General features: G+C 38.5%; 55 protein-coding genes and 1 pseudogene (1 of these 56 running past the window's edge). 14 read left to right on the top strand and 42 right to left on the bottom strand.

Annotated features, from left to right (window positions below; all coding sequences use genetic code 11):
• The 11 genes from ACMUMJ_RS11315 to ACMUMJ_RS11265 all read right to left on the bottom strand — a co-directional run.
• Nucleotides 1–363: the 5' end (the start) of a TRAP transporter large permease gene (locus ACMUMJ_RS11315; RefSeq protein ID WP_414678949.1), read on the bottom strand. It extends 915 nt beyond the left edge of the window; the window shows 363 of its 1,278 coding nt (coding positions 1–363); it begins with the start codon at nt 361–363; its stop codon lies off the left edge, out of view.
• 12 nt (nt 364–375) lie between these two features.
• Nucleotides 376–921: a TRAP transporter small permease gene (locus ACMUMJ_RS11310; RefSeq protein ID WP_414678948.1), complete on the bottom strand. Its 546-nt coding sequence runs from the start codon at nt 919–921 to the stop codon at nt 376–378.
• 24 nt (nt 922–945) lie between these two features.
• Nucleotides 946–1,965 carry a sialic acid TRAP transporter substrate-binding protein SiaP gene (locus ACMUMJ_RS11305; protein WP_414678947.1) on the bottom strand — a complete coding sequence of 340 codons (1,020 nt, stop codon included), beginning with the start codon at nt 1,963–1,965 and terminating at the stop codon, nt 946–948.
• A gap of 222 nt (nt 1,966–2,187) precedes the next feature.
• Nucleotides 2,188–3,831 carry a GMC family oxidoreductase gene (locus tag ACMUMJ_RS11300; protein WP_414678946.1) on the bottom strand — a complete coding sequence of 548 codons (1,644 nt, stop codon included), beginning with the start codon at nt 3,829–3,831 and terminating at the stop codon, nt 2,188–2,190.
• A gap of 97 nt (nt 3,832–3,928) precedes the next feature.
• Complete coding sequence (locus tag ACMUMJ_RS11295) at nt 3,929–4,933, bottom strand: ABC transporter permease (RefSeq protein ID WP_414678945.1); 1,005 nt, start codon at nt 4,931–4,933, stop codon at nt 3,929–3,931.
• The gene (locus tag ACMUMJ_RS11290; RefSeq protein WP_414678944.1) at nt 4,933–5,940 is read right to left on the bottom strand and encodes an ABC transporter permease; all 1,008 of its coding nucleotides are present in this window, start codon (nt 5,938–5,940) and stop codon (nt 4,933–4,935) included. Before ACMUMJ_RS11290 ends, ACMUMJ_RS11295 begins: the two co-directional genes overlap by 1 nt.
• Before the next feature lie 12 nt (nt 5,941–5,952).
• On the bottom strand, nt 5,953–7,551 hold the full coding sequence (locus ACMUMJ_RS11285) for a sugar ABC transporter ATP-binding protein (RefSeq protein WP_414678943.1): 1,599 nt from the start codon (nt 7,549–7,551) through the stop codon (nt 5,953–5,955).
• Nucleotides 7,552–7,627: 76 nt separating this feature from the next.
• Nucleotides 7,628–8,590 (bottom strand): ABC transporter substrate-binding protein, encoded by a 963-nt coding sequence (locus ACMUMJ_RS11280; RefSeq protein ID WP_414678942.1) that lies wholly within the window; start codon nt 8,588–8,590, stop codon nt 7,628–7,630.
• 80 nt (nt 8,591–8,670) lie between these two features.
• On the bottom strand, nt 8,671–9,816 hold the full coding sequence (locus ACMUMJ_RS11275) for a mandelate racemase/muconate lactonizing enzyme family protein (RefSeq protein ID WP_414678941.1): 1,146 nt from the start codon (nt 9,814–9,816) through the stop codon (nt 8,671–8,673).
• A 162-nt stretch (nt 9,817–9,978) separates the two neighbouring features.
• Nucleotides 9,979–11,004, bottom strand: a complete 1,026-nt coding sequence (locus ACMUMJ_RS11270) for a LacI family DNA-binding transcriptional regulator (RefSeq protein WP_414678940.1) — start codon at nt 11,002–11,004, stop codon at nt 9,979–9,981.
• A 67-nt stretch (nt 11,005–11,071) separates the two neighbouring features.
• Nucleotides 11,072–11,836: an FCD domain-containing protein gene (locus tag ACMUMJ_RS11265; RefSeq protein ID WP_414678939.1), complete on the bottom strand. Its 765-nt coding sequence runs from the start codon at nt 11,834–11,836 to the stop codon at nt 11,072–11,074.
• Between the two features lie 586 nt (nt 11,837–12,422).
• On the opposite strand from ACMUMJ_RS11265, the gene ACMUMJ_RS11260 reads away from it, so the two are divergent.
• On the top strand, nt 12,423–13,658 hold the full coding sequence (locus tag ACMUMJ_RS11260; RefSeq protein ID WP_414678938.1) for a response regulator: 1,236 nt from the start codon (nt 12,423–12,425) through the stop codon (nt 13,656–13,658).
• A gap of 465 nt (nt 13,659–14,123) precedes the next feature.
• Here the strand turns inward: ACMUMJ_RS11260 and ACMUMJ_RS11255 are convergent, their stop codons facing one another.
• From ACMUMJ_RS11255 to ACMUMJ_RS11240, 4 genes are all read right to left on the bottom strand, one after another.
• Nucleotides 14,124–15,020, bottom strand: a complete 897-nt coding sequence (locus tag ACMUMJ_RS11255; RefSeq protein ID WP_414678937.1) for a TIGR01777 family oxidoreductase — start codon at nt 15,018–15,020, stop codon at nt 14,124–14,126.
• 254 nt (nt 15,021–15,274) lie between these two features.
• Nucleotides 15,275–15,850 carry an elongation factor P-like protein EfpL gene (efpL, locus tag ACMUMJ_RS11250; RefSeq protein WP_414678936.1) on the bottom strand — a complete coding sequence of 192 codons (576 nt, stop codon included), beginning with the start codon at nt 15,848–15,850 and terminating at the stop codon, nt 15,275–15,277.
• A gap of 159 nt (nt 15,851–16,009) precedes the next feature.
• A complete protein-coding gene (locus ACMUMJ_RS11245; RefSeq protein ID WP_414678935.1) occupies nt 16,010–16,432 on the bottom strand; it encodes a cupin domain-containing protein in 423 nt (140 codons plus the stop codon).
• 39 nt (nt 16,433–16,471) lie between these two features.
• On the bottom strand, nt 16,472–17,371 hold the full coding sequence (locus ACMUMJ_RS11240; protein WP_414678934.1) for a MerR family transcriptional regulator: 900 nt from the start codon (nt 17,369–17,371) through the stop codon (nt 16,472–16,474).
• Between the two features lie 185 nt (nt 17,372–17,556).
• On the opposite strand from ACMUMJ_RS11240, the gene ACMUMJ_RS11235 reads away from it, so the two are divergent.
• The 7 genes from ACMUMJ_RS11235 (at nt 17,557) to ACMUMJ_RS11205 (ending at nt 25,057) form a co-directional block, all read left to right on the top strand.
• Nucleotides 17,557–18,567 (top strand): NAD(P)/FAD-dependent oxidoreductase, encoded by a 1,011-nt coding sequence (locus tag ACMUMJ_RS11235; RefSeq protein WP_414678933.1) that lies wholly within the window; start codon nt 17,557–17,559, stop codon nt 18,565–18,567.
• Between the two features lie 24 nt (nt 18,568–18,591).
• Nucleotides 18,592–19,605: a YbgA family protein gene (locus ACMUMJ_RS11230; protein WP_414678932.1), complete on the top strand. Its 1,014-nt coding sequence runs from the start codon at nt 18,592–18,594 to the stop codon at nt 19,603–19,605.
• A gap of 28 nt (nt 19,606–19,633) precedes the next feature.
• Nucleotides 19,634–21,037 carry a cryptochrome/photolyase family protein gene (locus tag ACMUMJ_RS11225; RefSeq protein ID WP_414678931.1) on the top strand — a complete coding sequence of 468 codons (1,404 nt, stop codon included), beginning with the start codon at nt 19,634–19,636 and terminating at the stop codon, nt 21,035–21,037.
• A 156-nt stretch (nt 21,038–21,193) separates the two neighbouring features.
• On the top strand, nt 21,194–21,673 hold the full coding sequence (locus tag ACMUMJ_RS11220; protein ID WP_414678930.1) for a MarR family winged helix-turn-helix transcriptional regulator: 480 nt from the start codon (nt 21,194–21,196) through the stop codon (nt 21,671–21,673).
• A 164-nt stretch (nt 21,674–21,837) separates the two neighbouring features.
• Nucleotides 21,838–22,827, top strand: coding sequence for an ABC transporter substrate-binding protein (locus tag ACMUMJ_RS11215; protein WP_414678929.1), 990 nt, complete (start codon nt 21,838–21,840; stop codon nt 22,825–22,827).
• A gap of 132 nt (nt 22,828–22,959) precedes the next feature.
• Nucleotides 22,960–23,859 carry an ABC transporter permease gene (locus tag ACMUMJ_RS11210; protein WP_414678928.1) on the top strand — a complete coding sequence of 300 codons (900 nt, stop codon included), beginning with the start codon at nt 22,960–22,962 and terminating at the stop codon, nt 23,857–23,859.
• Complete coding sequence (locus ACMUMJ_RS11205; protein ID WP_414678927.1) at nt 23,852–25,057, top strand: quaternary amine ABC transporter ATP-binding protein; 1,206 nt, start codon at nt 23,852–23,854, stop codon at nt 25,055–25,057. Before ACMUMJ_RS11210 ends, ACMUMJ_RS11205 begins: the two co-directional genes overlap by 8 nt.
• A gap of 85 nt (nt 25,058–25,142) precedes the next feature.
• Here ACMUMJ_RS11205 and ACMUMJ_RS11200 read toward each other — a convergent pair whose 3' ends face one another.
• The 5 genes from ACMUMJ_RS11200 to ACMUMJ_RS11180 all read right to left on the bottom strand — a co-directional run bounded on the left by ACMUMJ_RS11200 (nt 25,143) and on the right by ACMUMJ_RS11180 (nt 29,354).
• Nucleotides 25,143–25,493 (bottom strand): VOC family protein, encoded by a 351-nt coding sequence (locus ACMUMJ_RS11200; RefSeq protein WP_414678926.1) that lies wholly within the window; start codon nt 25,491–25,493, stop codon nt 25,143–25,145.
• Nucleotides 25,494–25,681: 188 nt separating this feature from the next.
• Complete coding sequence (locus ACMUMJ_RS11195) at nt 25,682–27,052, bottom strand: glycine--tRNA ligase (RefSeq protein ID WP_414678925.1); 1,371 nt, start codon at nt 27,050–27,052, stop codon at nt 25,682–25,684.
• Nucleotides 27,053–27,378: 326 nt separating this feature from the next.
• Nucleotides 27,379–28,698: a diguanylate cyclase domain-containing protein gene (locus ACMUMJ_RS11190; RefSeq protein WP_414678924.1), complete on the bottom strand. Its 1,320-nt coding sequence runs from the start codon at nt 28,696–28,698 to the stop codon at nt 27,379–27,381.
• Nucleotides 28,699–28,702: 4 nt separating this feature from the next.
• Nucleotides 28,703–29,113, bottom strand: a complete 411-nt coding sequence (locus tag ACMUMJ_RS11185; protein ID WP_414678923.1) for a hypothetical protein — start codon at nt 29,111–29,113, stop codon at nt 28,703–28,705.
• A complete protein-coding gene (locus ACMUMJ_RS11180) occupies nt 29,091–29,354 on the bottom strand; it encodes a DUF5062 family protein (RefSeq protein WP_414678922.1) in 264 nt (87 codons plus the stop codon). Before ACMUMJ_RS11180 ends, ACMUMJ_RS11185 begins: the two co-directional genes overlap by 23 nt.
• 326 nt (nt 29,355–29,680) lie before the next feature.
• Here ACMUMJ_RS11180 and ACMUMJ_RS11175 point away from each other — a divergent pair, with 326 nt between their 5' ends.
• The 4 genes from ACMUMJ_RS11175 (at nt 29,681) to ACMUMJ_RS11160 (ending at nt 36,372) form a co-directional block, all read left to right on the top strand.
• Nucleotides 29,681–30,364, top strand: a complete 684-nt coding sequence (locus ACMUMJ_RS11175; RefSeq protein WP_414678921.1) for a GntR family transcriptional regulator — start codon at nt 29,681–29,683, stop codon at nt 30,362–30,364.
• A 204-nt stretch (nt 30,365–30,568) separates the two neighbouring features.
• A complete protein-coding gene (locus ACMUMJ_RS11170) occupies nt 30,569–32,605 on the top strand; it encodes a methyl-accepting chemotaxis protein (protein ID WP_414678920.1) in 2,037 nt (678 codons plus the stop codon).
• A gap of 66 nt (nt 32,606–32,671) precedes the next feature.
• Nucleotides 32,672–34,768: a GNAT family N-acetyltransferase gene (locus tag ACMUMJ_RS11165; RefSeq protein ID WP_414678919.1), complete on the top strand. Its 2,097-nt coding sequence runs from the start codon at nt 32,672–32,674 to the stop codon at nt 34,766–34,768.
• A 794-nt stretch (nt 34,769–35,562) separates the two neighbouring features.
• Nucleotides 35,563–36,372, top strand: coding sequence for a RecX family transcriptional regulator (locus ACMUMJ_RS11160; RefSeq protein ID WP_414678918.1), 810 nt, complete (start codon nt 35,563–35,565; stop codon nt 36,370–36,372).
• Between the two features lie 282 nt (nt 36,373–36,654).
• On the opposite strand, the gene ACMUMJ_RS11155 is transcribed toward ACMUMJ_RS11160, so the two are convergent.
• Genes ACMUMJ_RS11155 through ACMUMJ_RS11055 form a run of 21 tightly spaced genes read right to left on the bottom strand, consistent with a single transcriptional unit; the run spans nt 36,655 to nt 56,021 of the window.
• The gene (locus ACMUMJ_RS11155; protein WP_414678917.1) at nt 36,655–37,386 is read right to left on the bottom strand and encodes a nucleotidyltransferase family protein; all 732 of its coding nucleotides are present in this window, start codon (nt 37,384–37,386) and stop codon (nt 36,655–36,657) included.
• Nucleotides 37,383–38,837 (bottom strand): PfkB family carbohydrate kinase, encoded by a 1,455-nt coding sequence (locus ACMUMJ_RS11150; RefSeq protein ID WP_414678916.1) that lies wholly within the window; start codon nt 38,835–38,837, stop codon nt 37,383–37,385. The genes ACMUMJ_RS11155 and ACMUMJ_RS11150 overlap by 4 nt, the downstream gene beginning before the upstream one ends.
• Nucleotides 38,827–39,720, bottom strand: a complete 894-nt coding sequence (locus ACMUMJ_RS11145; protein ID WP_414678915.1) for a sugar nucleotide-binding protein — start codon at nt 39,718–39,720, stop codon at nt 38,827–38,829. The genes ACMUMJ_RS11150 and ACMUMJ_RS11145 overlap by 11 nt, the downstream gene beginning before the upstream one ends.
• The gene (locus tag ACMUMJ_RS11140) at nt 39,699–40,757 is read right to left on the bottom strand and encodes a Gfo/Idh/MocA family protein (protein ID WP_414678914.1); all 1,059 of its coding nucleotides are present in this window, start codon (nt 40,755–40,757) and stop codon (nt 39,699–39,701) included. The genes ACMUMJ_RS11145 and ACMUMJ_RS11140 overlap by 22 nt, the downstream gene beginning before the upstream one ends.
• Nucleotides 40,741–42,030, bottom strand: coding sequence for a methyltransferase domain-containing protein (locus tag ACMUMJ_RS11135; RefSeq protein ID WP_414678913.1), 1,290 nt, complete (start codon nt 42,028–42,030; stop codon nt 40,741–40,743). The genes ACMUMJ_RS11140 and ACMUMJ_RS11135 overlap by 17 nt, the downstream gene beginning before the upstream one ends.
• A gap of 20 nt (nt 42,031–42,050) precedes the next feature.
• Nucleotides 42,051–43,247 carry a DegT/DnrJ/EryC1/StrS family aminotransferase gene (locus ACMUMJ_RS11130; RefSeq protein ID WP_414678912.1) on the bottom strand — a complete coding sequence of 399 codons (1,197 nt, stop codon included), beginning with the start codon at nt 43,245–43,247 and terminating at the stop codon, nt 42,051–42,053.
• Entirely contained in the window at nt 43,240–43,752 is a 513-nt protein-coding gene (locus tag ACMUMJ_RS11125; protein ID WP_414678911.1) for a WbuC family cupin fold metalloprotein, read from the bottom strand. The genes ACMUMJ_RS11130 and ACMUMJ_RS11125 overlap by 8 nt, the downstream gene beginning before the upstream one ends.
• A gap of 5 nt (nt 43,753–43,757) precedes the next feature.
• Nucleotides 43,758–44,534 carry an AAC(3) family N-acetyltransferase gene (locus tag ACMUMJ_RS11120; protein WP_414678910.1) on the bottom strand — a complete coding sequence of 259 codons (777 nt, stop codon included), beginning with the start codon at nt 44,532–44,534 and terminating at the stop codon, nt 43,758–43,760.
• Complete coding sequence (locus tag ACMUMJ_RS11115) at nt 44,527–45,858, bottom strand: hypothetical protein (RefSeq protein WP_414678909.1); 1,332 nt, start codon at nt 45,856–45,858, stop codon at nt 44,527–44,529. Before ACMUMJ_RS11115 ends, ACMUMJ_RS11120 begins: the two co-directional genes overlap by 8 nt.
• Complete coding sequence (locus tag ACMUMJ_RS11110) at nt 45,836–46,366, bottom strand: hypothetical protein (protein WP_414678908.1); 531 nt, start codon at nt 46,364–46,366, stop codon at nt 45,836–45,838. Before ACMUMJ_RS11110 ends, ACMUMJ_RS11115 begins: the two co-directional genes overlap by 23 nt.
• A gap of 8 nt (nt 46,367–46,374) precedes the next feature.
• Complete coding sequence (locus ACMUMJ_RS11105; RefSeq protein WP_414678907.1) at nt 46,375–47,340, bottom strand: radical SAM/SPASM domain-containing protein; 966 nt, start codon at nt 47,338–47,340, stop codon at nt 46,375–46,377.
• A 20-nt stretch (nt 47,341–47,360) separates the two neighbouring features.
• Nucleotides 47,361–48,410 carry a zinc-binding dehydrogenase gene (locus tag ACMUMJ_RS11100; RefSeq protein ID WP_414678906.1) on the bottom strand — a complete coding sequence of 350 codons (1,050 nt, stop codon included), beginning with the start codon at nt 48,408–48,410 and terminating at the stop codon, nt 47,361–47,363.
• Nucleotides 48,407–49,402 (bottom strand): aminoglycoside phosphotransferase family protein, encoded by a 996-nt coding sequence (locus ACMUMJ_RS11095; protein ID WP_414678905.1) that lies wholly within the window; start codon nt 49,400–49,402, stop codon nt 48,407–48,409. Before ACMUMJ_RS11095 ends, ACMUMJ_RS11100 begins: the two co-directional genes overlap by 4 nt.
• Nucleotides 49,399–49,992, bottom strand: coding sequence for a hypothetical protein (locus ACMUMJ_RS11090; RefSeq protein WP_414678904.1), 594 nt, complete (start codon nt 49,990–49,992; stop codon nt 49,399–49,401). The genes ACMUMJ_RS11095 and ACMUMJ_RS11090 overlap by 4 nt, the downstream gene beginning before the upstream one ends.
• Complete coding sequence (locus ACMUMJ_RS11085) at nt 49,989–50,909, bottom strand: transketolase family protein (RefSeq protein WP_414678903.1); 921 nt, start codon at nt 50,907–50,909, stop codon at nt 49,989–49,991. Before ACMUMJ_RS11085 ends, ACMUMJ_RS11090 begins: the two co-directional genes overlap by 4 nt.
• The gene (locus tag ACMUMJ_RS11080) at nt 50,906–51,712 is read right to left on the bottom strand and encodes a transketolase (protein ID WP_414678902.1); all 807 of its coding nucleotides are present in this window, start codon (nt 51,710–51,712) and stop codon (nt 50,906–50,908) included. Before ACMUMJ_RS11080 ends, ACMUMJ_RS11085 begins: the two co-directional genes overlap by 4 nt.
• A 2-nt stretch (nt 51,713–51,714) precedes the next feature.
• Nucleotides 51,715–52,779, bottom strand: a complete 1,065-nt coding sequence (locus ACMUMJ_RS11075; RefSeq protein WP_414678901.1) for a Rossmann-fold NAD(P)-binding domain-containing protein — start codon at nt 52,777–52,779, stop codon at nt 51,715–51,717.
• A gap of 31 nt (nt 52,780–52,810) precedes the next feature.
• Complete coding sequence (locus tag ACMUMJ_RS11070; RefSeq protein ID WP_414678900.1) at nt 52,811–53,473, bottom strand: class I SAM-dependent methyltransferase; 663 nt, start codon at nt 53,471–53,473, stop codon at nt 52,811–52,813.
• Nucleotides 53,474–53,480: 7 nt separating this feature from the next.
• Nucleotides 53,481–54,479: a GDP-mannose 4,6-dehydratase gene (locus ACMUMJ_RS11065; RefSeq protein WP_414678899.1), complete on the bottom strand. Its 999-nt coding sequence runs from the start codon at nt 54,477–54,479 to the stop codon at nt 53,481–53,483.
• A complete protein-coding gene (locus ACMUMJ_RS11060) occupies nt 54,472–55,077 on the bottom strand; it encodes an SIS domain-containing protein (RefSeq protein WP_414678898.1) in 606 nt (201 codons plus the stop codon). The genes ACMUMJ_RS11065 and ACMUMJ_RS11060 overlap by 8 nt, the downstream gene beginning before the upstream one ends.
• Nucleotides 55,074–56,021 (bottom strand): NAD-dependent epimerase/dehydratase family protein, encoded by a 948-nt coding sequence (locus ACMUMJ_RS11055; RefSeq protein ID WP_414678897.1) that lies wholly within the window; start codon nt 56,019–56,021, stop codon nt 55,074–55,076. The genes ACMUMJ_RS11060 and ACMUMJ_RS11055 overlap by 4 nt, the downstream gene beginning before the upstream one ends.
• A gap of 168 nt (nt 56,022–56,189) precedes the next feature.
• Here ACMUMJ_RS11055 and ACMUMJ_RS11050 point away from each other — a divergent pair.
• Nucleotides 56,190–56,291: pseudogene (locus ACMUMJ_RS11050) on the top strand (IS30 family transposase); the annotation flags it as partial.
• Here ACMUMJ_RS11050 and ACMUMJ_RS11045 read toward each other — a convergent pair.
• The gene (locus ACMUMJ_RS11045; protein ID WP_414678896.1) at nt 56,269–56,730 is read right to left on the bottom strand and encodes a hypothetical protein; all 462 of its coding nucleotides are present in this window, start codon (nt 56,728–56,730) and stop codon (nt 56,269–56,271) included. The pseudogene ACMUMJ_RS11050 and the gene ACMUMJ_RS11045 overlap by 23 nt on opposite strands.
• 447 nt (nt 56,731–57,177) lie before the next feature.
• Between ACMUMJ_RS11045 and ACMUMJ_RS11040 the strand changes: the two genes are divergently transcribed.
• Nucleotides 57,178–57,671: IS110 family transposase (locus tag ACMUMJ_RS11040; RefSeq protein WP_414678895.1), on the top strand; the 494-nt coding region annotated here is incomplete at its 3' end.

Raw genomic sequence — 57,671 nt, 5'->3', positions numbered from 1 at the left:
TTCAACATTACCCAGACCACCCGCATCGGCAACCGCCGCGCCTGACATTCCTGCAAACACCACACTGGCACCCACGTTTACATGACCTAATCCGCCTGGCATCCAACCTACCAGCGCACGCGCAAAGGCAAAAATACGGTTGGTAATGCCGCCCGTATTCATTAAATGCCCAGCAAGGATAAAGAAAGGAATCGCAATCAATGGGAAGCTGTTAATGCCATTGACCATATTGTGTAGCACCACCACGCTTGGTACACCGTCCGCGATGATAAAAATCAAAGACGCGATGCCTAATGAGACCGCAACAGGCACACCTATCACAAGCAACACAAAAAGTATTAAGAACAACAACAAAATAGACATGTCACACCTTAGTTATACTGAAGTAGCTTGCTCTTCAATTGTAGAAACAATCTGATCACTGCTTAATTTCATTTTTATAACGGCTTTGGCGACTGAATACAAAGACATAGCAACAAAACAGAAAGCAATAATCCAATAAAGATAGCTTTTAGGTAACTCAACCGAAACTAATGTTTGATGGGTTTGTAAAGCAATACTGGATGACATCCACGCACAAGCGCTGTAAAACGCCACACACACAATCTCAGAAACAATAGATAATACCTTGGCAAGGGAAGCGGGAATAAAACGGTATAAGAATTCTAAAAATATATGACTGCCTTTTCGTACCGCAGTAATGGAGCCAACAAAACCGACTAAAACCAGTAAAAATCGTGCGATCTCTTCTGTCCATGCCAAGGAGTCATTTAAGATATATCGAGTAAAAAACTGGAGAAAAACAATACACATCAATGCCCAAAATAAAATCATTACAGGCAAATCAATCATTTTAAAATCCAATGGCTCCTCAACTTGGTTCTCATCGACCAAATTGAGGGGCTCAGAGACCTTGCTCATATTGCACCCTCCCTCTAATGGATTTTACAGTGCACTGATACCAGACAACTGCTCTTTAGTGAAACCAGAATTAATCGAATCTAGGTAGCTATTCACTTTCTCTTGGAAAGGTTTCTTATCTACTTCAACGACTTTAATACCTTGATCTCTAAACCACTGAGCCAGATTTTCTTCCGCTTCGTTAATCTCATTCGACGCACGAGCCGCCGCTTGCACAGATACCTCTTCCAATACAGCATAGTCATCTGCACTTAGGCGATTTTTCGTCATTGAAGAAACCACTGTTACCAAAGAATTGGTCATGTGGCCGGTTAAGTTGATGTACTTCTGAACTTCGTAAAATTTCTTAAACTTAATAGTCGGCAATGGGTTTTCTTGAGCATCCACCAAACCTTGCTGTAACGCTAAATACACTTCAGAGAAGGCTAATGGTGACGCATTAGCGTTCACAGCTTTTGGGAACATTAAAAACATGGGAGCATTAGGAACACGGATTTTCATGCCTTCCATGTCACTCGGTTGATTGATTGGCTTGTTAGACGTAACATGGCGAGCACCATAATAAGTAAAACCAGTCACATCATGACCTGTTACTTTTTCATAGCCTTGTTTGATACCATCGAACAATTCACTGTCACGGTATTTTTTCCAATGGTCGAAGTTACGAATAATAAACGGCAGTCCTGAAAGGGCTAAAGGTTTGTAAGAGCTACCAGCAAAGATTGCACCAGTATAAATCATGTCTACGGTGCCAAAGTTCAAAGATTCATTCAACTCAACTTCTTTACCTAAAGAAGACGCTGGAAATACTTTTATGGCAACTCGTCCATCGGTTTTTGCTTTCATCTCATCCGCAGCCCAAAGTGCTGCTTGATGATAGGGAGAACCCACTTCATAAACATGAGCCCATTTGATTGTGGTTGCAGCTTGCACCGTACCGGAAAACAACCCAACGGTTAACGCCGTTGCCCCCATAATAGATAGTGCAGAACGACGATTAAATTGCTCTTTAAACATACCTTTAGAAACTGCTTTTTTAAACATATCAGTGCCTCATTGTTCCGTTAGTTTTAACGAATAAGACTAACGATTTTTTATTGTTATTATTCCTCTTTCCAATCTTTAATTGAAAAGAGAGAGTTTAAATACGACCGCCTTTAAAACGATTTAAAAATACTAGAGCACCTAGGAACTTTGGTCAACCAATTTATTTTATTGGTATAGTGTTTTTAATGTTTGAATTTTTCAACTCGTAAAAAAGATAACCTAGGCATCATTTCTGTGCATAATAAAGTCCGCACAACGTTGCCCTAGCATCATGGCAACCGCATTGGTGTTGCCTGCATTAATATTTGGTACGGCAGACATATCGCATACTCTCAGTCCTTGTACTCCCCTGACCTGTAACCGATCATTTAGAACAGCCATAGGATCTGTTTTTTTTCCCATTCGACAGGTTCCTGCGGGGTGATAATTCGTCTTCACTGTTTTTTTGCAATGCTCTTCTAATGCATCGTCTGTCAAATCATTTGTGACAGGGTCTAATTGCGGAAGCAGGATCGATTGAATAGAATGCGCTAATGGTGGCGTTTGAAAAGTGTTAATAAAAAACCGTTGTCCAGCCATCATCGCCTGTAAATCGGATTCTTCCTTTAGTAAATTAGGGCAAATAAGCGCTTTATCGTCTGGGTTTGCCGAAGACAAACGAACGTACCCTCTGGACACCGGCTTTACAACAACCGTGGTAATAGTCATACCATAATCATTTTTCACGAGGTTCAGTACATCTCTATCTAGGTACACCATTGGAACACAAAAAGCTTGAATAGAAGCTTCACTCTGTGGATTAGATGGGTTTACAAAAGCCCCTGCTTCAACGCCTGCCGACGTCACAGGCCCAGTGCCAAAAAGTGCGAATTGCAATCCATTAAGCCACATCCTCCAGCCTTCTCCTTGCTTATAGTAACCAAAGCCTTTTTTGGCCGTCGCAATAATAGGGACCTCTGGATGATCGATTAAATTCTCTCCCACACCGGGTAAATCCACATGACACTTAATACCATGCTTCGCTAATTGGTTCGCGCCTCCCACTCCTGACAACATCAATAATTTTGGGGTAATTAATGCCCCCGCCGCTAATATAATTTCACCACCACCGCCTTCCGATAAACGTGCTTCTTGGATGGCACCACTGTCATTTTTATACACTACACCAACGGCTACGCCCTTTTCAATTAGAACTTTTTCCACTCGGCTCTGTAACTGGATATCGAGGTTATTCGGCGACTTACTAGGCTCTAAATAGGCATACGCAGTGCTACTTCGGCGTCCATTCCGATTGGTAAACTGATAAAAGCCTACGCCTTTTTGTCGAGCGCCATTAAAATCATCGTTAAAACCAATGCCTTGCGCCTGCACACTTTGAACAAAATCCCGAGAAGATGCGTCGATATGTTGTGGATCAGAGACCAGTACCGGGCCTTCGTTTCCATGATACTCATTCAATAAACGGTTGTTCGACTCCATCGCTTTGAAATAGGGCAATACATCTTGCCACCCCCATGGTGAGTCTTCGCCCAATAAGGTTTTCCATTCGTCATAATCACTTGCTCTACCACGCATATACACCTGAGCATTAACAGACGATCCGCCACCTAACACATTGCCTTGAGGAATATCATGCACTCGACCACCCAAATGCGCTTGGGGTGTCGTTTGGTGATAATGCATGTATTTACTGCCATTAATCATTTTAAAAATGCCCGCAGGCATGTCCAAAAGCGGATGTTTATGGCTGTAGCCACCTTCTAATAACAGCACCTTGTTTATCGTTTTTTTTGCGAGTGTGGCGGCAACCACCGCTCCTGCCGATCCACCACCAACAACGATGTAGGTATAAAAAGAATTCATATAGACCTCCAACCACCCCATTCAAAACAGCCGCTATTTACAAAAAATGCTGAAGCACAAAAGGCCAGATCTCAGTCTGGCCTTTTGTGTTTTTATATTAAGATTGATGCTTTTTACTGGTAATGATTTTAGCTTGAATGATAACAACCACTAATAAGAAGCCTCCTCGAATAACGGATTGCCAGTAAGCACTGAAGCTAATTGTGCCTAAGCCATTTTCAAAATTTAAAATGTTAAAAATTAACCCTAACAGAATGGCACCCAGTAAGGTTGACGTGATCGAGCCTAAGCCCCCAGTCAGTAATGTGCCACCAACCACCACAGCGGCAATGGCTGAAAGCTCCCAGCCAAGGCCTTCTAAAGGCTGCCCAGCTCCAAAGCCCGAAGCCAACATCACACCAGACAACCCCGCAAGCGCACCACTGAGTACATACACACCAAATAGCGTTTTGTTAACCTCAAGTCCCATTAATTTAGACGCTTCTTCATTACCACCAATTGACAAAACATGCCGGCCAAAAGCAAATTTTTCAAGCAATACCCAACAGATAGCAAACGTAATCAACATAACAACAATCGGCCATGGGATAAAATCAAACATTTTCCCTAAACCAAATTGAGTAAAGTTACTGTCCCAAGACACTTGTACCGATTGATTGTCCGCCAAAACCAATGCCATGCCTCTGGCACCCAGCATCATGGCGAGCGTCGCAATAAAAGGGACTATCTTGAGCTTGGTTATTACAAAAGCATTAATTGCCCCGGTAATCACACCAACAAGAATACCCACTGGCAACGCAACTTCTATCCCATAGGGACTGGCATGAGCCACAACAACACTCGATAAAGCCACAACGGAGCCAACAGATAAATCGATTCCACCCGTCATAATGACAAAACACATGCCAAGTCCAATCAAAATAAACATCGAGTTATAAGACAAGAATGTCATGATGTTGTATTCACTTAAAAACGCGTCATAACGTAAACTGGCAAACAATGTAATGAGCATTAGTGCAACTAACACCGCTTCAGTTTGCCTTGACCCATGTTTATTGCGCTTCATCCTGGGTAAGTTGGACATCATAGAAAGTACGCTCATTATTTTGCTCCCCTTACCTGTTGCATATAAACAGCGACAATAATAATGACGGCCTTTGCAACCATAGCCACAGCATCATGAACACCATTCGCTAACAACGTGTAACCGACAAGTTGGATAATCGCCGCGCCTAACACAGCACCCAAAATAGGCGCTTTACCACCCGTTAATAACACACCGCCGACTATTGCCGCCGATATGGCATCCAATTCCATCAATTGTCCGGTTTGATTCGCGTCGGAAGCGGAGTTAATGGCAGTCGTGATTAAGCCTGCGATTCCTGCTAATAAACCGCACACCATGTACGCCATTAGCTTCACCTTGGTTGCGGGTACACCGGCTAATTCAGCGGCTTTTTCATTGCCACCTACAGCCAACAAAAAGCGCCCGTAAATAGAACGACGCATAAACCAAGCGATAGATAAAGCCAACACAATGGTAATTAACGCCTGCACAGGAACACCAAAGACACGTCCTGTACCAATAAATTCAAAACTGGGATTATCAAACGTTTGCAATTCACCGTTTGTGAGCACTTGCGCGATACCACGACCTGAAATAAATAAAATCAAAGTCGCTATAATGGGCTGTATATTGTATTTACTGATTAAAAAACCATTAAATAACCCAGCAACTCCCGCAGCACTGATCGCCACAACAATGGCAACAAACAACCCCAGCACAGGGTAAGACATACCAAAATCTGATAAGAAAATCATAGGCGCAATCGTGCCCGCCAACGCCATTAGTGCACCGACAGACAGATCAATGCCACCCGATGCAATCACAAGCGTCATACCAATTGCTACAATCGCAACCGTCGCTACTTGCGTTAAGTTCACGTATAACGTTTGTATTTGTAGAAAATTAGGGGTGATCAATATATTGATCAACAACAATAAAAAGAAGGCCCACAGTGCACCATTGCTTTTAAACTGTGACAGAATTTTATCACCGACGGAAGGTTCCTTTAGATTAGGACGATCTTCAATAACAGAACTGTTCATAATCTTCTCCATTTATTCAACACGAAGGCTGGATTCTTGAGCGATGGCTTTCATAATGGCGTTTTCTGTGAGGTGATCATTACTCAACTCTTGAATACTATGGCCATCTTGTAGCACGATGACTCTGTCCGCCCCTTCTACAAGCTCTTCAAACTCCGACGAAATCATCAACACCGTTAAACCTTCATCCGCCAAGCGTCGAATCAATGATTGTATTTCCCCTTTAGCACCCACATCGATACCCCGAGTAGGCTCATCTAAAATAAGAATATTAGGATTTGTTACGAGCCAGCGAGCCAACAATACTTTCTGCTGATTACCACCAGAGAGTTGAGAAATAGGTTGTTCCATTGAAGCGGTTTTAATACCGAGGCGTTTGATAAAATCATCCACTAATTGACGCTCTTTTGCTTCATCGATAAAGCCGTATTTGGCTATTTTAGGCAGTAAAACTAACGTCAGATTTTCTCGCACAGACAGCTGAGGAATGATGCCATCTTCTTTCCGATCTTCAGAACAAAAACCAAAACCGTGCTCAATAGCTGACATAGGGCTACTAAAATCCACTGGTTTATCCGATAAAGAAACATTGCCGCGCTTAAGGTCGTGATCAAGTCCAAAAATAGCCCGCGCTACTTCCGATCGACCAGAACCAAGCAAGCCTGCTAAGCCTAGAATTTCGGATTTATGCAAATTAAAAGACACATTTCTTAATGTGCCAGCGCCTTTCAAACTCTCAACAGACAGCAACACTTCTTCCCTAACATTGCCTGTAGAGGCAAAATTGGTGGTCCCGCCTTTTGCTATTTCTTCCGAATCTCGTCCTAACATGGCTGCCACCATATCAAGTTTGGTCATCTCTTCTATCGCATGCTGACCAATGGTTTGCCCATCTCGCATGACGGTAATTTCATCGCATATTTGAAATAACTCATCCAAATGATGGCTCACATAAAGAATGGCCACACCCGTTGCCTGTAGCTCTTTAATCACTCGAAAGAGCACTTCTTTTTCCCTTTCATCTAAAGAAGAAGTTGGCTCATCCATAATGACAACTTTTGCATCCAAGGCAACCGCGCGAGCAATCGCAACCAATTGTTGAATGGCAATGTTAAAACTACTAAGAGGACGCTCTACATCCAAATCCAAACCAAAGCGTGCCAGTGTTGCTCTTGCATGGGCATGGGCTTTATTCCAATCCACCATTCCAAAGCGCTTAGGCTCGTGACCAAGACAAATATTTTCTGTCACAGATCGATAACCAATTAAATTCACTTCTTGGAAAATGGTACTGATTCCCGCCATTTGAGCCTTATGTGGTGACGCATACGCGACACTTTCCCCCATGAAAAAGATGTCACCACTGTCGAGTTTGTGCGCCCCATTAAGGACTTTGATTAAGGTTGATTTACCTGCACCATTTTGCCCAATAATGGCATGCACTTCCCCTGCTCTAATTTTAAGATCTGCATTTATTAATGCAGGTACGCCAGCAAAGCTTTTATGAATGCCTTTCATCAGTAAAACAACATCATCATCGTTTGATAAACGGCTGCTTTGCTGAATAGGGCTTGCTGCTTTTGGCTCCTCTATCGGATGTGTGTTATTCATTTAAGCCTCAATTCAAAACAATGAAAAATCAAAAGGCGAGAAGCTCTCTTCTCGCCCATTAGGTAAAACGCGCTAACTAGTATGCTTCGTCAATGTGCTGTGCCGCATTATCAATGGTGAAAACACGGTCAGATACACGAACCCAAGGCTCTATCGTTTCGCCATTTGCATAACGTTTCATTGTTTCGCACGCCAATGGGCCAAAGAATGGGCTGGATTCAACTGTTACACCCATTTTTCCATCTAAAATGGCTTGCAAGGCATCACGAGTACCATCGACAGAGACAATTAGAACGTCTTTGCCCGGAACACGACCAGCCGCTTCCAACGCTTGAATAGCACCAATCGCCATTTCATCATTGTGTGCGTAAATGACATCCGCATTTGGGTAGGTTTGTAATAAGGTCTCCGTTACTTTACGACCTTTATCACGGGCAAAGTCGCCTGACTGAGATGCCAAAATTTTCATGCCCGGATGCTTGGCTATTTCATCGTCAAACCCTTTACGACGATCGTTTGCTGGAGACGACCCCGTCGTTCCTTCAAGCTCTAGAATCATTCCTTTACCCCCTGTTTTTTCAATTAACCAATTAGCAGCAATGGCACCCTGTTCAATAAAGTTTGAGCCTAGGAAAGTCACGTAATCGCGTCCAGCTTTGGCAACTTTCTCGTCAACACTGCGGTCAACTAAGAAAACGGGAACGCCTTGAGCTTTGGCTCGTAATACAGCAGGGAGAAGTGGTCGTTCTTCACGAGGGGGTAAAAAGATAACGTCAACACCTTGAGCAATCATGGAATCAACATCAGAAACTTGTTTTGCAGCAGAACCTGCCGCATCGGTATAGACAAGATCCCAATTACAGCTTTCCGCCGTGTCTTTAAAGCTTTTGGTTTCAGCGATACGCCAAGGGTTATTGCTCTCTGTTTGAGCAAAACCCACTTTGTAACGATCCTTTTTTTCTAGAGGAGGCAAATCCGCCAACGCCACACTTGAAAAAACACCGATCAAAGCTGAAACAACCGTCATTTTAAAAATCATACTAACATCTCCAAATTTATTTTTATTTTTACGCTAAATGTTTGAACGCACTCTTAGACTCATTTTTTCTGATTTTTCTTCTATGCCTCTTCTATGAAAATCTCATTTAATTTAAATCGATTTAAATTTTGATTGATTTTATATTTAGATAGCTTCTCCCAATCGAACTCAACACCAACACCAACCGTATCAGGAGCAATGGCCATACCATTTTCAAGCACTAATGGACGTAACGTGTATTTATCTATTGGGAAACTGTGCACTTCAATCCAGCCTCTATTTGGCTGAGATGCAACCAAACTCACGTGCAACTCTTGCATACCATGAGAACACGCAGGAATATTAAATTGATCTGCCATTTTTGCCGCCGCTAACCATCCGGTAATGCCTCCGCAATTGGATGCATCAGGCTGAATGTAGGATAATTTTGCTTGGTGCAACGCATAACCAAATTCATAAATGGTGTGGAGATTCTCTCCCATGGCTAACGGAATAGACGTTGACTCTGCAATCATGGCGTACCCTAAATAATTATCAGGTAAGGTGGGTTCTTCAAACCAGTAAATATCGTATGGTTCGAAGGCGTTTGCTGCTCGAATAGCTTGCTCAACACTCATAGAGTAATTTGCATCGACCATAAAAACGATTTCTGGGCCAATAAGCTCTCTAATGGCTTTAACCCTTGCTATATCGTCTTCTAAGTTAGGTTGACCAACCTTGATTTTAACTGCCGTATAACCACTGTCCAAATAGCCTTGAACGTCTTTTAGCAATCGCTCTAGGGAAAAATTTAAGTCAATGCCACCTCGATACGCTTTGACCTTGTTATTTTGATTGCCAGACACTTGATGCAAAGGCTTACCCAACGCTCGGCAACGTAAATCCCATAAAGCAATATCAATGGCCGATATAGCAAACGACGCAATACCACCTCGACCAACGTAATGAATGCCATATTCCATTTCAGAATACAGCTTTTCAATATTGGTACTGTCTTTACCTAATAATAACGGTGAAAGGTCGGCTTCTATCATAGAGCAAATCGCTAGCCCTCCTTTACCACCAGTGTAAGTGTATCCCGTCCCTTGAGATCCATTTGAAAGCGTGATGGTGACAGTAACCAGTTCAAAATGCGTATGGTCTCCATGCATTGCATCCGATAAAACCTCATCTAGTGGCACAGCAAACAACTGTACATCTATCGATTGTATGATCGCATCATTCACTATTTGTCTCCTAAAAAGTGACAATTAACATTTTACTCTCTTTTTAAATCGATTTAAATTTATAGTTCAAAGACAATAACATATCAAGGCTATTTTCAAATCGATTTAAATTGAAATAATGATACGTTTCCTAAATAAACACTCTTTTATGAAGGAAATCAATTAAGTACGGAGATAAGCACCACAAGAACGTCGAACAATTAGTTCAGATTCAAATATCGTTCGTCGAGGAGGCATAGAAGGATCAAGTAGACGTTGAAACAGAAATGATGCCGCCATTTCACCAATCTTTGATTTTTGTACGTTTACCGTGGTTAACTGAGAATAATGACGACGGCTCTCTGAAATATTATCGCAGCCAATAACAGCAACGTCTTTTCCGGGTTCTAACCCCATTGAAATCAGCCCAGAAATGGCCCCTAGTGCAATCAAGTCCGAAAATCCAACAATCGCAGTAGGAGGTGAATCAACATTTAAGACCTGTGGCAACACTCTTTCCGCTGCGTCAGAGTTATTTTCGCAATCAAACATCAAACCTTCGTCAACAACAAGTCCGTTTAACCTTAATGCATCTGTATAACCTAAACGTCGCTCTTTAGCCGCTTTTGCATCAATATGCCCACCAATAAACGCAATGCGCTTATGTCCCAAATTAATCAAATGACGGGTAGCCAAATGCAGTGAATAACGTTCATCATTACCAACAAAGTCCATATTGGAACCATCCACATCTCGTGTCACCAACACAGTCGGTAGGCCCCTTGTAATTAAAGGTTGCAGTTGCTCAAGACTCGTTCCAACAACAGGACACAACAACAAGCCATCGGAATTATGCTCAATTAACGCATTGATAAAACGCTCTTGTTGTCCCAAAGATTCGTAGCTATTACACAGCAATGACATACGACCTTCTTGTGCCAGCATTTTTTCAGCACTGGCACACACTTCAGTGAAATAAGGATTGGTAAAGTCATGTATGGCCAACCCCACCATACCGCTTTTGCCCGTAATTAAGCTGGCTGCACGACGGTTATAGACATAACCGACTTCTTTGATTTTTGCTTGCACTAAAAGGCGAGTTTTCTCCGCGACTAGTGGGCTATTATTAATCGATAAAGAAACGGTTGCAGTCGACACACCCAAATCTTGAGCAATGTCTTTTAAGGTTAAATGTTTTTTTTGTACCATTATTGTTTTTCCATCGGCACGAGTTGTTATTTTTTATGAAATATTTTCAAAAAAAGAGGCATTTTTATTATTTCTCATTATGCAGCGTAGGCACAGCATTCGCTGCAAATAAGAAACCTTCAAAGTCAGGTTCTTCTACGTTCGCTAACTTAAAGAGTTCTTTTTTTGCGTTCTCTATGTGCTGCCAGACAGCTTGTTTGGTTTCAATAGGTGATCGTTTTTGCAAAGCAATGAGAATGTTTTTATGATCCGACAACCAAAGAGACTGAAGACGCTTTTCATGAAAATACTGCTCGTTCAATGCATCCCATAATGGGTTGGCCGTACGGACGTTATCCCACATCGATTGCGCCATTTGAATCAACATATTATTTTGTGTCGCATCGGCAATGACCATATGAAAATTATGATCCAGTTCATTAAAGTGCTTACTGTCACCATTAATTTCCAACTCTTGCGCTCTTAGAAGGTCACGCATTTCCCGTACATGACTGGCTGAAATTTGAGTCGCTGCAAAAGAGGCGATATTCGTTTCTAAGAGTTGTCGTGCTTGCAGCAACTCAAAGGGGCCGATTTCACTTTCTGCTTCGCCAATAATGGAATTTGCACCCACATTTTCTACAAAAAAGATACCAGCACCTTGCTTTACTTCGACCAGTCCTTGAAGTTCAAGCATAATAATCGCCTCACGAATCGTTGCGCGACTCGCATTATAACGCTCACTTAAATCTCGCTCCGAAGGCAAACGACCACCAGTAGGTAATTCCCCAGAAAGCAAAGTATTTCTAATCTGTTTACCAACTTGCTGATAACGGCGACTACTGGACGACATAAAACATTCTTTATTAAAAAATTTCTATTATTTTATACAAACACGGCTCTATTGTCATAAACAAACGACATTAAAGTCATTTTGAATACCCTCTCAATCACTTTCAGACATGTATTGTCTTACACCATTTAAATATGTACTCCAAACATTTTACAAACCACAAAACACATCCTGTTCATTTTATAAATACCCTTTTAAAAACAGAAAACAGACAAGAACAATACTGACTTTTCAGTCAACAAGAAATATATTTTATTTTTTAAATAAATCAAACAGTTAAACACAACCCTTAGGATAAAAAATTCATTTATTTGAACCGTATTATTCAATAAATAATGAGATCCATTAACATAAAAAAACTGGCAATCGTAATTAACTAAATGATAGAGTTACGTAAGTAGCCATGTAGATCAACTTTATCTTGATTGATATGGGTAGGGGTTAGAAAATAGAAAGTAAACTGAGAACAAAAGCATTCATTCTATAGAGATGGTGCCAATAACACCTGTAAACTAACAGAGTCCGCCTCTTATTTTAGCCCCATTTCAACTTGGCACACCGGTTACAATCTATTGGATATACGCTCGTGATTGATTTTTCTAATAAAAAAGCTCTCCTCATTGAAGATTTACCAGAAGCCAGAGCCATGCAAAAAAAAATGCTTGTTGACTTCGGTTTTAGCTCTGTTGATGTAGCGATGAAAGCAGAATCTGCACTTGAGTTATTACACAGCTCAACGTACGACGTTATTTTATCCGATTATAATCTTGGGAAAGGTAAAAACGGACAACAAATTCTTGAAGAAGTCAGACTTGCTTCTCTTATCCCAAACACCTCAACCTACCTTATGGTGACCGCTGAAACCTCCATGGAAATGGTGATGGGCTCTATTGAATGCCAACCAGACGGATACATTGCTAAACCCTTTTCCCAAGCCCTTTTGCAAAAACGTCTCGTTAAATTAATTGAAAGTAAAGAGAAGTTAAAAGCCATTAATATTGCGCTGGATGAGGGAGACTTCCAACTGGCTATTGACGAATGCATCAGAGTCTCTAAGCAACATCCTATTTTGCATGGCCGATGCCAGCGAATTTTAAGTGACTGTTATATTTCACTAAAACAATACGATAAAGCTCTAGAACTCTTTGATCATGTTTTAGAAGAAAGGCAGATGCCGTGGGCACTTTTTGGAAAAGCGAAGGTTCAGTTTTTACAGAAAAAATTTCTTAAATCAGAAGCCAACTTTAAACAACTCACGTTCGATAATCAGTTCTTTGTCAATTCCCATGACTGGCTAGCAAAATGTTTAATGGCGCAAAACAAATACCAAGAAGCGCAACAAGTTCTTATAGAAGCACTTAAAAAATCACCTCAGAGTGTTGTTCGACAAAAGACACTCGGCAACATCAGTTTAAAACTAAAAGACTATGAGGTTGCTGAAACGTCTTTCAGAAAAGCGGTGTCCTTGGCCAAACACTCTCATTTTAATACGCCAGATATCTACATTAACCATCTAGTATCGATTATTAAAATAGGTCAAATCAGTGAAACTCTGCATCTAAAACAAAAAAATATTTTTAAACGAACCGCTCAAAAGATTGATCTGTACTTTGAGAATAACCTAAAAACCATGACGCATAAATACGAGCTATCAGTCGACCTATATATTGCGGTTAAAGATAAAGTCCAAGCAATGTCTGCTCTAAACATTTGGGATAAACAAGCAAGCATTGGAAAAGCCAACCCACCACCCGTTGATTTAGAAGCAAAGATAGCGGCTTTAGAAGAAAAGAGCATCGAAAGTAATGTGGAAAAAAAGTGATCAAAACCACTTAAAGCAACTGACGTTCCATACTGTCAGTTGCTTTAATCCGTCTGTTTAGACAAATGTCTAAAGGCGTTTAATCTTTTGGGTATGCCCCACGGGGTTCAATATTATTGTGCGCACCTTCCTTAATTTAACACATGCAATTTAATAGTAATTAACGTAACTACCTCACTTCGAGACACATACGCCACTGAGCTGTAAGCCAAGTCCGCTGGAACAATTACGATACGCGCGTTTTTATTCCCAATAAAATAACAGTCGAACCCGTTTCATATTTTCCTAAAACAGTGTCTATTTTCAAATAATCAAAACGCTTAATGGCCATTTAGTTTTAGTTAAGTTCTGAGCAAGTCGGTTAGGACCACTCTCGTAGAGAAGAATAATAGAAATCTGAAGGGTTATGGGTATGAATAGCGCTTAGTGTCATGTTTTGAGGCACTTTACTATCAAACAGGTGACTTAAGGCTTAATAAGTGACAAAAAAGCACCGCGCAACTCGGGGTGTAAAAATGTATAACCACTTTCTTGTAGACGTTTTGGAACCACTCTTTGTCCATCAAGCAGTAGCGTGGACATTTCTCCCATTAATGACCGAATAACAAAAGACGGCACTCTAAACAGACAAGGTCGGTTTAATGAATGCGCAAACTCTCGACTGAACTCGTTATTTGTCACTGGTACAGGCGACGTAAAGTTGTAAACACCATGACAGCCACTGTTACCTATTAGATGCAGTATTCCTTGCAACATATCATCTATATGTATCCAAGAGATGTATTGTTGACCATGACTGATTGGTCCCCCTAGGCCCATTTTAAATGGTAAGCGCATTTTAGATAAAGCGCCTCCTTTTTTACTAACAACAAAACCTGTTCGCAAAATACAGACTCGTGTTTTCTCTGATTCCGCTTGTTTGGCGATTGACTCCCATTTGGCACACAATCGATGACTAAACTCATCGTGAACTGCTATAAATTCCTCGTCGATGGCGTGATCATCTTGCTTGCCGTAGAACCCAATCGCGGAACCGCTAATAAATAAGTGAGGCGGTTTTTTTCCTGATTGAATAAGTTGTACGAGTTTTTCAGTCACCAACCATCGACTATTTTCAATTTCGCGTTTTTGATCTTCCGACCAACGTTTTGCAACAATGGGTTCACCAGCAAGGTTAATAACAACATCAAATTCGTCTAAATTATTAAGCGCCTCAAGCGTAGAAAGATAGTGATGAACATCGCCTAATTTGGCTTTAGACTGGGTCGTATTGCGAGTTAGCACAGTGATTTCATTGCCTTCCAACATAGAAAGAAGATTAGAGCCTATTAAGCCCGATCCTCCGGTTATTAATATTTTCATGCTTCATTCCTCTGATTGAGTCTCTTAGTCATTATGGATAAAGAGATGCTTTTTAACGGAAAGTGATTAAATAACTGACAACCTATATTGACTTAATACGCTCGTTATCAAGAAATGGTTCACTAATAAATAAATTAATGCATATATAAAGAGAAGGGACAACACAAAGAAGAAGAGAGGTATATTTTTAAAGAGGATAATCCTATTTGAACCAGAGCATAATAGGCACTGCACTCTGGTTCAAATGATGAAAGTTACTTGTTTTCAGCTCGGCCAGCAAATTTACGTTCTTCTACATTTACTTTGATTTTATCACCAGTAGATATGTGTTCAGGCACTTGTATCGTAACACCAGTAGATAACTTAGCTGGCTTATTACGAGATGTTGCGGACGCACCTTTGATCGAAGGGTCAGTTTCTACCACTTCCAATTCAACATTGGTTGGTAGATCCAACGCAACCGGAGAATCATCAACCAATACAACTTGAATGCCTGCTGTTTCTTCGTTGATGAATAAAACGTCATCTTCAATAGAGCTCTTATTTAAATTGTAAGGTGTGTAATCTTCGTTATCCATAAAGACATATTCGTCACCATCTACATAAGAAAACATAGCAGGTCGGCGAATCAGATCCGCCAAGTTTAACATTTCAGAATCTTTGAAGGTTTCATCCAGTTTACTGCCCGATACCACATCATACATACGCATACGATAAAGGCTACCACCCGCCCTACCTTGAGGAACAGAACGCTCAATATCTTTTACTATGTATGTTTTACCATTGTATTCAACGGCTGAATTCTTTTTAATATCGCTGGACTTAGGCATTTTATCGCTTCCTGAATAAGTGTTTGTTATGAGCAGATCACTGCAAAAAATGGTTTTCGAATCCTATATGACGCTCCCATAACCAGCAAGGTATCTTTCGGATTTAATAACGTTTGAATACAGTTAGGGCTGTATCTGGTCTTATTATGAATCTAGACGCTACACATTAGCTAACTTAATATGCACAGCAAGCAAAGGTTGATCACCGATAAGCTCAGCCGTATGACCATGTCTTTGATCATCAAATGCTTCATCAGGCTGCAAACAATCTTTTGCAATAAACATATCCCCAGCAGAGAAGTCCTGATAACGGCCATTTCTCAAAGTCATTCGTAGTGTACCGGCTCGGATAATGATTAATGTTGGATCGCCTGCAACATGCCAAGAACTAAAATAACCCGATTGGCTCATACGATGTCGAAAGTTAGCACTCTCGATCCTTGGAGTGATAAACAAACCATTGTAATCGTCTAAACTGTACGTTTCATTAGCAAATACAGAAACACCTGTTTTTTGTGTCTCTGGGTCAATGGGGGAATGCAGTACAGTGATATCTATCGTATTTTCAAGGTTCGCGTTCAAAACAGACTCCACACAAAAATAAGGTTTATCGAGATACAATCACTTCGGGAGTTGTTTGATTAAGCATAGGATCGCATCAAAAGAATTGGAGAAAATGTCGAGTCCAGATTTTTCTTGATTCTGATTTTCTTCAAGCCACATCGTTGCACCGCTTAACACCACAGGAATAGCCAGATTTTTTAATTCGACTTTAAGATACTGTTTATCCCCGAAGCCACAATCTAAATGGCTTACAAAATAGTTCGGCTTGATACCCTCAATTAAAGGAAGATTGTCTTCCAAGGAAGACAAAGTATCAATCACAATGACATGCAAGCCTTCATCAGAGCACCATGCCGCTTGAAGCCAAGTCCATATGCTAGGTTCACCATCCAAACAAGTAAGCAATACTTTTTCTTGCTGTTTCGCTTTATCCCTAGAAAGTAATCGTGAATTAATGCGTTGCTTTAATAATGCAATGAAATAACTGGCTAACGCAGACGTTGACGTATTTTGTTGCAATCGAGAAAATACAGGGGACAACCAATAGTGTATAACCGTCTCCATTGGGTACTGTGAGAAATTCTGCTGTATTAAGGCGTCTATTTTATCTTCTTGAAATTGTTCAATCGCCAGTAGCAAGGATTCTTGTTGAGCAAACCATTCACTAGAAACACTGCCATCATTAATATCCACTTTCTGATCCAGCAGTGCTCTTACTTTACTCACTGCCACCCCTTTGTTAATCCAATTCACAATGGCTGTTACTTTCTGTACATCTTGGTCTGAATAAAGTCGATGTCCCTTCTCTGTCCGTATGGGTTTTAGCAATCCGTAACGCCGCTCCCATGCTCTTAATGTGACTGAGTTCACACCGGTTTTTAATGATAATTCTCGAATAGGAAAAAGCATGTCTTTGGTTTCCTTTTCTGACAAGAGGAAGGATTCATTCGTATTCATAAGCCCATCATCATTATTAATTATAAGAATAAATAAAAATTTTTCGCAGCACACTTTGTACAAAACGATAAAAATTATACAAAAGAAATTTTGTATAATTAATTTGCATTTCTTGTACAAAGCACTATATTGTACAGATACACATTATACAATATAAATTCTGTATAACTTATGGATCACTTATTATGACTGAAAAACAACATTCACACCCAACGACAGACATTGCCATCATTGGCGCAGGAATATCAGGGGCTTATTGCGCATCTCTGCTCTCTTCTGCGGGTATGGAGGTGTGTTTAGTTGAAAAAAGCAGAGGGACTGGAGGACGTAGTAGTAGCAAACGCGTATCGAATACGGAAAGTTGTGACCTTGGCGCACCTTTTTTCCATATCTCACATCCATCATTACAAGCCGTCGTCCAGCAATGGGTGTCAGATGAAATCGTTGCTCCTTGGGTTGATGCCGATACAGAAAATGCAACAGCATATACTGGCATTCCAAAAATGAGTGCAATAACACGCCACTTAATACAAAACTCTACTATTATCAATAATTGTCGGGTTCATTATATTGAAAGGTCAGGCAGTGAATGGACATTAAGGGACGATTCGTACAACGTTATTTTAAGCTGTAATACATTGATCGTTACGGCACCAGCAAGTCAAACATGCCCATTATTAGCAACGCCGTATATACCTAACAACTTGTTGCTTGAAGTGCATAAAGCCAGCGCCCTAAGCAGACCTCAATGGAGCATGCTCTTAACCACTCAGGTAAACGAAACAGCAAAAAACTTTTCTCAAGCAAGGTCAATAATGCAACCAAGCAACCATTCAGTTGTTGAGAGAATCATATTTGATAGTAGAAAACCTCTGCGTCCCGACACCTCATGCAATTGGATTATTCAAGCTCGTAGCGAATGGAGTGAGCACCATATAGACGCCAATGAAGAGGCGGTGAAAAGTACATTATCTCAGGCTTTTTTTGACATTACTGGTTTGCAAGGCGATCCCGTTTTATGCCATCGCTGGTTATTAGCAAGACATTCTCCCATTAATGGAATGCCATCTCGATGGGAGCCAAATTATCAAATAGGTTTAGCAGCAGATTGGTTATGTAAAGGCGATGTTGAAGGGGCTTTATTAAGCGCTCAACATTTGTGTAACACCATACTCAGTGAATATAAATCGCAATGATGCGACAAGGATAAGGTGACCGCTATGAACTCTAATGAAACCGTAACTCCGCAAGCACTTCATTTTGTAGAAAACAGTAAGAGCAAAGAACCAGCAATCAAGGTAGGTATCAGTTCTTGTTTATTAGGTCAAAATGTTCGCTTTAACGGTGGCCATAGCCGTTCAAACTATTGTGATGATACCTTGCAAAATCATTTCTCTTTTGAAACATTTTGCCCAGAAATGGCAGCGGGGTTTGGTGCACCTAGACCAACATTACGCTTAGAAGGGGACCCTAACGCGCCACGATTAGCCTACTCAAATAAGCCAGGCTCAAATGTCATTGACGAGTTTTTAGCGCCAAGCCAACTCTATGTTGAGACTCTAGATCACCTTGATGGTTACATACTCATGAAAAAATCACCGAGCTGCGGGCTGAGCCGTATTAAGGTCTATCAGGAAAATGGTAACCCGCATACAAAACAAAGATCGGGGTTATTCACTGAACTCTTGCAAAAAAAATACCCTTATTTGCCGATCGAAGAAGACGCCCGTTTAAATGACCCGGCACTCAGAGAAAACTTTATTTTAAGAGTGTATGCACACCATGAATTTCGCCATTGCGTTGACGCCAAATTAAGCATGCATGCTCTACTTGAGTTCCATAGTCGCTATAAATACGTGGTAATGTCTCAATCTCAACCTGCCTACAAAGCCTTAGGCAAATTACTTTCTGAAAACCGCTCTATGTCGATCATAGAAAGGCGCGACTGCTATTTTTCTACGTTTATGGAAGCACTCAGTAAACCAGCCAAGCGTCGCAATCATTGCAATACCTTAATGCATCTGATGGGGTATTTAAAGCGTCACGTTGAAAGTTCAATACGCAGGGACATTCTGAATGTGATCGAACAATATCGTCGTGGAGAAGTCAATTTAACGACACCAATGACGCTGTTGCAGCATTACTTAAAACACTACGGAAGTGAATACGTCAAGCAACAACGATACACCTCACCTTATTACCCTTCAGAGTTGGGTATTCGAAATCAAATTTAAATGTAGTGAGTGAGGTAAAGGTACCCCTATGAATACTCAAGTGGTCTGGCTAAGAAACGACTTACGTATTAAAGACAATCCAGCGGTCTTTTATGCGTCACAAAAAGGTCCTATCAGTATCCTTGTTTGCGCTACGCCAGACCAATGGAAAGCGCATCAGGAGTCAGCAGCTAAGTTAGGCGTAAGAGCAGATTTAATTCAACTGGTGACACAGCAAGCCGCAGAATTAGGCATTCCCGTATCCGTTATTGACGCTCACTATTTTATGGATTTGCCGCTATTAATTATGGCGTTTTGTCGTTCAGTCAACTCAACTCACCTTTGGTTCAATGCAGACACACCACTGCATGAAAGACAAAGAGATGACTCCGTTCTCACTCTCCTATCTCAGCATGATATCAATACGCATGTTTGCCCAGCTGATTTAATCGTTACGGGATCAGTACTAAGCCAACAAGGTTCTCCCTTTAAAGTGTTTACTCCTTTTTATAAACGTTGGTTACAAATACTAAGCACACAGGATCGCTCACCCCTTCCCCTTCCTCAGAGACAAGGTGCTCCATTGATAGCGACCAAATCCATACTAGACTGGAAAGAGCCTTATAGAGACGATCTGTGGCCTATTAATCAAGAAACCATTACGCAACGACTTTGGTCATTTTGCCATTACAAAGAAGCTCAATATGAAGATCACAGAGACATACCCTCTTTACCCGGTACTAGCACACTTTCCCCCTACCTTAGTTTAGGGGCTATTGGTCCAAGAGAGCTACTCTTTGCCATTGAATATTGCCACGATCAAACAGAAAGAGATTGGCAAAGCAGTATTTGGCTTAAAGAACTTGCATGGCGGGATTTTTACCGTCAATTGATGTCACACTTTGATTGTTTAAGTATGGAGAAGCCGTTTAAGCCAGAAACAGAGCAAATTACGTGGCAAGATCCAAATCACCATTTTCAAGCGTGGTGTGATGGCAACACAGGCTTCCCTATTGTCGATGCCGCGATGCGGCAACTAAAACAAACGGGTTGGATGCACAATCGACTGCGTATGATTGCCGCCAGCTTTTTAACAAAACTCTTGTTTATTGATTGGCGCATTGGAGAAAGATACTTTATGAATCACCTTATTGATGGTGAATTTGCAGCGAATAATGGCGGGTGGCAATGGAGTGCGTCGACAGGCTGCGATGCCGTACCTTATTTTCGTATTTTTAATCCAACAAGGCAGTCGGAGAGATTCGATTCAACGGGTGACTTTATTCGACGCTTTGTACCCGAGCTCACCTCCCTAAATAATAAATCCATTCATAATCCATCAGAAACAGAACGCCTTAAGCTTCAATACCCTATGCCCATCATAGATTACAAAACAGCAAGAGCCAGAGCCATTACACGCTTTTCTGAACTCAAGAAAAACGGATCGAGTTAAGTCTCTTTTATTGCTTACAAATCGAATCTTAATCTATAAAATAAAAAACATTACACCTATAATGTTTTTTCTTTATCGAGCGGCTTATAGCCACGTTTTACTCATGGGGCATCAATTAAAACGCCTTATTCTGAAACACCCTATTTGGGAGCGATTATGTCTGATCAACACATCCAAGATGTCCTTATTAATCTACGCAGAATCATTCGTGCGACCGACTTACAGTCAAAATGGATTACAAAAAACTGCGGCCTTACCATTCCTCAAATCGTCGTATTACGCTCTATTGCGGAACTAGGAGATGTCACGGTAAAAAAACTGTCGGATCAAGTTTCTTTATCGCAAGCAACCGTAACAACGATTTTAAACCGCTTAGAAGACAAAGAGTTGGTAACCCGAGTCCGTTCAAATGCAGATAAGAGAATTGTTCACGCTAGATTGACTAACAACAGCCTAAAAGTCTTAGAAGGTACTCCACCATTAATGCATGAAAAATTCATCAGTGAGTTCACTCAATTACAGGCTTGGGAACAGACACAGATACTCTCATCATTACAAAGAATAGCAACAATGATGAACGCAGATACATTAGATGCATCGCCTTTACTGGACGTCAACGCACCAACGGCCCAATGAAAAAGCGCAGATACAGAGGTGATTATCGATAAAATAAGATGCCGATATGCGTTACAAAAAATAAGTTTCTTGAAAAAAATTGATATAACTACCTAGACTATATAGACTTAAAATACTTTGAGAACTAATCATTTTAACCATCACTTTTCAAGAAAGGACATTTTATGCGTAAAGCTCTTATCGTTACCAGCGTTTTATCCCTTGCTCCTGCTATCAGTTTTGCAGCGGATTGCGGCGACGTATCCATTGCGGATATGAACTGGAGCTCTGCTTCACTAATGGCTAATGTTGATAAATTTATCCTAGAAAATGGTTACGGCTGTACTGTTGATCTTATTCCTGGTGATACAATGCCGACAGGCACGTCAATGCTAGAAAAGAATGAGCCAGACATTGCACCTGAAATGTGGGCAAATTCTTCCATCGACGCATTACAAAAAGGAATTGATGAAAAACGTTTACGTTTCTCTGTTAACTCTCTTTCTGATGGCGGAGAAGAAGGCTTCTGGGTACCTAAATACCTTGTTGACAAAATGCCTGAACTGGCCACTATTGAAGGCGTTCTAGCACATCCTGAATTATTCAAACACCCTGAAGACGATTCCATTGGTGGTTTATACAGCTGCCCAGCTGGTTGGAACTGCCAAATTTCCACGCAGAATCTATTTAAAGCATTGAAAATGGAAGAGGCAGGCTTTGAAATTATTGATCCAGGTTCTGCTGCGGGTCTGTCTGGCTCAATCGCTAGAGCATACGAAAGAGAAAAAGGTTGGTTAGGCTATTACTGGGCTCCAACGGCTATTTTGGGTAAATATGAAATGGTAAAAGTTGATTTTGGTACTGGTATTGATAAACAACACTTCATTGATTGTGTTACTCAAGAAGATTGTCTAGACCCTAAACCCACCATGTACCCATCTTCTTTTGTAACAACAGTAACAACTGAAAGCTTCGCTACTCGTGAACCTGAAGCATACGAATACTTTACGAAACGCGCCTTCAGAAACAAAGACATGAATATCCTGCTTGCATGGATGGAAGACAATCAAGCGGATGGCGACATTGCAGCTGAATACTTCATTGAGAACAACGAAAACCTTTGGAGCCAATGGGTACCTGCGGACGTTGCAATGAAAATCAAGAACTCACTATAAGATTAAGTGATTGTATGAATAAGTGGTTCAAGGATCGAACGCTTATTCACTTTATCAAAAGGTTAACACTGGCCTTTCAACATTTTAAAAATATATTCGTACTTAAAGCTAAATTGAAAAGGCTCAAAAATTATGTCTGACTCCTCATGGCTCACTGAGTTCCCCCAACTCGAACGTCGCGATTTAATTGATATTCGTAAAGGCCTTGATGGTGCTTATCGTTCATTCTCCCGTGAATATGGAGAAACCATTGAAAACTTCTTCGATCCGTTACTGACTTTCTTAATTTGGTTTGAGAAGCTCTTAATTAACAGCCCATGGTGGATCGTCGTTGCGGTTATCGTTGCTATTGTCTACGCGGCCAGCCGTTCAGGAAAATTGACTCTAGGTGTTCTTGCTTCATTACTAACCATTGGCTATTTTGGCATGTGGGAAGACACCATGCGCACACTCAGTATAATAACCGTCTGTACTCTGCTCTCCATCGGCATAGGTATTCCTATCGGGATTTTAATTTCTCGATCAAACAGAGCACAAAGTATCGTTAACCCCATTCTAGATATAATGCAAACCATGCCCGCATTTGTCTACTTGATACCCGTCGTTATGCTACTTGGCATCGGTAAAATACCTGGCGTCATTGCGGTAATCATTTACGCCATTCCACCGGTCATACGCTTGACTAACCTTGGTATACGACTCGTTAGTCAAGAAACTCTCGAAGCGGCCACAGCCTACGGTGCAACGCCCACCCAACGTTTATTCGGAGTACAACTCCCATTGGCTTTACCGACAATTATGGCGGGTATAAACCAAACGATTATGATGGCGCTTTCAATGGTGGTCGTCGCATCAATGATTGGTGTAAAAGGATTGGGACAACCCGTTTTAAAATCCATCACAAATCAATATTTCACATTAGGGTTACTCAATGGTTTAGCCATTGTCGCTCTTGCTATTATTTTTGATCGTGTCTCACAAACTTACGCTAAACGTACTCAAAAACACCTAGAAGGCCATAATAATGGATAACACTCCTGAAACTCCATTCATCGAAATTGAAGGCCTTTATCAAATTTTTGGCAAAACACCAAAAAAGATTATGCCTTTGGTCCATGAAGGAAAAAACAAAGACGACATTCTCGCAGAAACAGGCCATACCGTTGGTTTAAAAGACATTAATTTAACCGTCAATCGAGGAGAAATCTTCGTTATTATGGGCCTATCTGGCTCAGGGAAATCGACCCTAATTCGTCACTTCAACCGCTTAATTGACCCTACCCAAGGTCAAATTAAAGTAGAAGGAGACGACATTATGAAATTTTCCATCAAAGAATTAACAGAATTCAGACGCCATAAGATGTCCATGGTATTTCAGAACTTTGGATTAATGCCTCATCGAAACGTGATCGATAATGTGTCTTATGGATTATCAATTCAAGGCATAGACAAAGGTGAACGCTATGCATCAGCCACTCAGTGGTTGGACACCGTTGGTCTAAATGGATATGGAGAGCAATATCCCTCTCAGCTCTCTGGCGGACAACAACAAAGGGTAGGCTTAGCTCGCGCTTTATGTACAAATGCAGAAATCTTGTTAATGGATGAAGCCTTTTCCGCACTTGACCCTCTGATTCGCAGTGAAATGCAGGATCAATTAATACAGCTTCAAAATGATTTGCAAAAGACCATTATCTTTATTACCCATGATTTAGATGAAGCATTAAGAATTGGAGATCGTATTGCAATTCTTAAAGACGGTGAATTGGTTCAAATTGGAGCGCCTGTCGATATATTACTTAACCCTGCCGATGGGTATGTTAAAGCGTTCGTAAAAGATGTCAATAAAGCTCGTGCTGTGCCAGTTAAGACTATTATGCAAAACACAGTATCTCTTATTACCCACACAAATTTACAAGGCGCTCTAGAACAACTTGTCTCAAACAGTGATAATAATCACTATGGTTTTTATCAAACTAACGAGGGATTCCAAGGGGTACTCACTGCAAGTCAATTAAACAGTGCACTTTTCGCACGGCCGAGTGGAGACGTTCTTCCTGAGGACGTAATTAGTACACCAACGATCACCTCAGATATGTCGCTTGAAGCCGCTCTACCTAACGCCTTGATTTCATCTTATGCATTGCCTGTATTGAATAAAGAAGGCCTTCATATTGGCGAGTTAAATCAAGAGATGTTAGCTGGGACGATCAACAACGCAAAACCCTGACCTTAAACGATACAAAGCCCCCATCAATTGGACAGTCCAACCATTGGGGGCCAAGTCAATATTGGCTTTTATATTCTCATCGAGATCATTTGTCTGACCAGACAGCAAATTCATTATTACTGGGGTCAGAAAAATGAAATCGACGGCCTCCAGGGAAGCTAAAAATATTTTGAACAATAGTGCCGCCGTTTTCAACAATGGTTTCTTTTATACCTTCCAAATCATCACTATAAAGCACAACAAGCGCACTGCCATCTTTCGTATTTGAGGATTTTTCAGAATGAAAAAAACCTCCGTCTAAACCTGCATTCTCAAAAGCGCTGTATTCAGACCCATAATCAACAAATCCCCAACCAAATGTTTGTTTAAAAAAGGTTTTTGTTGCATCAAGTTTAGCCGCAGGCAGTTCAATGTAGTTTATTTTATTATTTTGCATACAGTACTCCCATTGTATTTAATGATAGGCAAGTTTTCTACAAAACCACTTTATTAAGTGCCTCTCAATGTAGCAGTTTACGTCATCAACATAAAGTTGAGCACTGAATTTTTGACCATAAAAAAGTCGCTAGCTCATTGTGCCTAGCGACTTTCGAATACCGTATTAATACAAATAAAACCGTATGATTAGGTTATAAAATAGTTAATCACATACGCTGGCAAATCTGCCGCAGGAATCGTAATTTGTTCCATTGTGTCACGATCACGAACCGTAACAGGTGCGCCTTGTTGTTCAATAGAGTCAAAATCAACGGTTACACAAATGGGTGTTCCAACTTCATCATGACGACGATAGCCTTTACCAACATTCCCTGTGTTCTCATATAAAATACGGCCTAGGCCGAGCTTTTGCAGCTTGTTTTTCAATTCTTTAGCAAGGGCCACAATCTCAGGCTTATTCTTTTTAAGAGGCATAATCGCCACTTTGATAGGCGCAAGATGCGGCTTAAATTTCAAAACAATGCGTGACGTACCATTTTCGAGTTTTTCTTCTGTATAGGCTTCCGTCATAACCGCAAGTACACCGCGGTCTAACCCTGCTGAAGGCTCAATACAAAATGGCACTTCCCACTTATTTTCTGCTAAATCGCGAACAGCCAACTTAGCTGTAGAGTGTTCATTCTTCTTCACGCTAGCAGACAAACCAAACTCTTCTTGGGCCTTAGTATGGGAACCCAAATCATAATCAGTGCGGTTTGCTACGCCTTCTAACTCTTCAAAACCATGAGGAAATTTATACAAAATATCCACTGTAGATTTTGAGTAATGCGCTAAGTCATCACCTGTCACATATTCAAATTCAATATTTTCTTCTGCTAAACCTTGATCCAACCACCACTGTTTGCGCAGTTTTACCCAAGTATCGTGCCATTTTTCATCTTCTCCTGGTTTGCAGAAAAATTCCAATTCCATTTGTTCAAATTCACGAACACGAAAAATAAAGTTACGCGGTGTAATTTCGTTACGAAAAGATTTACCAATTTGAGCAATACCAAAAGGCAATGCACGAGACGTTGAGTCAACAACATTCTTAAAGTTTGTAAAAATGCCTTGAGCAGTTTCTGGACGAAGATACGTATAGGAATCGTCATCGACCATAGGGCCAACATTGGTTTTAAACATCAAATTAAAGTCACGAGGCTCTGTTACATTTTCAGAACCACAGTTATCACATACTTTAATGTCTTTCATATGATCTGCACGCATACGAGATTTACACTCATGGCAATCAACCATAGGGTCAGTGAAAGTATCCTCATGACCAGAATACTTATAAACCAACTTATTCTGTACAATAGAAGCGTCAAGACCTTCAACATCATCACGCTCATACACCATAGCACGCCACCATGCTGCTTTTACATTATTCTTAAGTTCAACACCCAATGGACCATAATCGTAAGCCCCTTGCATGCCACCATAAATTTCACTGCCTTGAAAAATAAATCCACGACGTTTACAAAGGGAGACGAGTTCATCCATTGTTTTAGCTGGCATGTATAGACACCTTAAAAGCAATCATTAAGTTAATACGTAAATAGACAGGTAAACTGCCTTCAAAAGAGGCAAACATTGTACTCTGAGCCAGTACTTCACTCAATGGTAGAAGTGATTAAGCTTAAAAGATCAATTGTAGAACAGGAGAAAAGGAGCCTTATCATGTTAAGGAAGGTGCGAATAAGTCCTCTTGTCTCAGCATGTGGATAAAAGCCGGCTATTCGAGGCGAGTATCGAATAGCCGGCCTATTGTCGAGATACTTAACAAAGAATACTGTCTTTTAGACCATGCCCTGCGGGTCTTAGTAGACTTATTCGCACCTTCCTTAAGAATGCATGTAGAATTGAGCTTTGCCCATTTCTTTTGCTTTATACATCGCTTGATCCGCCAAAATGATCAATCCATCTAATGTTGTCGCATGCTGAGGGTATAAAACACCACCAATAGACAATGAGACAGACAACCCCTTTTGAAGAGATTCATGGCCATTACGTACAAGCTTACAAGCAAAAGCCTCCAGTGACTCTTGCGTCATATTAGGCAAGATAATAATAAATTCATCACCACCAAAACGAATCAATTCTTGATCATCTTCCAACTGCAGGGATAGCTTTGTCGAGATGGTCTTTAGAACCTTATCCCCATAAGTATGACCAAGAACATCATTCACTCGCTTAAATCCATCGAGATCAATAAACAACATACCAAACGATAAGGGCAGTTCTGTAGCTTTGTTTGTTACACTATCAAAATAATCCGTTAGTTTATTACGATTGCCAAGTCCTGTTAGCAAATCAGTTTTACTTAATAGTAAGTTTTTTCTACTTATATGAATAAAATAAAACACAGAACACATAGCGATAAAAAGGATCATTATAGTCACAATAATGATCATTCTTTGCTTGCTATCTCTATTTTCAACTTTATTAATCAAGTCTTCAGCTCGATAAAACAAAGTATTGATTGATAACTCGACATTGGTTCTTTTGAGCCTTTCACTGTATTCTTGCTGAAGCTCTGTATATTTATTAAGTACTTCTAAAGAGCGAATCAAGCTTTTAATATCATCTTCTAGAAAAGAGCTGCACGTCGAACATTTAGGAAAAGAAAAATTGCCAAAACTGATCCCTTTCCTTGTTGCGATCTCCAGAAGTTCATTAAACCAGAAGGTTTCAAGATCCCGCCTGTACTTATACAGTTCATCCTTCAACTCGGGCTTTCTTTCTGCTAATTTAAAAATCTCTTCACCGACTCGCTCGAAGTTCAATGCCAAAAAATTAATTGACGATTTAATTATCGCCAATGTTGATGATAAATCACCGATCAACGACTCTTTATTTAGAAATCGTTCTTTCAGCTCATAAATAATAGACAATGTCTCTTCATCATCTTCATTAACACTTTTTTCTAAAGCGTCTAAAAATCGGTTGAAGCTCGCTATTTTTATATTAATTGGTTCAAAATCATCATGATAAAAAGATTGATTGTATAAAATTTTGTAGTTCAAGTTCTCATTAATGTCTTCTAGATTTGAGATCGCTGAAATAAAATCGGATTGATGATTAGACTCCTCAATAAAAAAATCCCTAAAAATAAAAACGACAACTAATAAAGGAAAAAACAATAAAAGTGATTTTTTTATCATAAAGTTAATCCATTAACCTAGGTAGAAAGTTCCCAGATAAACTTTCTAGTGAACTTACTAAGTCCGTAGAGTCTTTATCACTTAGTACTAAACCTAATGGATAAAAGACCATTGTTTTTACAACTTCATCTAACGTTGCAATCGAACCATAATGGAAATAAGGGGACAATGAAAATGCGCCACCTTGAGAAAAAAGATGGCATCCAGTACAACTTTTCCCATTATCAAACAAGATACGATCGCTAAATAATGCTTTTCCGAGCATTATCTTGGCGTGGTTTTTTGTAATATTTGGGTATGAGATAGGTTTGATAGGAAATTCATTGCGAGTATTAATATTGAATATAAAACCCAATAAAAAAATGACTGTAATCCTCGCAATTAAACTGTGATTATTCACTAAATATAGGGTCATTCGCTGGAAGTACTTTTTGAATCCATAATGCCAATTTGTGTTTCATGCTTTGCAAATCTTCTTTGTCTGGCGGTACAGGAACAATCAGTTTATCTAATACAAGTAGACGATATAACACTTCCACTTTTTGATTGGCAGACATGGTTGCGGTAAAAGCAGAATAGCCTCTCTTGGTCGCGTAGTTTTCTCCAACCTGAAGCGCCTTTTTAACAAATGCGGCTTCATTTTTAATTTTTTTCATACTGATAACTCCCATAAATTACTTTAGCACTATTTTTAAAAACATCAACCTAAGAAATACTCTGCTCTAATCCTAGGAAAATCAAATAAAAAACAGTAAATTAGATTAAGGAAGGTTCGAATAAGTCCTTTTTTCTCAACATGTGGATAAAAACCTGCTGGTCTTTCAAAGAAAACGTCACATTTCGTTACGACTCTTTGAAAGGGATTAACATTCCTGCAGAATCGTGCCTTATTTGACGGTTTCTCTGAAAGACTGAATCTTAGTAGACTGATTCGCACCTTCCTTAAATGATGACGTTTTATCCATCGCTGATGAGGAACTTTATGCCAGCTCAAAAAAAAACCAAAACACAGACTATTTCAGAAGAGCTTGTTACCTCCCTTAGTCACTCTATTATCCAAGGTGAATTAAAACAAGGCAGCAAAATATCTGAAACAGAATTAGCCCAACAATATGGCGTGTCTAGAGGGCCACTAAGAGAGGCTATCGTAACCTTGGAAGGGTTAGGTTTAGTCACAAGAGCAGCCAATATTGGTGCTAGAATTGTCAAATTAAATACAAAAGACATGATTCATACCTTCTCTGTTAGAGAGTCATTAGAAGGTATGGCCGCTCGGCTTGCAGTGGATCATATATCAGATCAAGAATTACGTGATTTATATAATTTATTAGACACTCACGAAGATTACCTTACCCAGAATAACGGTGACCGCTATATACAGCAGGAAGGTAATTACGATTTCCACAACCGAATAATTAAAGCAAGCCGTAACCCTAAATTGATCGCCCTACTAATTGATGAGCTTTACTCTCTCGTTCGTATGTATCGACAACAAACAGCCAACTCAAGACCTGACCCGTTACAAGCATTAAAAGAACACAGAAGCATTTTAGACGCCATCGCTAACAAAGAAACGGATTTGGCGGAACTATTGATGAGACGACACATTAGCCGTTCACGCAATGTTTTAGAAACGGCACTTAAAAACCAATCTCATCAAACATAAAAAGCATAAAAAGCATAAAAAGCATAAAAAGCATAAAAAGCATAAAAAGCATAAAATTTCGTTTACATTTTGATACAAAAGTCGATAAAATGGCGAACGAAAAATATACTATATACCATATATTCATGTGTTACATGCAATAAAATCATAACACATAATATTGTTATCTAGTATCAAATGGATCCATAAGGACGTAATGCTCTAATGTTTTTTAAAAAAATGTCACTTCCTCATCAACTTAGTTGGGGGGCTTTACTGTCGGTTCTCATCACTACCATTATTCTTTTATTCAGTACTACTTGGATTTTCGATTTAGAAATCAATAAGGTTGATCGGAATCATTTACATACCGAAAGTAACTTACTGGCTAACCAATTAAAAAAATCATACGACTCAACAATAAAGTCAACGAATATTTACTCAGATATACTCGTCAACCAATTTTCTGATTTAACGGTAGACTCATCAAAAAAGATTAATGTTGGCCAATACAACAGCCCAACCGTTTCTTTAAATGGAGAAACACTAAATTTAAACTTCACTAAAATTGATCAATTTACTAGAGCAACCGATGCAACTGCAACCATCTTTGTGCGTGATGGAGAAGATTTTCTTCGCGTTACAACGTCGTTGAGAAAAGAAAATGGCGACAGAGCGATCGGCACTTACCTTGGCAAGCAACATCCTGGATACAATCAATTAATATCAGGACAAGCATTTGAAGGTACCGCATTTCTCTTTGGGAAAAACTACTTTACTAAATACGTTCCCATTCAAAAGCAGGGCAAAACCATTGCCATTATTGATATTGGCGTGGGCTATGATCACATCATTAAAGAATTAGAAGACTCTGTCAGCAGTTTAACCTTTGGTAAAACAGGTTACGTCTATATTGTGGACAGTGAAAAAAATGCTGGAGACCTACTGGTTCACCCAAACATTGCAGGTAAAAACTTATATAAAGAATTCCCTCAACTTAAATCGGATTTTCAAAAACTCTACCAGAAAGATTACGGTACGTTCAATTATACAATCAAAATACCCGGTGTAGACAGTTCATCAAGGGAATCCAAAGTGGTTTTCCAAAAAGTAGAAGGCTGGAACTGGGTTGTCGTGATCAAGCGCGATAGTGATGATTACCAAGAAATCATTAATGAAGCCGTATACTTTCTTTCTATCTTAAGTGTGATCTGTGCCGTTATCCTGTCTATTTTCCTTTGGTTAATGATTCGTCGATCTTTAAAACCACTAGAAGAAGTAACAGATAGCCTATATCATTTTGGTCAAGGTGACCTTACTTTTAAATTCAGCACTTTAAATAATCGTTCTAGCAAAAACGAAGTGGATATATTGAAACGCGACGTTGTTGCAATGAGAGACAGTCTAGTAAAAGTAATCAAGCAAGTTTTGTCATCCAGTGAATTGCTCGCAGAAGCATCCCACTCAATTTCAAAAGCCAATACGTTACTTAAAAAGCAAGCGCAAACAAGCGAGGATGAATGTATACAAGTTGCATCTTCTATTGAACAAATGACGTCCTCCATTGAACAAGTTGCTCAGAGCACGGTTGCAGTCGCACAAGAAAGTACGACAGCAAGTGCGATTAGTGAAGAAGGTAATACAGCAGTCTTAGAAGTTGAGAAAACGGTAGGTAGCCTTGCATCTGCTTTTAAACAAGCGTCTACCACCATCAGTGAAGTAGAACAAAGCAGTAACAGCATTGGTGACGTGGTGGATGTCATCAACGCCATCGCAGAACAAACCAATTTATTAGCCTTGAATGCCGCCATTGAAGCTGCACGTGCAGGTGAACAAGGGAGAGGGTTTGCAGTGGTCGCTGACGAAGTGCGAGTATTAGCTCAACGAACACAACAATCGACAGAAGAAATTAGAAAAGTGGTCGAAAAGCTGCAAGTAGACAGTCGTGTTGCCGTTAAAGGAATGGAATCAGGTACATTACAAGTGGCTGACAGCGTTGAGAAAGTATCTCAGTCTCGCAAATTGTTAACTCAAATGCTCACCTCAATCACAACCGTTGGCGATAGAATTGGTAACGTAGCGTCAACAACAGAAGAGCAAAGTGTTGCAGCAACGCAAATACGCCAAAGTGCCCATTCATTACGAGAGTCTTCTCACCATACTTTTGAACAAGCTGAGAAGTCACAAAATCACAGTAATAACATTGCAACATTGGCGACTCAACTGCAAAAAGACTTATCCACATTCAAACTGAATAAATAACTCAGTAAAATCCTCTTTAGAGACCCCTCCTAATCAAGGTATCATCACCTTTGATTAGGAGACTTTATGCACGCAGCACAACAACATCGTTACTTTTATATCTTAATAGGGTCTATTGAAGCTCGCTTAAACGCGTTCCAAGCACTCAGTGCCAACTTACACTCCCCTATTGTGACCAGTACGCATTCTCTCCCTTTTTATTCTTCAACAGAAGAAACTCTTAACTTACCGATTTATTACCCCTTTAAGAAATTGCCCTTATTACTCGGCCAAACAAACGAAGCCATTTTATTTGACGTTGAAGATGGCATTTGCAGCAACAGCTTTGCCATTGCATCTGGTACCGTAAAAGGCGGAGGCCTCTTTGCAATAGGGCTTCCCGATACGGTTCACTGGTTAAAAAAACCGGATCAAGAACTCGCCAAATATTTACCTTGGCCCCTTACAGTAGAATCAGCAACATCCTATTTCAAACACTATTTTTTACATGAATTAATGTCATTGCCTCATTGTAATATGAACAATAGCCAAGCTGTGATGATTGTGCGTCTAAACTCCAATACCAAGCTCACACCTCTAGATAGAATCTCAAGCAAAACATACCAAGACTTTCTGCTCACTGAGCAGCAACAGCACAATTTAAACTTAACCAAAGAACATCTAACTAAAAACAAGAAAGCGGCAGTGATGATGACAGCCCATAGAGGGCGTGGAAAGTCGACATTACTAGGGGTCATGATCGCCGAATTAGCGTCTCAAAATTGGAATATAGCCGTAACAGCCCCTAGAAAAGAAGCCATCAGAACGTTAAATATGCATTATGAGACCCATCAAAGTCAAAACACGCCTTTGCCCTTCTTTCCTGCTGATCAATTAATTTTGTACCCAGTCGCTCTAGATTGTTTAGTGGTCGATGAAGCCGCTGCGTTTCCTATTCCCGTGCTTGAAAAATTGTTAAGCATCTATCCTAAGATTGTCTTTTCTTCTACCAATCATGGCTATGAAATTGGCGGCAGAGGCTTTGGCATTCGTTTCTTAAATTCAATAAAGCAATCCAATATTCCATTGCTTGAATGCACTTTAGAACAGCCTGTTCGTTGGAAAGATCATGACCCTTTAGAGCAATGGGTTGATCAACTGCTCTTTCTTTACCCAAATTCAGACAATGAAGAACAAACAAATATCACAGACAAGACACTCTCTGTTCAGAGCAATCAGTGGTTAGAAAGTATGCATTTTCTGAGATTAGGCTTTAGACTGCTTGTAAGTGCTCACTACCAGACTTCTCCCAATGATATTAGATGGCTAATGGATGACCCAAGTGTCTCAACTTGGTTTCGATTCGCCTCCTCTAAACTCATTTCTATCGCTGTAGTGACCCAAGAAGGGCCTATTGATAATGATTTGATTCAGCCTATTTTAGAAGGAATTAGAAGGCCCAGAGGTCATTTGCTGCCACAATCATTATTAGCCCATGAAGGTTGGTTATCAGCGGCTGATTTTAGTTATTGGAGGATAAGTCGAATTGCAACCGATATTGCTCATCAAAGGCAAGGTGGCGCATCCCAACTTTTATCAGATATTGAAGTTGCCGCAAAAAAACAAAATATAGACATCCTTTGTACCAGTTTTTCAGCGCAACCAGAGCTGATTAAATTCTGGCAAAAAAACGGTTTTCATGTTGTACGTTTAGGTAATTCAAAAGACCAAGCAAGTGGCAGTTATTCCGTTATGATGGTCAAAGGACTTTCTCATCTCACACAAATGCAAACAATCGAATGGCATGGAAACTTCCAAGACAATTTTTATATCACCTCGTTACTGGGGCAGCAGTCACTTTCGTCTCAATTGATAATGGCGCTTTTAAAAGTAACCACGAAAGCGGAACAGGAATTACATTATTTTAGGGAAGAAAAAGACAAACAAGATATCGCTCTTTTTATCGAAAGACACAGACCCCTCTCCAGTATCCAGCCCCAATTAACTCGTTTTCTTATCCACATAATGAAACAGGGAAAACTCGATTTTACATTGCCTTCTCATTTAATTTTATGTGATTTAGCATTCGGACGAATATCAGAGAATACGCACCCATTCCAATCGAAAAAACACTTACTACAATCCATAAAAGAACGCTTAGCAGAGGCAATAAAACGTGTTTAATAATGACTGAAATAGAACATTGTGGTAGCTGGCTTTATCACTGGCAGGGGAAACGACCGTGTTGCCTATTTCACTCGGATCGCCAATACGCCCCAACGGCGTTGACTGACTTAACACATTTTTCATGGCTTCTGGATTTGAATTAACGCAAATGATCTACACAATTGCCTAGATACCTTAATGTCAGAGTAAAGTGACTTCTTACTGTGCTACCACTCTCCAGAAATCTTTCCTCAGCTTGATAGAGAGAATATATCAAGTTGTGAAGTGGGCACGACTATCTCGTTCCCGTTTCTGGCATAGGCAGCCAAGGCAGAGCTCTGTATGAACCATGAGCAGGAGAGGTATTAAACTATCCCGATGAACCCTTCTTTGGACGACGATTACAAAGAGGCTATTTTGCAAAAAGGTCACCAAAACTAAAGATCCAACTTCAATATAAAAACTCGTTCGCAGAAGGGTAAAAGCGCTTACCAACAAGGGAAATGGATTAGCTTGGCTACCCGAATCCGCAATAAAAAACGAACTAGTACAGGGCACTTTGGTACGCAGTAACGCTACACTGCCCTCGATTAAACTAAGAGTGATGCTCTATAGGAAAAAGAACCCTAATCTCAAAGAAGTAGAAACAATCTAGAGCCATATATAGAAGTTTGAGCAAATAGCATATTCTCATGAAAAATACAGCCTATGATGCTTTTAACCATACATAACACATTAATACTCTCAAATCGTTAATGCATCTCGGACTCTGCTACACTAACGTCGTCACTACAATAATAAAGGCTTTCTTCATGCAACGCCCATCCCTTCAACAAGCAAAGAGCATCGACAATGTTTTCAACAGTGCGTATTGGCACCTAAACCAACAAGATTTCACCATTCTTGAAATTCGCAAAAAACTGGAACGAAAAACACAAAATGTTGACTGGATAGAGAATGTACTTGCTCGCCTTATCGAACATAACTATTTAAAGAGCGACCTTGAGTTTGCAATACGTTATTGCGAATCCGCATTTAATAACGAAACAGGCAAAGGAGCCATCGTTCAAAAATTAAAAAAGCGCGGTATCTCATCACAAAATATTGATACAGCAATCGCACAGGTTATTAAACAAAACAGCATCGATTTTTATGAAATGGCAAGCAGTCGATTACAATCTCGATACAGCAATTTCGAGGGTATTAGTAAAGAAAAGCTTTATGCCCAAATGACAGTCCGAGGGTTTTCACGAGCACAAATCGACTACGCGTTATCACAACACCCAGCACAAGATTCTCTACGCAGTAAAGTGGTCATAAAAGCCGAAAAAGCCGAGCTCTCCAATGAAATTATTAAATTACACCGAAAAGGGAAAGGGAAAACACTTATTCTCCGTGAATTGAAACAACGCCTGATTGACGTAAGTAAATTTGACGAAACCCTATATCAACTAGAACTTGTAGGCGATATCGATTTTTATAAGAACTGCAAAGAGCAATTAGGCAAAAAGCAGTTCAATTTATCTAACTATAAAGAAAAATCAAAAGCCTATGCTTACTTGTCACTCAAAGGCTTTAGCAGTGATGAAATTAAAGAGGCTATGTCATCAGACGCAGATTAACCTGTTTCGCAACCCCTTCTATCTAGTCGAACCTGAATAATCATCTCAACGAGTTGAGGTTGGAATAAACCCTTTTACGGTATGGTCTTTGTCTGACGAGGTTTCATAAAACACACCTGTTCTGCAACTTTTTGGGCTTGATAGCGTGTTTTTAGTAAGATTTAGGCATTAACTATTTTATAAAAATATCGCAAAATCAATTAGTTGGGAGTTTTTCAGGGACGACAAGCTATTATCAAAATAACTACAGGAAAGCTTGTGATTTTCTGAATGATGAACAGCTTAAAGCGATGAATCAAGGCTTGTAATCTTTTTACCCCAGATTTTTTGGGCGCGCTCATAACTCTCGGGCGTGCCGATATCCATATACTCATGATCTACGATCCATCCTTGCATTTTTCCAATCATATTAGGCACGATATCTTTACTCAAATCGTAAAAGGTATCTTCTTTTAATACTTTAAAATACCGCTCATAAACAGAGTCAGAAAAAACAAATAGTGCTCCGCTAGCGAGATTTCCTGGGGGGGTACTCACTTTTTCATGGAATTCATGAATAACATTATCAGTATCCATTACGACGATACCACATTGAGTAGGTTGGCTTGAAGTAAAAAGTAAAAGTGATGTATCTATATGGGGTAGTTTATTGTTGTGTGCGTTAACTAGGCCTGTTAAGTCACTTAAACAAAAATTATCAGCATGAATCACCATTACTGATTCAGATTTCCAAAAATCAGCATTTTTAATTAATGTTCCTCCAGTCCCAAGCAATACATTTTCTTTAACTATGATGATTTTATCGTGATAAGGGGATTGGTTTATATAGTGTTCTACTTGCTCAGCGAGATAGTGAACGTTAATAAGTATCTCATTTATGCCCAAATTAGCTAACTTTTCTAACCAGTAAGATAAAAGTGGGCGGCCAGATATAGGCACTAAACATTTTGGCGTCGTATTGGTTAGAGGTTTGAGTCTAGAGCCTAGTCCTGCTGCTAATAATATTGCCTTCATAGTTTAAATGATTCCAAAACACGTTGTTGTAGTGTGTTAAAAGACAGAGGCCGGTTTCCGAGAGTATCAACTTGGCAAGCAGCTGCGATACTGGCAATATAAAATGCTTGCCATGGTGTAGCTCCTGAACATAAAGCAAGGCTGCCCGCCGCTAAAAAACAATCACCGGCGCCTGCGGGATCAACAGCATTACGATTAATAGCAGGCAGCATATCATCTTCCCATTGGCCATTTTGATCTGGCAGATGAATAAAAACACCTTCTCCTGCAAGTGTAATAACTAAATAGGTTGGGTTCGCTTTTTCACAAAGTTTCTGTGCTAAAACAGGTAAGCCATCATCGATGTTATTCAAAGCTACGCGGACTTCTTTTTCTGTTGGCGTTACTAACATCATATCTTTATAACGTGAAATATCACCTACTTGTGATGATGTTTGGCTATCTGCGACAACTTTTACGTTATTTCTTTTACATAACTCAACCACTTTATCGACTAGTGTTTGAGGTAGTAGCCCATAATTAAAATCAGAAAATACCAATAAGTCAAAAGCCTGAATATTACTTTGAAGTTGGTAGCATAAATCAGCTTGAATTTCTTTAGATATTTTATGTTGCCGAACTTGGTTTACCCGTAAGAGCGTTTTATTACCCGATCTGTATCGCGACTTTAATGGTGTAGGGCGACTGCCATCATCTAAAAGTACAGTTTCAATATTGTACTTTTTAATATGATGCTTTACGTACTCTGCCTTATCATCTTTACCAAGTACAGAAAAGAGGGTCACATTTTTTGCACCGAGCCCTTTTATATGTCCCGCTGTAATTGCAGCTCCGCCTAGGAATGTATCTGTTCTATCTGGTGTCATTACTATGGTAGGATCTTCTTGAGATAAACCGACAGCCGTACCTTGAATATATTCATCAACGATTATTTCGCCAATTACAGCAACACGATTTTCACGGAATTGAGAGAATACGGTGTTAATTGATTGATAATCAAACTGATGTCTTATTGCATAACTTTGACACTTTTTGTAATCAAAGTTATGACCATGACTTATTGTTCTTGTAATGTATTGTTCGGAATTAGATTCAAACTCACCAGAGCCAAAAATCAACTTTCCCCCATATGTTTTCAGTACTTTGTATTCAGGGTTTTCTTTTTCTTCAAACTCTTTACCTTTTACAACTGCGTAAGGCTGATAATTTGCAATTAAAGAATTGCTGCATAATTCAGTCAAAAAGGCTTCATCCACACACTCAAGTGATTGGACCATTTCTAAGCGATGCAATTCTGATACTCTACTTTTCATTAGCATATTGCTATCATTATTGACAGCGACTATAAGGTAATCGCCGCATTCTTTAGCGAATTTTAACAGCCTTATGTGTCCAGGATGAAGAACATCAAAGTTACCCTGAACTAATATTACTTTCTTTTTAAGTTTCATTTTTCCATAGCTTTATTTGTGATTGTATACATTCATTTATATTCATAAATGTATGATTTTTAAAAATAAATGAGTTAACCATCGATGTGTTTAGTGGCCTTTTTCCTGATTCATCTATATCGGAAAATAAAACTGATTGTATATTGCATTGATTTATCTCGAGCTGTTCAGCTAAAATCTTGGTTAGTTCTAGACGATTAAAGGATTCTGGGTTACAAAAATTAAAAAAACCACGGGCTTCTTTATTGATCAATAGTTCAATTGCTCTAACAATATCACTTAGTGCTGTAGGATTAAAAATTAAATCACGAGCTGCTTTAATTGGTTTTGATGACTGTAGTTGCGATACGATATCATTAAGAATCGATGAGTCATTTGCATTATTGCTAATAATTTTAGCTAATCTTAATATTATGCATTCACCTTTCGTAATTTCGTTCAATGCAACTTCGACAATCCTCTTTTGTTTTCCATACTCAGATATCGGATTTGCGACACTTGTATCTGAATAGTTACCTTTTTTCCCACTAAACACGTTATCGGATGAAATAAAAAGAATAGGTATATTCAGCTCATTTAAAGAGCTAATCAAGCGTATTGTGGCATCTACATTTATTTTTGCAGTTTCTTTTGGGTTCTCATTTATATAACTAATATTAGTTAATGATGCACATATTATCGCAAAATAATTATTATTGGTCTGTATTTTTAGATCCTTTAGCTGGCTGTGCTCTAAATCAAAAAAAACTAAACCACTCTTCTCTGACTGATTATAAGTACCTATAGGTGAAAGGTTACGAGATAGAAAGTGTTGATATAAACGGTAACCTAATAAACCGCTAGCACCGAAAATAATAGGAGTTATTTTTTTATTTTCTTCCATATTTCCTCTACGAGTTTTATATCTACTAGTGCCTGTCGTGCACTTATAGAGCTGTTGAATTCATTTTCAGTGACTGTATTGATAAACGAGATAGCTTGATGTTTAAAAGACCATGACCAATTGATTAAATATTCTGTTTTCTCATCGTTATTATTACCTTGTATCAGGGTAATTCTGGCTGGCACGTTACGTAATAAGGCTGGAGGGAGTTGTACTTTAAGTTGCCCCGATTCAAATATGAAAACACAAATTTCTTGCCAATTTCTTTGATTGACATCACCTGTTTGCAATGTAATCAGTTGCTCATCTGTTCTTAAAACACATACATGAGCAAGTTCTGAAATATAATTAAAGTACTCAACGTGCAATTGTTTATCGATAAAATATCTTATCAGATTGAGTAAATGAGAGTGTACATTTAAATAACGAGCAAAGTGAGGTTTCTGATAATCGAGGAGCCAAGAAGGGGTTAGCTTTTCTTCATCTAGCATGTCTGGGCGTGATTGTGTCGAGTGAATATAGCCTCCAGCATTGCAATAGCTATTACCCATGTAACATTGAGCATTTATTTGTAGTAGCTTACCTAAGTTCTGAGTACTTATCAGAGAGTCAAATATCTCCTTGGCCTTATTGACCCCTTCATCAAAGCGTTTCATATAACCAACACAATATATTAATTTGCGTTCTTCGGCTAAATGAACAAGTTCTGCCGCTAAATCACTATTGTGTGCCATAGGCTTCTCACTAAATACATGTTTATTCGCAAGTAAACAGTCTCTAACTATGTCAACAGTATGTGAACGTGCTGTAACAACGATTACCGCATCTACGTTAGAGTCTGTTAACAGATCTTTATGTGAATTGTAACGGTATTTAATGGAAAATTTATCAGCAACTTGCTCTCTCAGATCCACTCTTAAATCAGCAATAGCATGAAGTTCACAATTATTAAGCTGTGAGTAGTTTTCTATATGTGCTATCTGTCCAATAAAACCTGCGCCGATAAAGCCAATTTTAATTTTACGATATGAATTCACTGTAGTTCTCTTTTGTAATGAGTTGAACTTCAGGAGAAATAGTTAAAAACATACCGTTTTGCTCTAGATAATCTATATGTTTTTTTACAATATTTTTTGCATGAATCCATGCTAATATGACAGTTAGTTCTGGTTTTGAGCTTATTATACTACCAGTTGATTTAACTAAGATACTGTCCCCAGGGCTGTATAAACCAACCTTTTGAGGGTGATCGTCGTAAATTTCATCTATGAGCGTTTCTAATTCAAATTGTGCAATTAACATAGGGCCACTTCGAGCTGCACCATATCCAGCTATGACACCATGAGATGATTTTATGCTGGAAATGATTGTATGTACTTGTTGTTTCATCATATTAAAACGAGAAATAAAGTGTTTCATTGTTTCTATTGAATGCAGCTTATATTTTGCTTCATCTTCTAACATTTTTTTAACGGAAGGTTGTAACGCTCTAGGGCCATTTTTATGTTGAGCGAAACCGATTATAGATCCCCCTTGAATAGATACATGTTCAACATGAATTATCTCTAGCCCTTCCGCAGCTAGAAATAACTGTAAGGGAGTAAGAGAGTGGTTACATAAATGTTCATGAAAAATAGTACCGATTAACATTTTATCTATAATATCTTTTAAATAAGAAACTTCGAAAACAAACAATCCATTTTCATCTAGAGTAATAGTTATTCCTTTTAAGAGATCTTTCATTTCATCTGCATGTGCAAAGACGTTAAAGGCAGTCACAAGGTCCGCCTTGCCGTATTGCTCAACTATTTTTTGTGCGTTAAGTGACGTCATTAAATCAGCAATAGTTTCTATGCCGCTTTCTGTAGCCTTTTGTGCTATTTCTTTAGCTGGATCTATTCCTAATACTTTAAAATCATGAGCTTTAAAGCCGCGTAATAATGTTCCATCATTACTTCCTACGTCAATAACAAAGTTGTTCTTAAACGGTCCATGCTGATAAACAATCTTATTTACAACATCTTTAAAATGGTCGATTATCCCTTGTGTTTGTCCTGAGTGATAGGTGTAATCTGACCATAAGTACTCAGGATCAATAACATCTAGAATTTGGACGTGCCCACAATGGTTGCACATGTATAAATCTACAGGAAAAAAAGGAGTGTTAATTGCTGGCTGGGAAGTGTACTTCTCTGCAATTGGTGTATGCTTAAATGGTATGGCTAGACAAATATCAGTACTAAGACAAAGTCTACAGTTATCTCTATGGTAATAGTGTTGTTGGCTACTAGTGTTTACGAATTCGCTCATGATTTCCTCATTATTAAATGTTATATAGCTAAAAAATGACTCTCTACTTTTAACATTGCTTGATAAAGTGCTTCCGCTATTTCATTTGTATAGTTTTCGTTCAAGTAAATGTTAAATGAGTTATCTCTAGATAACACTGCGTTTGGTGTTTCACAATATTTAGACAAATATGGCTGTGCCCATTGCCATTGACTTACTACAAAGCGGTAATGAGGATTCAGTTCTACTCCTTCCGCGATTAAAGCTTCGCAATACTCATTTTTATTCACTGGACTATTTTCAGACATATACACAGTTAGAAAAAACGGTGAGGTACCTTGTATAAACTTAGGAACACTGCATATTCTTAAAGTGTTAATTTTATTAATTAAATACTTGCAAAATTTTCCACGCTCCTCGATCGTTTTATCTAGTCGCTTTAAAGATGCTATACCAATAGCACATGATAATTCGTTTGTATTCCAGTTCAGCGCAGGGAACATATACTCTTCAGCATTACGTTCTTGGTAGTCTTCCTTGGAAAAATCCTTTCCTCTGTCAGCATAAGATAGGCATTTGTTATATAAATCGCGATCTTTAGTGTAAATTAAGCCACCACTCCCACCAGATGATAAACTTTTTCTATACATAGTAGAGAGGGCTGCTACATCGCCAAAAGTACCAAGTTTTTTACCGTTATAATCTGCTCCAGGTGATTGTGAGCAGTCTTCTATTAGCTTTATCCCTCTTACTGCAGCATTATTCGAAATAGTTTCAATGTCTGCTGCGATACCAGCACAGTGAACAAGTAAAATTGCGGTTGTATCAGGAGTAATTACTTTTTCTATTTGCTTCCAAGATGTGTTTAGACTGTTAGTTTCAGTATCTGCTAGAGATACCTTGAAGCCATGCAATGTAATAGCGCTAAATGAGCCAGGATCAGTGATAGGGGACATGATAATGTGACTGTTTTTTGGAAGCTCTAATGCAGCAATCGCAACATATAATGCACCAGTTCCGGTGGCAACAGCTGTTGTATATCCTTCTCCCATGTATTCACTAAATTTTCTGCAATACTGTTGTTCATATGGGCCAAAATATCCGGGGTCATTATCATGATTAGAATAGAATTCAATAGCTTCTAATAGAGTGGATATTTCATGTTTTCCAAAAGAAATTCTTTTTGGCATTGGATACTTAATTGATGGTGTTCCACCATATATTGCAAGTTTATTCATAATTAATTAAACCTGATACTAAATCGTCACGATACTGTTTTAAATTTATTACATCTTCTGTATTTGGTGCCCAAGGTGCATTTTCAACATCCTGTTTTTTGTTATATGGACCTGCCAAAACTTCATGGTATATTGCATAATCACTAATGCATACTGGTAAATGCCATACGCCACCTTCAACTCGTTGTAATAGTCCATGTTTATTTTTGTTAGATAAATGATAGATATTGGTAATATGACCAAGTTGATCAAAAATAAATGTAGCAATTTCTCCATGTATTAAATGAATGGATTCGCTTTTATTTATAGGGTGCCGATGAGGGGGAAATAAACTATCTTTTGTAACGGCAATAACCATTTCCTGGACTGAGCTTGATGTATCATGATGTAAGCAGTATCTGAAGTGTTTAGATTCAGAGTTTTTTGCTTTGAATAAAACCCAACTAAGTAATGATTGATCGATTACAACACTGCTGCTGTTATTAAACGCTGCTAACTTTTTCATACAGCTTATCCAAATTGGTATGATTGGAACGCTAAAGTAGCATCAAGAGATATTTCAAATCGAGATTTCACTGTATCAGAAAGGTTGCTAGCTTTAAGTAATATAAAATTGCAATTATTATATTGAGAATGGTAAAGGTTATTATTTCGTTTTAAAAGTCTTCCAAACTGATGAAAATCCCTAGCCTTTTTATTGTGCTTAAACAAATTATATTCATAAGGAATATTATTTATATCATGTAGTATGTAATGTTCTACCTCAGGTTCGAGGTAATTACTTTTAGAAAATTGCTCTTCAAAGTAATGTATATATGTACAGCTTTCAAGAGCAACATCGATGAAAAGAATAAAACAATTTTCTCTCAGAGGGCTATTCTCAATCAAACCATACGGGCTTGATTTAGAGCAAGGCGTTGTACTTAAATGATGTTCTTGAGTTAATATTATTGCATTAGTGCCAAGGGCTGCAACTGAATGTGTTGGATGTAAACTACGAGATTCAGCAAATTTTTTTCTAAATATTTCAGTAAGAATGCCTGTATGGGATTTTGTGTCATGATAAAAAAAATTAGGTGCATTTTTATTGACTGTTTTCCAAGACATCGTAGGCATCAATAAGCATCCTTTAGGAACGCTACTAGCTAAAATTTCACATACTTCCTCCGCAGCGATACTTAGATTGCTTAATCTTTTGAAAGAGCTGTGCACAATAAGAGATGACGAGCTGTCAAGATCACTTTCAGATAAAAAACTAAGTAGCCACTGTGAAAAATTGTTATTCATTAACGTAACCACCTTGCAGTAATTTTATTTGCTTGGTAAAAGAACTTAAAATATTATTAAAATTTTCTTGGTATAGTAGTACCTGATGCACTCCATTTTTAGCATATGGCTGCTCCCCACTCAGTGGTATACCTGCACGCTGTATAGTTTCTTTAGTTGAAGTAACATGCTTATCATTTATAGGTACATATCTTATAGACGAGCAGTCTTTTATAAAATAATAAGAGAAACTAGGGCCTGTCGCAGATGAAGCGAAGTTTATGTATGCTTTATCATATAAAGCAATCCTAACATGGAAATTGATAGAGGCTGCTGGGAACTCTATAGTATCTGTTAACTCAATTGGCGACCTTGTAGAATCTGAAGTGTCTCTAATTATTACAGGAAGGTATAGATCTTTATCCAATGAATTTATAAATTTTATCCAAGGGTCTAAATTTGAATTTCGCTTTTCATGAGTCTGAGAATTTCTCAACGTAAAAGTAAGTATTTTTTTGGATGTGGGATTGTAGCTGGCTATAAAATTTTGGACCAATTGTTGTGCAAAATCTGGGGTTTTGAGCTCAAGTATAGTTTGCCCTTCATTTAAATACGGATAAAGAGCTCGTAACCCCATAGAGTTGACAAAAGTATTGGGGCCTATTTCGCTTGGAAAAACATTTCTTTTTGTTCTAAGTAATGTTTCGCAATCCTCTCTAAATTGTAGTACTGTCACTCCTGTAGCCGCTGGTAAACTGTCGAATATTGGGATTACAATATTGTTTAATCTCCATTTCAATTCTTGCTCGCTGTAATTTGAGTTAAAAAAATAATTATTATTTAGAGAGCGTTTTGGGACGATTACAAAATGTATTGATTTTAAAGATCTTTTTACTCTTTCAGCCTCCGCTACGGCAGCAAAACTTAGAGCGTCAAAGCATGGGACGTTGGAGCTCAAATCATAGGTAATGTATAAGGTCTCATCTTGTGATAATCTAGGTACTATCGAAGTAGCACAATTTACTATTTTATCAGAGGAAATATTGTAAAAATTAATTTTTTCAATAGGACAGCCTGAATCTAGAAGTAAGTTCACTATCTCATCAACAAACATTGAGCATATAATTATTTTCTTTATATTTTCAAAACCAATTGTTTTCAATTCATCTAAATTTATTACGGTTTGATCTTTATATGGACTACTACTTGTTGTTGTAGCTAATGTCGCAAAAGGATATGTACGTAATAGTTGCTCTGTGATGCTATTTATACCATAAAGTAATATTTCAATTTTTTTTGATGGATACGTATTCATATATAAACTACCTGCTTCTTGGTATTGCATATAAAACCTCTCGAGAAATATCATCAGCGAGTGATGCGCTAAAATCGCTCAATAAAGATGCGGAATTAGATAGTGTCATCAATATATTTTTGTGGAAAAAATGAGGTTTAAATATTTCTGGATACAAATTTTGAAGGTGTAAAAACGTTGTTACACTAAGGGCACCATTGTTTATACTTAATTCGTAAGGCTTTAAAGTTCTATGGATTGCTAGTATTACGTGAGCGTTTTTCATTTCTGTATTAAAAAACGATTCAATAGTGTGCTCATTAAGTAATTTTTTATCGTATTTTTTTGGGTCTGTATCTATGATACGTATATTTTTAACATTGAGTTGTATAAGAATTTCTAGTAATCTAATTCCTTCGTCTACAGCACCAAAAATTATTACTGGTTCCGTGCGTAATTTTTCTATTGTAACACTATATTTTTTTTGATTTTCTATAATTGAATCAACAGCTTCATTGTTTAAGTAGTCAATGATTTTTCTGGTAGTGTTAATCGTCATTACACATCCTATTTATTGTTCCAACTTTTTAATCTGTCGATTCTGTTGTAAAAAGTATACTCTGCTGAACGTCTAATTAATAAACTCCCTTCGATTGTGTCTTCATATGAGCTTGAAGCCCAACGATCGCAATTTTTGCAAAATGGTATTTTATCCCATTGACCTAATTCGTGATGATTACGGATTTCATTCAATTTCTCCCCATTCCATACATTTTCGACACCTTCCTTTACAGCATTACCTACAATTACATCTTTAAAACCATCAAGGCAGCATATTGAAACATCTCCATTAGTATGAATTGCCATCGTATTATAAAGCTCTGGACATGGAATTCGTTTTTTTTGATCAACTTTAATGTTTGGAAACTTGCCGTTTTCAAATATTTCTCCGACCCTCACGAAATCAACGACTTCAGTCCATTTCTTGATGAAATCTTGTTCTTCATGAATGTTTTCTGGCTGTTTTGTAAATGAAACACCAAGGCGAGGAATTGATTTTTCTCCTCTAAGTTCTAAAAATTGAGTTATATGTTTTTCTATTTTTTCTAGTTTTCGAATTCCGCGTATTAATTTAAGAGTATCATTTGTCGTAGCATCTATACTTATGGTTATGCTATCAACACCTATTTCAATAAGCTTAGAAGCTATCTCTTTATTTAATAAAAGTGCGTTTGTATTGAGTGAAATTTTTAACCCTCTTAGTTTAATATTTTCCAGGTTCATTAAAATATCTTTACCCATCAATGGTTCACTCCATAAACCGGGGCCTATTATTTGGGTGCTTCCTTCAATTTCATTAAGTATTTTTTTTGCATCCGAAATTTTCATATTTTTTTTGATGATAGAATTAACTCTAGGATCATCGGTATTACCATGAACTACACACATCGGGCACCTTAAGTTACAATCAGAGCTCAAATCTAATAAAACCCTATCAGGTAGTGGTGTTACTGCTAATTTGGATTTAGTCACGATAAATTCCTTTAATTTAATTAATTTTGAATTTCAATCAGAGCGCGAATAATCTGACGAGAGTGTAAGTCTTGCATAGCAATGTTTATTTCGTTTAATTTATACGATTTACTTAAAAATTTGGTTAGATTAAGCTGACCCTGTTGAAATTTTTTTACGAATTTTGGAATATCTTTATCAGGTTGACTAGAGCCTCCCCAGCTACCTTTAATGGATTTTCCTCTATGAAAGGCGTGTGGTTCTAAAGAAATTTTTAACTCATTACTGGGATGAGATGCGAATACACATTGCCCGCCACCATCTCTAACTGACTCAAATGCTTGTTCAATTGTCTTCGTTGTTCCTGCAGCTTCTAGGCTGTAATCGACGCCAATATTTTGCGTAAGCTCATAAATTTTTAATACAGGATCTTCGTTACATGCATTGATTGTGTGAGTCGCTCCAAGCTCTTTTGCAAGCTTTAACTTATCTTCAGTAACATCCACTGCTATTAGCATAGCAGGGGTATTTAACTTTGCTGCTAATAATGCACTCATTCCAATTCCACCAAGGCCAAAGATGGCTATAGTTTTGTTTGGTTCTGGCTTAAGTTCATTAAATACGAGACCAAGCCCTGTAGGCAGTGCACAACCTAATAAAACGGCAAGTTTATCAGGGAAGCCTTCTGGCAGTTTAACAACACGGTTTTCAGCAATAATAGATTGTTCGGCGAGTGTCGTTGCACTACCTGAATTAATAACATAATCCTTATGAGGATATTTTCCACCGGGTGCGTCTAAACCTTCACCTTTAATCCAGCCAATGACTACTTTATCACCAACATTTACTTTGGTGACTTTAGGGCCAATTTCTTCAACAATGCCAACCCCTTCATGTCCTAGTAGATGCGGTAAGTATTTATCCTCTCCACGCCCCCCAGACACTTCCATTAATTGTGAATGACATAGTCCACTGTAAAGTATTCGTACCCTAACTTGGCCTTCTAATAGAGATGGAATTTCGATATTTTCGATTATCTCTAATGGCTTTCCGGTTTCAAAAAGTACTGCGGCTTTCATTTTATTTATCATATAACTTCACTTATTAATTCTGTTCGAACGGCGATCGCATCAAAATAATGCTGGCTTTTTGATAGCTGTTGTTGCTGCACATCCGCTAACATGGAGGAACTAAAGCGATTATCATTCCAAGAAAACAATCGCCGTTTTTGAATATCTGGGAGAAATTCATTTAGCATAATTAAACACCACTTTAGCTGAGTGAGTTCAAATACAATCTTAAATACATCTTTTTCGTCAGCGATGGTACTAAAGTTTGGCCGCGAGATAAATTCTTTTAGATATTTAAGGTTTACAGGAATTGCCGGTTGTGAAAAAAAATCGCTTATTAACTTCCAGGGTGTGTCTAATCCTGCATACTCGAAATCGAAAAATATTAACTGTTTGTCATTCATTTCAAGTGCGTTGTGAAAACCAAAGTCAGAGGGAGAAAGAATGTTTCTTTCAAATTCAACACGCCAACTTATAGGTAGCTGTTGCTTTAGTGTTGCTGTTCTGATGCTAATATTTTCAAGCAGTTTCGTAAGTTTGCCCTGAGGCTCAGCATGATGAAACCTTTGTAAACGGCGCTCAACGATATTGGCAAACTCATAAAGGCTATTGGGACTTTCTGATGCGATATTGAGCTTATATGCTGAGGAAGGGAATTGATTTATATCACTAATAAATTTAATGGCAGACATTACTTTATTATGATCTGCGGATTTAATAGCGTTTCCTTTTATGAAGCTATACAAGCTAACCAAGTTATCCCCAGAATAGGCAATTGGCTGTGGAATTGATTTTATGTCATTTTTCCAAAGGTGCTCAGAAAATGAAAACTCATTCAATAACTTTATTTCTGAATGTGTATCTAATGGTGAAAATGATTTTAAAAACCAGTTTTTATGACCATTTGTAACTTGATAACCACGGTTATTTGCTCCACCTGTCAAGGCCTTAACGTTAAAGTTCGAAGTGCCTAATACAGTGCTTAACCAAGAAGTAACTCCAACGTTTATCATAGTAAAATAGACAATTGTGACCAGGAAGTTAACTGTGGTAAATCAGCTATATTACTTCCTGAGTTGTTAAACCATACTTTTTTACACCCTAAAGGAAAAGATGGGTGGCATAGAATACTTTGAAGATCATCAATAAAAATATCGCATTGTAATTGTCTAATTAGCGAAATTTTTAACTCTTCAGTTTCATTGAAAAAAAGATCTTTTTGGATAAAAGGAGAGTCGTATTTATCCAAAAAATGATTTGATTTTAGCCAATTCGTTGCTGCAATATGAAAGTCTACTTTTTCGCCAATGATAGGATATTTAGTTTTATGTGAAACAAGTTTAAGTGTATATCCTTGGGCTTTTAATTGCTGAAGGGTTTTCAAGCAACCTAGGTATGGTTTCGCTAGGTTAATTTCTTTCCCATATACGATACCTTGTAATTCAGTCCATTTTGGTTCATTCCCAGTATTAATAAAGTATGCTTTCACATCTTCTTTTGTTTGTCCCACTTCTTTGGGAAGCCAGCCAAGTTTCATTCCAACATGATGAAACGCACCTGTATAGTCGGCAATAGTATTATCAAAATCGATACCGATAATCATAATACAGCCCTATTTCTTAGGGTTTTGATTATATCCAGAACAGTTAAACCTGCTTTTTTACGTGCATCTTCGGTGCTATGAACTTGATCAATAAATCTATTTGGAATACCAAAACGGTGTACTCTTGGTGTTTTAGGTTGTTCACTAATATATTCAAGTATGGCACTGCCAAAGCCACCATTCACATTGTGCTCTTCAAGAGTGATTATATGTTCAAAGCGTTCACAGGCTAAGGTTAAGTATTGAGTATCAAGTGGTTTTACCGTATGAAAACTAACAAGCTCGGCGTTAATGCCTTTACGTTGAAGTTCAATGAGCAAATCATGCGCGAGGGGCATAATAGTACCTGTTGCTAATATCGCGACTATTTGACCTTCTTGCATTGTATATGCATGTCCAAACGTTAAATCAGGTAAGATTTTGTGAACCTTAGGCTCATTTTTTTTACCAATTCTAAAGTAACACGGCTGGTTAAGTTTGATTAACTGAGGCATCAATACGCTGAGCTCGTCTGAGTCGGCAGGGCATACAATATTCATATTAGGCAAACTTCGCATTAATGCGATATCTTCAAACGAATGATGGGTAGGTCCTAAATTAGCGTAGGACAAACCTGAACCAGTACCAACAATGATAACGGGTTGGTTTTGATAAGCGATATCTATTTTTATTTGTTCAAAGTTTCTCGCTGTAGTGAATGGCGTAATGGTATAAATAAAAGGTTTTTGACCCATCATTGCGGAGCCTGCAGCCATTGAAGCCATATTTGCTTCGGCAATGCCTGCATTGATTGTTCTATCGGGAGCAATTTCTTTTAGGCTATTGAATAAACGATTACCGATATCAGCGTAGAACAGCATTAAACTGGTATCGGATTTAGCTAATTCAGTCAAACAATTTGCAAATGCATTTCTCATTGTAGCCCCAACTCCTGTTTTGCTTTTTCAACTTCATCCTGGGTTGGTATACGATAATGCCAATTGTTATCATTTTCCATAAAAGAGATACCTTTTCCTTTTATGGTATCGGCAACAATACAAACTGGTTTGTTAATAGCTTTAGCTTCCAAAAATGCTGCGTTTAAAGCTTTAATATCATGCCCATCAACTCGAATAGTATGCCAACCAAAAGCGGCCCATTTGCCTTCAAGTGGCTCTAAGTGCATTATTTCACAACTTATTCCTGTTCCTTGTAATTTATTAAAATCGATAATAGCGACTATATTGTTAAGCTTCTTTCCTGCGGCAAACATGGCGGCTTCCCAAATAGTACCTTCATTTAGTTCACCGTCTCCCATAAGTACATAGAATTGATTGTCTTGTTTTTTTATTTTACAAGCAAGTGCCATTCCTGTAGCAAGAGACAGTGCATGTCCTAATGATCCTGATACGGCTTCGACCCCCTTGGGAGAGTTTGCTCCAGGATGCTCTTCAAAAACAGAGTCGGTTTGGCCGTGTTGATAAAGGTCTTCTATATCAAAAAAACCTCGATAGGCGAGTGTAGTGTACAATGCTGAAGCGGCGTGACCTTTGCTTAAGATAAAGTAATCTCGCTCATCCATATTAGCTTTGTTTGGATTGATATTAAGTATTTTCCAGTATAATACGGTTAAAATATCAATGCAGGATAAGCTGCTACCTAGATGTGGTGTTTTTGTTGTGTATGAAATATCACAAAGTGTATGGCGAATTTTGGCTGAAATCTTAATTAATTTATTCATTGCTAATCATTAAAGTAATAGTATTTTAAATTATTTGATGTTTTTTTCTCCATAAATTCTTCAATGACTCCTTTGGCAATATCAATAGTAATATAGATAGTTTCTATATCGGATGTGATATTTTCAGGTGATAATACTTCTACTCCGAATATGGATGTTCCTATTTTTTTTGGGTCTATATCTAATAAGTAAGCTACTTTTTCTCTACACTCCTTTATTGAAAGTATCGATGTTGCTATACCGCCGGCACCGTATAATACAACTTTTTTATAATTTATTTGACGTAGAAACTTTTCTTTACTTACAGCCCACTCGGTTGAAAGCTCAAGCAATCTATTTAAATAGTAATTATTATTTGACTGAGAATAACGATTAGAAATGTTAGTATACTTCTCTTGCTGGGGAGGAATAAAGGGTGTGTTTTTTGTTTTTTTTAGTACACACATAATGTTTAAATCGCTATTATCTGGTAGGTCTGAATACGTATTAAACATGTCTAATTCATATACTAAAACGTCATTTCTTGCTCCAGCTGTGATGGATAAAAATATAAAATCTAAAATTTCATAATTATTTGAAAGCGCTAAAGAAAAGAAAAAGTTTGGTTGATAATTATAAAAGCCATGTTCATTATTTTTTTGGAATGGTACGACATGTATTATTATTCCATCAACAGCACAAGCATTGTGAGCAGAAATAAAACAATTAGCTTGGTTAAAAATATGCTCAGTTGTTCCGAAATTTGTGACAACGGAAAAGGAATTTTTATATTTGTCATTTATGATATCAGTATTTAAGTCTATATTTATACAGTTGTTTTCACCTGAATAGTCAATTGAAAAATATTCTAATCCCCAGTACTGATAGATCTTGTTTGCATAATCACCATGCTTGATTAATTGACCACCTTGATACTCTTTTGAGTGGCTCGAAAATGCACCTTTATTTGAGATAGTTATATCCCCAACTATTTGTTGGGCTCCTAATTCCAAAACTCGATTTAATGAATTTACATTGTCTTTAACATGGCTATGAAGTCTATTCAATATATTCAGAGATATGCCCATTACTTTTCCTTAATTTTTAATAGCGTAATAGTTAAGGTATAAACCAGTAAAAATCGCCCGTATAACCGTGGTCTTTAAAGAATACCTTCCAATCATCAACATGCATGATCGTTTTTGCGGTTAATGCCCATTCGAGCATACGTTCTTTTTCTTCATCATTTCGATAAGCATCAACAGTAATAAATGACTGTCCTTTACTCACACGCTCAATTTCTTGTAAGGCAAGAGCACATTCCTTTTCGTCTAAATTATGAACAGTATTGATTGACATAACGACATCAAAGCTGTTGTCTTCGAAAGGTAAGCTCTTTGCATCCCCTTGCTGAAGTAAGTGCTTAACTTCTTCTTTGGCATGTTCTAAAGCATAGCTAGAAATATCCAACCCAGCTAATTTTATACCTTCGATATGCTGTTGTAGATCATAGAGCATGAAGCCTTTGGCACAACCTACATCCAGTAAAGAACTTTCTTTTGTTAATTGAAAGTGAGATTGCAGGTCTGGTATAACCGGTTGCCAAAAGCGAGGCATGTAGCTAAAACCACCGTATCCATAGGTGCGATCACCATCAAAAAAGTCCTTACCATATTGGCGAGCTATTTCTCTATCAGCTTCGCTAATTACATTGGCTCTTCCTTTGGTGTCTCTTTTTGATTTGGGGTAGTTTTTTAATAAATCTAATTCTTTTCCTAGCATAAGTACCTCAGGCTTTATGAATATAATCGTGTGGCTGCATTTTTAGAATGTCAATGTTGTTTTTGACCCAATCAATGGTTCTGGATAGACCGTTTTCCAGTGTTATTTTATCTTGCCACTGCAATTCAGAGCGAACTTTTTTAGTATCTAGTAAGTAAGCAGAGTCTTTACCTAGTCTATCATTTGTTATTTCACAAATTTGCTCAAATGATACATCTAGCATGTCACATAACATCTCTACAATTGATCGGATTGTGATCATGCGTTCTGTTGAAATATGATAAATTTCACCATTACGCCCTTGTTCTCCGATTAATTGCGTAGCATTGGACACGTCATCAATATGGATAAATGAACGTGTAGAGTGACCGCCACCATGTAGCGGCAGTTTTTTACCTAACAATATAGATAGTATTGTTTTGGGGATGATTCTATACAGTTGTTGCCCTTCACCGTAAACGTTGGCAGCCCTAGTAAAAACAACAGGAAAATTATAAACATCAGAAAATGTATGAAGACTCATATCAGCAGCAGCTCGTGATACCGCATAGGGCGTGCTTGGTTGGTAGTTCCTATGCTCAGGAACCAACCCTTCGCAACTGCCGTACACTTCAGGTGTAGAGATGTGTATGTATTTATCTAAGCTGTCGAGTTGACGAAGTGCATTATGTAATTTGATAGTTGACACTGCATTGGTCATAAACCAGTGTTCTGGGTATTCCCAGCTTTGCCCTACCATACTTTGAGCTGCAAAGTTGTAAACTGTTCCAACATTCTCTTGTTTGATATGTGTTAATATGTCATCTAAATGATGATTTAAATCGAGTTGTTTAAATGCTAGATTCGTCATGTGGCAATCTTGCCATTTATAAGGTAGCAGCGCATTAACGGGTTCACTGGAACGGCTGATCGCGAGGATTTTTTTACCTTGCTTTAGCATGTGGGAGCAAAATGAAGCACCGGAAAACGAATTGCTTCCTATTATAATAATGGGTGAATCAGTCATTCTGTAATTCCAGATAAAGAGCTTTCATCAAAATATGTCCGACAATAACTTGGGTGTCTTCTGATATTTGCATATCCTGGATTTCGAAATGGAAAACTTGGTCAAGCATTGGCTTAACTTTACCGCCACAAAAACCTAAAACACCCACTGTTTTCATACCAATATCAAGTGCTTGTTGAGTGGCTCTGATTATATTTTCAGAGTTACCACTGCCAGATAAAATCAGTAAAACATCATGATTATTTGCTTTAACTTTTAGCTGGTGTGCAAAGATGTTTTCATAACCAATATCATTACCTAAGCAAGTTAAAATAGAGCTGTTAGCAGGTAATGCTTCAACTTTAAGTGCATTGCCTTGCGGGCTTATACCAAATGTAAAGTCATTTGCTAGGTGGATTGCATTTGCAGCCGAGCCACCATTTCCGCATAAATACAACGTGCCGTTATTTGCTTTCATAGTTAGCAAAGTATCAACAAGGATTTTAATTTTTTTGCTATCTAGCTGTTTTAGCACAGCTGTTAGACTGGCTATATAGTTTGTTGTTAGGTCTTCTACTGAATCACTAGATATCGATGAGGTCCGCTGGTTGTCCATCATAAAACCTCTCTTTGCATCCATTTAAGATTGTAAAAATGATCTTCATCTTTTAGTAAACCTTGTTTGTAAGCTGTAATGATTTCGGTAATGGCTGTGTCGACATTTTTATTGGGTGTAAAACCAGTTGCGAGCAATTTATCTGAGTTAATACGGTAAGAACGAGGGTCATTTGAAGGTGTTACATCAATCTCACACGCTATTTTAGCCTGCACCATTTTTGCAATATCCATAATTGAAATATTTTCAAACCCTGCATTAAACACACCTGAGACTTTATCTGGATTATCTAACATATAAATATAGAGATCCGTGATATCGTCAATATGAATATTTGGTCTGACTTGATCGCCACCAAAAACCGTAATCTTTCCATTTTTCAGAGCTTGCATTGTCAGCATATTAACAGAAACATCTAAACGCATACGTTTAGACATGCCGCATACGGTTGCTGGGCGTACAATTTGTACGACCATATCGCCGACATAACTAAGTAAAACACGCTCTGCAACCATTTTTGTTTTGTTGTATTCTGAAATAGGCTCAAGCGTTAAGTCTTCAGTTACATGCTCTTCATCCTTTATACCGTATACGCTACCAGATGACGCATAAATAAACTGCTTTACACCAGAACGCTTTGCTTTATCGGCTAAACACATAGTTGCTAATGTACTCACTTCCCATGTTAATTTAGGGTTTAAATCACCACAGGGATCGTTAGCGATAGAAGCAAGATGAATAATAGAATCGACTCCGTCTAAGTTAATCGTATCAGTGGCGCGTACGTCACCTTTAATGACTAAGAGGTTGTCATGAGAGGGCAGAAAATTACCAAACCATTGAGTGTCAAGTGCGATGACTCTATGGCCCAAAGCCAGTAATTTAGGAACTAAAACCGTTCCTTTGTATCCCGCTGCACCGGTAACTAATATTGTTTTTGGATTCATTTAACATTCTCTAATTCTTTGGTAGGTATGGATATGTTGATTAATGATGGCTCAGCTACCATACCCCTAAATTCAGATAATAAGTGCGACATTGCTCATCAGGTGTAGAAGAAACCAACTGCTGAAGTTGGTATGATTCTGCTTACCACAGAACAAAGCAGTACCAACATGAATTATCAGCAGTTGACCGAAGGCAAAAGATACCAAATTTCTGCTCTTTTAGGGCAAGAAATATCAGTGGTAAATATTACACGCACACTAAATTTTCACAGTCATCCTCAAAATTGGCTTGTCTCGCAGTCGGCTCGTTCAGCTCTCTCATAAACCAACTGATATCAGACAATCTCTGGCGGTAAGCCTCCGCAGGCCTTTCAGCCAACTCAACCGCATACGCAGGCATTACATCACCACGAGAATACTGTTGAGTAAATAACGTGCCTTTATGAAGAGAATGCCAGCGCTTCAACACTTCGTGTGTAGACCAGATTTTGGCTTGTTTATCATCAACATGCAACACAATATGAAGGTGATTGCTCATCACGGCATAGGCACAAATATAAATAGAGAAGATTTGAGATAGACACAGCAAACGCGCTTCAATCCAACCACGACGGTGCTCGAAACTTTTCCCTGTAATGACATCTTCGCCACATAGAAAAGCACGACGAACGCATCGGCTGATGCAGTGATAATACGGAGTATCAGACAAACTGACTTTCTAGCTTCTGGCCCTTGGCATAATTCTCACCTCATCCTTGAGTTTAACTTTTTCAGTTTAAGCAGTGATTAGAAAAATATCCATCAAGTAATGGATGTCCTGTATCGGCTCTTCAAGTAATGGATGTCCTGTATCGCCGTCCTAACCGGCTAAGTAACGTTTGCTAAAATGGCGAAGCCAAGCAAACTGTTACGTGTCCGGTTAAATAGCTTGTATGGATAATAATCCCACAAAGTAATTATTATTTAAACTAGGTTCGGGTAATGTGAGGCCCAAGCTTTGGCTGCAACCAAAGCCTTTTATACAGTAGTTCGATTGAGCGAAGGCTCCTCTATTGAGAGACCGTTAACAAGTACGAACGCTGTATAAACTCCAAGCATTAAACTCGGATAGTCAACTGGGCCTCGAGCCCGAATAGCAAGGCAGAGTCAGCTTATTATGGATAACACAAATAATCAAAGTGAAATTAACGTCGGTGTCGATACAGGTAAAACTCAACTCGATATTTACATCAGACCGTTAGATATTTACTTCACAGTAACAAACAATGAAAGTGGTATTAAAGAAGCCATAAAAACATTAAAAAAATACACCATCACCCGCGTTGTTATTGAAGCAACTGGACGCCTTGAACAGCCTTTTATTATGGCCTGCGCCGAAGCGAATATTCCTTTTGTCATCGCTAACCCAGTTAATATTAAACGCTTCGCTGGTGCCATTGGTCAGAAAGCAAAAACAGACAAACTTGATGCAAAACTGATTGCTCATTTTGGTGAAGCAATAAAACCATCATTATCAACCTTAAAGCCCGAACAGATGCGCCTCATGAGTGATTTACTGTCTAGAAGAAGACAGCTAATGGACATGCAAACGATGGAAAAAAATCGCTCTCAGATAATGCCTAAAACAATCTCTTCGTTCATAAAACCTAT

Source organism: Marinomonas phycocola, assembly GCF_047525455.1.
Taxonomy (GTDB): Bacteria; Pseudomonadota; Gammaproteobacteria; order Pseudomonadales; family Marinomonadaceae; genus Marinomonas.
The sequence above is the reverse complement of the archived record's forward strand: the minus strand, read 5'-3'. Positions and strand labels throughout refer to the sequence as shown.

Excerpts from the sequence above, each read along its gene's own strand:
- ACMUMJ_RS11155 (WP_414678917.1), bottom strand. The coding sequence starts at position 37,386 with ATGAAGGCAATATTATTAGCAGCAGGACTAGGCTCTAGACTCAAACCT.
- ACMUMJ_RS11220 (WP_414678930.1), top strand. The coding sequence starts at position 21,194 with ATGTCTGATCAACACATCCAAGATGTCCTTATTAATCTACGCAGAATC.
- ACMUMJ_RS11060 (WP_414678898.1), bottom strand. The coding sequence starts at position 55,077 with ATGATGGACAACCAGCGGACCTCATCGATATCTAGTGATTCAGTAGAA.
- efpL (WP_414678936.1), bottom strand. The coding sequence starts at position 15,850 with ATGCCTAAGTCCAGCGATATTAAAAAGAATTCAGCCGTTGAATACAAT.
- ACMUMJ_RS11070 (WP_414678900.1), bottom strand. The coding sequence starts at position 53,473 with ATGCTAGGAAAAGAATTAGATTTATTAAAAAACTACCCCAAATCAAAA.
- ACMUMJ_RS11180 (WP_414678922.1), bottom strand. The coding sequence starts at position 29,354 with ATGAAAAAAATTAAAAATGAAGCCGCATTTGTTAAAAAGGCGCTTCAG.
- ACMUMJ_RS11225 (WP_414678931.1), top strand. The coding sequence starts at position 19,634 with ATGAATACTCAAGTGGTCTGGCTAAGAAACGACTTACGTATTAAAGAC.
- ACMUMJ_RS11080 (WP_414678902.1), bottom strand. The coding sequence starts at position 51,712 with ATGAATAAATTAATTAAGATTTCAGCCAAAATTCGCCATACACTTTGT.
- ACMUMJ_RS11210 (WP_414678928.1), top strand. The coding sequence starts at position 22,960 with ATGTCTGACTCCTCATGGCTCACTGAGTTCCCCCAACTCGAACGTCGC.
- ACMUMJ_RS11135 (WP_414678913.1), bottom strand. The coding sequence starts at position 42,030 with ATGAGCGAATTCGTAAACACTAGTAGCCAACAACACTATTACCATAGA.
- ACMUMJ_RS11090 (WP_414678904.1), bottom strand. The coding sequence starts at position 49,992 with ATGATTATCGGTATCGATTTTGATAATACTATTGCCGACTATACAGGT.
- ACMUMJ_RS11235 (WP_414678933.1), top strand. The coding sequence starts at position 17,557 with ATGACTGAAAAACAACATTCACACCCAACGACAGACATTGCCATCATT.
- ACMUMJ_RS11240 (WP_414678934.1), bottom strand. The coding sequence starts at position 17,371 with ATGAATACGAATGAATCCTTCCTCTTGTCAGAAAAGGAAACCAAAGAC.
- ACMUMJ_RS11205 (WP_414678927.1), top strand. The coding sequence starts at position 23,852 with ATGGATAACACTCCTGAAACTCCATTCATCGAAATTGAAGGCCTTTAT.
- ACMUMJ_RS11175 (WP_414678921.1), top strand. The coding sequence starts at position 29,681 with ATGCCAGCTCAAAAAAAAACCAAAACACAGACTATTTCAGAAGAGCTT.
- ACMUMJ_RS11160 (WP_414678918.1), top strand. The coding sequence starts at position 35,563 with ATGCAACGCCCATCCCTTCAACAAGCAAAGAGCATCGACAATGTTTTC.
- ACMUMJ_RS11055 (WP_414678897.1), bottom strand. The coding sequence starts at position 56,021 with ATGAATCCAAAAACAATATTAGTTACCGGTGCAGCGGGATACAAAGGA.
- ACMUMJ_RS11075 (WP_414678901.1), bottom strand. The coding sequence starts at position 52,779 with ATGGGCATATCTCTGAATATATTGAATAGACTTCATAGCCATGTTAAA.
- ACMUMJ_RS11215 (WP_414678929.1), top strand. The coding sequence starts at position 21,838 with ATGCGTAAAGCTCTTATCGTTACCAGCGTTTTATCCCTTGCTCCTGCT.
- ACMUMJ_RS11145 (WP_414678915.1), bottom strand. The coding sequence starts at position 39,720 with ATGGAAGAAAATAAAAAAATAACTCCTATTATTTTCGGTGCTAGCGGT.
- ACMUMJ_RS11280 (WP_414678942.1), bottom strand. The coding sequence starts at position 8,590 with ATGATTTTTAAAATGACGGTTGTTTCAGCTTTGATCGGTGTTTTTTCA.
- ACMUMJ_RS11195 (WP_414678925.1), bottom strand. The coding sequence starts at position 27,052 with ATGCCAGCTAAAACAATGGATGAACTCGTCTCCCTTTGTAAACGTCGT.
- ACMUMJ_RS11165 (WP_414678919.1), top strand. The coding sequence starts at position 32,672 with ATGCACGCAGCACAACAACATCGTTACTTTTATATCTTAATAGGGTCT.
- ACMUMJ_RS11310 (WP_414678948.1), bottom strand. The coding sequence starts at position 921 with ATGAGCAAGGTCTCTGAGCCCCTCAATTTGGTCGATGAGAACCAAGTT.
- ACMUMJ_RS11185 (WP_414678923.1), bottom strand. The coding sequence starts at position 29,113 with ATGACCCTATATTTAGTGAATAATCACAGTTTAATTGCGAGGATTACA.
- ACMUMJ_RS11230 (WP_414678932.1), top strand. The coding sequence starts at position 18,592 with ATGAACTCTAATGAAACCGTAACTCCGCAAGCACTTCATTTTGTAGAA.
- ACMUMJ_RS11265 (WP_414678939.1), bottom strand. The coding sequence starts at position 11,836 with ATGTCGTCCAGTAGTCGCCGTTATCAGCAAGTTGGTAAACAGATTAGA.
- ACMUMJ_RS11120 (WP_414678910.1), bottom strand. The coding sequence starts at position 44,534 with ATGAATAACAATTTTTCACAGTGGCTACTTAGTTTTTTATCTGAAAGT.
- ACMUMJ_RS11290 (WP_414678944.1), bottom strand. The coding sequence starts at position 5,940 with ATGAACAGTTCTGTTATTGAAGATCGTCCTAATCTAAAGGAACCTTCC.
- ACMUMJ_RS11305 (WP_414678947.1), bottom strand. The coding sequence starts at position 1,965 with ATGTTTAAAAAAGCAGTTTCTAAAGGTATGTTTAAAGAGCAATTTAAT.
- ACMUMJ_RS11270 (WP_414678940.1), bottom strand. The coding sequence starts at position 11,004 with ATGGTACAAAAAAAACATTTAACCTTAAAAGACATTGCTCAAGATTTG.
- ACMUMJ_RS11300 (WP_414678946.1), bottom strand. The coding sequence starts at position 3,831 with ATGAATTCTTTTTATACCTACATCGTTGTTGGTGGTGGATCGGCAGGA.
- ACMUMJ_RS11190 (WP_414678924.1), bottom strand. The coding sequence starts at position 28,698 with ATGATAAAAAAATCACTTTTATTGTTTTTTCCTTTATTAGTTGTCGTT.
- ACMUMJ_RS11095 (WP_414678905.1), bottom strand. The coding sequence starts at position 49,402 with ATGATAAACGTTGGAGTTACTTCTTGGTTAAGCACTGTATTAGGCACT.
- ACMUMJ_RS11100 (WP_414678906.1), bottom strand. The coding sequence starts at position 48,410 with ATGATAAATAAAATGAAAGCCGCAGTACTTTTTGAAACCGGAAAGCCA.
- ACMUMJ_RS11125 (WP_414678911.1), bottom strand. The coding sequence starts at position 43,752 with ATGAAAAAGTTAGCAGCGTTTAATAACAGCAGCAGTGTTGTAATCGAT.
- ACMUMJ_RS11200 (WP_414678926.1), bottom strand. The coding sequence starts at position 25,493 with ATGCAAAATAATAAAATAAACTACATTGAACTGCCTGCGGCTAAACTT.
- ACMUMJ_RS11150 (WP_414678916.1), bottom strand. The coding sequence starts at position 38,837 with ATGAAACTTAAAAAGAAAGTAATATTAGTTCAGGGTAACTTTGATGTT.
- ACMUMJ_RS11065 (WP_414678899.1), bottom strand. The coding sequence starts at position 54,479 with ATGACTGATTCACCCATTATTATAATAGGAAGCAATTCGTTTTCCGGT.
- ACMUMJ_RS11110 (WP_414678908.1), bottom strand. The coding sequence starts at position 46,366 with ATGACGATTAACACTACCAGAAAAATCATTGACTACTTAAACAATGAA.
- ACMUMJ_RS11085 (WP_414678903.1), bottom strand. The coding sequence starts at position 50,909 with ATGAGAAATGCATTTGCAAATTGTTTGACTGAATTAGCTAAATCCGAT.
- ACMUMJ_RS11295 (WP_414678945.1), bottom strand. The coding sequence starts at position 4,933 with ATGAGCGTACTTTCTATGATGTCCAACTTACCCAGGATGAAGCGCAAT.
- ACMUMJ_RS11285 (WP_414678943.1), bottom strand. The coding sequence starts at position 7,551 with ATGAATAACACACATCCGATAGAGGAGCCAAAAGCAGCAAGCCCTATT.
- ACMUMJ_RS11130 (WP_414678912.1), bottom strand. The coding sequence starts at position 43,247 with ATGAATAAACTTGCAATATATGGTGGAACACCATCAATTAAGTATCCA.
- ACMUMJ_RS11115 (WP_414678909.1), bottom strand. The coding sequence starts at position 45,858 with ATGCAATACCAAGAAGCAGGTAGTTTATATATGAATACGTATCCATCA.
- ACMUMJ_RS11170 (WP_414678920.1), top strand. The coding sequence starts at position 30,569 with ATGTTTTTTAAAAAAATGTCACTTCCTCATCAACTTAGTTGGGGGGCT.
- ACMUMJ_RS11255 (WP_414678937.1), bottom strand. The coding sequence starts at position 15,020 with ATGAAAATATTAATAACCGGAGGATCGGGCTTAATAGGCTCTAATCTT.